Source organism: Paraburkholderia sp. (assembly GCF_036488795.1).
Taxonomy (GTDB): domain Bacteria; phylum Pseudomonadota; class Gammaproteobacteria; order Burkholderiales; family Burkholderiaceae; genus Paraburkholderia.
This window is the reverse complement of record NZ_DASXHA010000020.1, coordinates 1-47061: the sequence shown is the minus strand read 5'-3', so window position 1 is coordinate 47061 and position 47061 is coordinate 1. Positions and strand designations below refer to the sequence as shown.

The window sequence follows — 47061 nt, the reverse complement described above, 5'->3', positions numbered from 1 at the left end:
TTTCATTGCCGATCACCGGGTGCCGTTCGATAACAACCAGGCCGAACGCGATATCCGCATGCCCAAGCTCAAACAGAAAATCTCGGGGTGTTTCCGTGCTGTGTCGGGCATGCAAGCCTTCTGTACGATCCGCTCCTACCTAGCCACCCTGCGCAAACAGAACCGTTCGCTGATCGACGCGCTCACCCTGGCCTTTGCCGGATTCGTCGTTTCACCGCTTCCGGCTGCTGAATAGTTACGCCGCCGCAAAGAAAAGTAGGCAAAAGAAAGCGGGCTCAAACCGCCAGCCCATAAGTGTCCATCTCTGTCATGTACGGGTAACGGTCCAACACGAGACCTGCCCCCGTGCAGCAGCCCTCGTGACACAGCATTCATCCGCTCCAGCGTCCGCTACGCGCCCGCCGTCCGGCATAACCCTCTTTGCCAAGCTTTGGGGCGGGCGCCACCGGGTGAACCCGGCGGCCACGCACGGAGTGCGTAGGCGGGATGGATGAGCCCTTTGTCACGGGCAGAGGGTTTACGAGGGACGGTCTGGTCTCGGACCCATGCCGGGTGAGGCGCGAGGGTGACACCTACTGGCTGGCGGTTGGAGCCCGCTTTCTTTTGCCTACTTTTCTTTGCGGCGGCAAAGAAAAGTAGGTGCTGCCCCGCACAGGGGCGAAGCTAATAGACCACTAAGAATACAAGGAGAGGCCAACGCCGTAGGCAAACAGACACAGGGGCGAAGCTAATAGACCACCAAGAATGCGAGGAGAGGCCAACGCCGTAGGCAAACAGACACAGGGGCGAAGCCAATAGACCGATAAGAATGCAAGGAGAGGCCAACGCCGTAGGCAAACAACCAAAAAACCAGCCGTCAGCCAGACAAACAAAAAACCGCTATCACCGACTAGCCAAAGCCCCTTGCTTATCAGCCGGCGCAGCAACAGAAGACCCGTGAGCACTCGCCGTCTGCGACGAAGCATCAGCCCAAACGACGGAGTCGTTAACCGCGTACAACCGGCATGGATCCGAACTCTGCTTCTGGCAATTCGCCACGGCCACCGACATCGGATCATCCCCGCCCTCAGCCCACGACCAGGCCCCCGAATCAGAAACAGCAAAAGCCCGGCTCGGATACTGATGCAGGAAATTCCGATACCCGTTCCGCCCAGCTTCGTCGACGTAAGGCACAGCAGCTACGGCATCCAGAGAAGCATAACCGGTGGCCTTGGGCGGCGCAGGATCCGCCACCCGATACTGCACGCCAGTCGGCATCCCCACCCGTGCCAGGAATGCTTCGACCGCCGGCCACCAGACCCGCACTCCGTCGCGGTCGCCAACCAGCCGGTGTGCATCGTTCTTGTACGATCCGAAATCGACCATCTTCGCGTTCGCACCATGCGCCGAATACGCCGCATACATGTCCGCGACCAGCGGTGCCGACCAGATCGAATCGTTTTCACCGTACAGCCACAACGACGGCACATGCGTCTTCTCACCATACGCGCCAAATGCGTGCGTGAGATTGCCCTGCCAGTCGGTGCAGGCGTCCTGCCGCAGTCCACCCGAGAAATTGATCAGCGCCCGCACGCCCGGCGCGGCTTCGACGCCGTACGCCATGGTCGCCAGACCGCCATGAGACGTGCCGGCCACCACAATGTGCTGCGCATCCACGTAAGACTGCTTCGACATGTAATCGACCGTGGCCGCAACGTCGCCCGCCTGGCCGAGGCCATTACGCTCGACGTCGCAGCCGTCCTGCTGATACGTGCCGCCCGATTGCGCAAAACCCTGACGGTTCGGCGCGACGACCACGTAGCCGCGGCGCACGAACTCGCGCGCGAACGGGAGCGGATCGCTGCGCGCCTGCGTGCGCGGGTCGCCCTGAATCTTGCCGTGGTTGAAAACGATCATCGGGAACGGGCCCGGACCGTCGGGCTTGTAGATCGTCGTTTCAAGCGTGATGTCGCCCGAGGCATCCACCGGCACGCGAATGATCTGCTCGTTGAGCTTCGCGGCGGGAAGGTAGGTGTCGTCGTCCAGTGCGATGCGTGGGATTTCCGCGCGGGTCAGCGGGCCACCTTGTGCGTCGGCGAGCGACCCGGCGTGCGCCATCGACACGGCACCCGTCGCCCATGCACATACCATCACACCCGCCGTCAAAAACTTTCTGCAACCCATTCGCAGCACCCACCTTGAAGTACGTCTTTAAAACCTGCGTCGTCGCTTCGCGTCCGTCTGTCGCCCCTGACAGTTGCCTTTCGGTCAGGTTTGAGGCAACAAAAAGACACTCGCGTACGTTGCGCCTGAGCGCACACACGCGGATCGAGATCGCACGGGATTAACCCAACAACCGGCCGGCGCGACCCCACGCGCCGATGATGAGCAACACACGATGTTTCCTGAAGCCGCCGTCGAAACATAAATTGAAAGGATTCGGCAGAGCTTCTTCACATCTTTGCGGGGACCGTTTGGACTACTCCCTCACAACGCATCGCTTCAAAACCTACAGGGCGATCCTGGCACGACAATTTATGTTTGTGCAATTGCGGAAGACCCGCGCCGAAGAAAATTCGTAGTGCTCGACGCCTGCGAACGCGTGAATATCCCGCAGTGTGGATTGGCACAGGATAAGCGGCAGAAATGACCGGTGTGGCAGATCGTCCACATCGGGCCATATCGCGCCCCGCAGCGCTTTAAAGGGGCATATGTGGATGCGCAACCGAGGCTTGCAAGACGATCGCAGTTGGCTTTCTTCCCCTTACGCTGAGCCTGTGATGCGCGCCCTAACTTTCGTCGACGTCGCCATCGACATAGCGCCAGCGGCCGTCGTCGCCGCGTAAGAAGCGGCTCAGTTCGTGCAGCCGGTGAGCCCGGCCGGCAACTTTAAAACGTGCGATGAATTCCACCTCCGCATGGGTGGCGTCAAGCGGTACGAAGCGTTTGATTTGCAGACCTAGCCAGCGGGGCGCATCGGGCGCATCCGGATTCGCGTCCAGATCCGCGGGGCAGGTGTGCGCCGCCCACGTGGCGCGCAAATAATCCGTCGCGCCTAGCACATAGGCGCTATAGCGCGACCGCATCAGTTCAAGGGCCGTCGGCGCGGCCTCGCCGCCGTCGATGAAGCGTCCGCAACATTGGCTGAAACGCGGCGGCTTCGCACCGCTGCGCAGGTTCGGCGCGGCGCCGCCGCAGGGGCAGTCGGTCGGTCGTTGCGCCGTCAAGGAAGTCGTGTTCATGAAGCCTCAGTTCAACCCGCGCGCAATCAGGATCTTCTGGATGTCGCTCGTGCCCTCGTAGATCTGGCACACGCGCACGTCACGGTAGATGCGCTCAACCGGAAAGTCGCTCAGGTAGCCGTAGCCGCCGTGAATCTGCAGCGCGTCCGAACAGATGCGCTCGGCGGCTTCGGAGGCGAACAGCTTGGCCATCGCGGCCTGCGTCAGACAGGGCTGGCCGGCGTCCTTCAACGAAGCTGCGTGCCAGAGCAGTTGCCGCGCCGCTTCGAGCTGGGTAGCCATCTCCGCCAGCCGGAACTGCACGGCCTGATGCGCAAACAAAGGCTGGCCGAAGCTTTCGCGCTCCTTCGCGTACGCCAGCGCCGCTTCGAAGGCCGCGCGCGCCATCCCGACGCTTTGCGCGGCAATGCCAATGCGCCCGCCTTCGAGCCCCGAGAGCGCAATCCGGTAGCCTTCGCCCTCTGCGCCGATCCGGTTCGCCGCCGGCACCCTGCAGTTGTCGAAGACGATTTGCGCGGTATCCGACGAATGCTGCCCGAGCTTGTCCTCGGTGCGCGCCACCACGTAACCGGGCGTATCGGTCGGCACGATAAACGCGCTGATGCCGCGCTTGCCGGCGGCTCTGTCCGTGACGGCCAAGACGATCGCGACGTTGCCGTTCTTGCCGCTCGTGATGAACTGTTTGACGCCGTTCAGCACGTACGCGTCGCCATCGCGGGTAGCGGTGGTTCGCAAAGCCGATGCATCCGACCCCGCCTGCGGTTCGGTCAGACAAAACGCGCCGAGCATGTCGCCGCGGGCGAGCGGCGTGAGCCAGTCGCGCTTCTGTGCGTCGTTGCCATAGGCGAGCAGGATGCTGCACACCGGACAATTGTTGACCGAGATCGCGGTCGAGGTACCGCCATCGCCCGCCGCGATTTCTTCGAGAATCAGCGCCAGCGCCAGCGCGTCGAGTCCCGCGCCGCCATACGCTTCCGGCACGAGCACGCCATAGGCGCCGAGTTCGGCGAGTTGCCGGTGCACGTCCTTCGGGAAGGTGCGCTCACGGTCCCATTGGGCCGCGTACGGCGTCACCGCTTCGCGCACAAAGGTGCGAACGGCGTCACGGATCATCTGATGATCCTGGTCAAGCAGCATGCGTGTGTCTCCTCACCACTCGAGTGGCGTACCGTCGTATTGATAGAAGCGGCCGTTGAACGCTTCGTGTGAAGCCGCAGCCTGGCTGATCACCTGACGCATGCCGGTGACGCTGCGCTCGGCGTCGATGGCCGCCTGCGCGCCGCCCATATCCGTGCGTACCCAGCCGGGGTGCAGCGCGACACAGGCCGCCTGGCGAGTCTGTAACGAGGTGATCTTCAGCGCGTCGTTGACGGCGGCCTTGCTCACGCGATACAGCCAGCCCGTCGTGCCGGTCGCCTCGTTGATGCTGCCCATCTTGCTCGACAGCACGGCGAGCACGCCGCGCGCTGCTTCGACGAGCGGCAGCAGGATCGGGATCAGTTGCATCGGACCGCGCACGTTGGTCACCATCACTTCGTCGAAATCTTCGGCGGTAATCATTTCGACGTCCTCCGTGCGCGGACCGTAGATGCCCGACACGATGATGGCCGCATCAAGGCGCTCGCCATCGAGTTTCCAGCCCAGCGCTGCAATTTCTTCGGGCGCGGTGACGTCGAGCGAAAACGTCTGCGCGCCGAGTGCCTTGAGCGCTTCGAGTGCCGCGTCGTCGCGTGCGGTGGCCAGCACGCGCCAGCCAGCCCGTTGGTACTGATGCGCGAACTCGCGGCCAATGCCGCGCGACGCACCGACGATCAACACGGATTTCATGCGTATACCTCGCGATTCAGTTTGCGCTGGTGGAGCGCGCTCATACCAGTTCGATGCCCATCGCAGTGGCTTCCCCGCCGCCAATGCAGAGCGTCGCCACGCCGCGCTTCAGTCCACGGTGTCTGAGCGCGCCGATCAGCGTGACCAGAATGCGCGCGCCCGAAGCGCCAATCGGATGGCCCAGCGCACAGGCGCCGCCGTTCACGTTGACCTTGTCGTGCGGCAGATGATGCTCTTTCATGGCGGCCATCGTGACCACGGCAAAGGCCTCGTTGACTTCGTACAGATCGACTTCGTCCGCGCGCCAGCCGTTCTTCTCGAACAGCTTGCGGATGGCACCGACGGGCGCGGTGGTGAATTTCGCCGGTTCCTGCGCAAAGGTCGAATGGCCGACCACGCGTGCCAGCGGCGTCACACCGAGTCGCTGCGCGGTCGATTCGCGCATCATCACGAGCGCGGCCGCGCCGTCCGAAATCGACGACGAATTCGCCGCCGTCACCGTGCCGGTTTTGCTGAACGCAGGCTTGAGTGTCGCGATCTTGTCGAGGTTCGCCTTGAACGGCTGCTCGTCGCGTTCGATCGTGACATCGCCCTTGCGGCTCTCCACCTTGACCGGCGCAATTTCCCAGGCGAACGAGCCGTCTTCGTTGGCCCGCTTCGCGCGCTTCAAGGATTCGATGGCGAACGCGTCCTGCGCATCACGCGTGAAATCGAACGAGGCCGCGCATTCTTCGGCGAAGGTGCCCATCAGGCGGCCTTTTTCGTAGGCGTCTTCGAGGCCGTCGTAAAACATGTGGTCGATCACCTGGCCGTGGCCCATGCGCATGCCGCCGCGCGCCTTCGGCAACAGGTACGGCGCGTTCGTCATGCTTTCCATGCCGCCTGCGACGATCACATCCGCTGAGCCGGCCGCCAGCATGTCGTGCGCGAACATCGCCGCACGCATGCCGGAGCCGCACATCTTGTTCACGGTCGTGCTGCCGGTGCCCAACGGCAAGCCGGCACCGAGCGCCGCCTGCCGCGCCGGCGCCTGGCCGAGGCCGGCGGGCAACACGCAGCCCATCACCACTTCGTCGATCTGCCCGGCTTTCAGTCCCGCGCGTTGCACGGCGGCTTCGATCGCAATGGATCCCAGTTGCGGGGCCGTCAGCGTGGCGAAATCGCCCTGAAATGCGGCCATCGGCGTGCGTGCTGCAGACACGATAACGATGGGGTCGGCACTGCTGTCACGTTTTGTCTCACTCATGCTTTAGCTCCTTGATCACACCTTCGACGATAGCCGGCACGTCGCCCAGCCTGGCCGCGTCGGCGGCCACCACGTCGTTATCTGCCTTGTGCGCGCCGCGCGCCGTCACGGCTGCGACGCAGTTCGAATAGGTTTCATCGAGCATGCCGGGCGCGCCGATCATCATGCCCAGATTGCGCACCTTGCCGTCATGCACGCCATAGGCCCAGCCGTGCACGGTCAGGTCCTGGCCGCGTGCCCACGCGTCGTTGACGATGGTGGTGCGGCATACGTTGACGACCTGTTCGATCGTGTTCAGTTCAACCAGACGCCGATGGCGCGCTTCGCCCATCGGCCATTCTTCGAGCAACGCAGCATGCTTGGTGCGCACGTCCTGGACGTGATGCAGCCAGTTGTCCGCGAGGCCGACACGCCGTCCGTGCAGCGCCGCGGCGACACCCGAGCAGCCGTAGTGACCGACCACCATGATGTGCTTGACCTTCAGCAGATCGACGGCGAACTGGATCACCGACAGGCAGTTCAGATCCGTATGCACAACCACGTTCGCGATGTTTCTGTGCACGAACACTTCGCCCGGCGGCAGGCCGATGATCTGGTTAGCCGGCACGCGCGAGTCCGAGCAACCGATCCACAGATATTCAGGTGTCTGCTGGTGGGCGAGGCGTGAGAAATACTCCGGATCTTCGGATAGTTTGCGCTCGACCCACCTGTCGTTGTTCTCGAACAGATGCGCGAGGGGGTTGGGCAGTGAAGAAGCGTTCGTGTTCATGGTGTATCGAGTGGTTTGCAGGACCGATGGACCGGTCGATGTGGTTGCAGGAGGGGCGCAAGCTGAACGGCGTCCATGTCCGTTCACGCTGCGCGTACGGCAGCTTCGCGCGCGGCTATTGTGCTGTCGGTGTTGCCGGCTGTCGCTGCATCGCTTGCGGTAGTGAACCGCTCCGGATAGCGAAGGCAGAAGCGCACGCTGCTGTCATAGGGAAAGAAGTCGGGCAGTTCGCCTTTCAGCAAATGATCCTTGTGCTGTTGCCACAGCACCGGATCGAAAAAGTCTGCGTGATGTTGCATGAAGGCGCGGCGCACGCGGGGGTCGCCGAGCAGAAAAGTGCCATACGTCTCAGGGAAAATGTCGTGCGGGCCCACTGAATACCACGGCTCGCCGGACATCTCGTCTTCTTCGTTGCGCGGCGCCGGAACGGCGCGCACGTTGCAATCGGTCAGGTATTCGATTTCGTCGTAGTCGTAAAACACCACGCGGCCGTGACGCGTCACGCCGAAATTCTTGTACAGCATGTCGCCCGGGAAGATGTTCGCCTGCATCAGTTCTTTTACTGCGTTGCCGTACTCCTTGATGCCGTGCTCCACCTCCTCGTCCGTGCCGCTTTGCAGGTAAAGGTTGAGCGGAATCATTCTTCGCTCGATGTACAGGTGGCGAATCACGAGGTTGTCGCCTTCGTATTCGATCATCGAAGGCACTTCCTTTTCGAGTTCGCGCAAGAGCGCGTCGTCCAGACGCGAGACGGGCAGCGCGACGCTCGAATATTCGAGCGTGTCGGCCATCCGTCCCAGACGGTCGTGTCGTTTGACAAGCTGATATTTGCCCTGAATCTGCGCGCGGGTGGTTTCCTTCGGCGGTGGGAAATTATCCTTGATCAGCTTGAACACGTAAGGAAACGAAGGCAGCGTGAACACCAGCATCACGAGCCCCTTGATGCCGGGCGCGACGATGAACTGATCGCTCGAATGCGACAGGTGATGCAGCAGGTCGCGATAAAACAGATTCTTGCCCTGTTTCTGCAAGCCAAGTGATGTGTAGATTTCCGCTTTCGGCTTGCCCGGCATGATAGTGCCGAGAAACTCCACATAGGCCGACGGCACTTCCATATCCACCAGAAAATACGAGTGCGAAAAGCTGAAGATGATCAGCAACTGGTCGCGCTTGAGCAGCACGGTGTCGAGCACGAGCAGGCCCGGCTTCGCGTGACGCAGCGGCACGGCGAACGGCAGAAGCAGATCGCCATTGATGATCCGCCCGACGATATACGCCGACTTGTTGCGAAAGAACAGCGACGACAGCACGTGAACCTGGAAGTTGGCGGCTTCCTCGAAGGTGCCGAACGCGTCGTGGATGGACTGCATTACGCAGCCGACGTCGCGCTGCAAATCCTCGAACGGCGGTTCGAGCTGAAAGTTCGTGACGATGCGTTCGAGCGTCGCGGCGAGACCGTCTTTGCCAGGGTAGTACGCGCGATAGGTCGGTTTCGCGGCAGGCTCGTCGTTCTCGATGTATTCGGTCGAAATGGCCGGACGCACGAAGATGAAATCGTTGTTGAAATACGCGCGGTGCAGGATCTTGCAGCACACCGAATTGAAGAACGTCTCCGCGCATTCGGGCTGACGGTGCGTCGTCAGCAAGCCGATGTAGTGCAGCTTGATCTGCTGCCAGATTTCGTTGTCGATGTTTTCCGCATCGTATTCGTCTTGCAGCAGCTCGACGCATTCTTCGACACGTTCGTCATACGAAGTAATGCGTTCGCGAGCAAGACGCTGCAGCGCGTGCCAGTCGCCCGCTTCGAACAGATCCTTCGCGCGGATCGCGGCGTCGCGGAAGATCCGGTAATGCCGGTCGAAGCCTTCGAGCATCGTCTGCGCGACGTCAAAGCCGATCTGCGACGACAGCAGTTTGGGGAAGTGATTCATGTCGACCGTGCATCCGTTCAATGTCGTGAAGAGACATCGCTTAATCGCGTGATCTTGCGGCGAAAACCTTTTCGTCGGTGTGCGGTTTGGCTTCCTGATGAAGCGGCGCGGCGCGCGCACCGCTTTCGAGCGCCGCACGCGCTTGCGCTTCGTATTGCGCCAGGTCTTCGAGCGTGGCGTTCAAATCTTCGAGCTGGCGCTCCAGCACCTCACGATGCCGCGCCACCGTGGCGAGAAAAGCGTGCAACTGCGGCTGGGTGTCCGTCGGCGATTCGTACAGGTCGAGCAGATCGCGGATTTCCGACAGCGTGAAGCCAAGCCGCTTGCCGCGCAGCGTCAGCTTCAGGCGGGTACGGTCGCGCCCCGAATAGACACGCCGCAAACCGCTCGATCCCTCTCGGCTTGGTGCGAGTAAACCCTGATCTTCATAAAAACGAATAGCCCGCGGAGTGACGTCGAATTCACGCGCGAGTTCGGTGATGGTGTATTGCGTGTTCATCGGGGCATTCCATGACCGGGCAGAAAAGCGGATGGGGCGATAGAATCGACGTTTACGTTATCGTCAACTTGAGCGGAACGCAACTGCGGAGCAACCCGGGCGCGCGGCACCGAGCGCCGGGTGCGCCGACGGAGACCATGCCACGATGAATGCACTCGAACACCAACTGGACTACCCGTTCAACGACACCTTGCCCGAACCCGGCCATGCCTTTGAGGTGACGCCCGGGGTGTTCTGGCTGCGCATGCCGCTGCCGTTTGCACTGGACCACATCAACCTGTGGCTGTTGCGCGATGAAATTGACGGCCAGAAGGGCTGGACGGTGGTCGACTGCGGCATCACGTCGGACACGATCAAGGCAAACTGGGAGCAGGTGTTCGATACCGTGCTCGGCGGTCTGCCCGTGCTGCGCGTGATCGTCACGCATTGCCATCCGGATCACATCGGCCTCGCGCACTGGATTTGCGCGGGCGGCGCGAGGCAGCGCTGGGACGTGCGGCTGTGGACGACGCTCGGCGAATACATGCAGGCGCGCGTGATGGCGGCGGGCGACGGCTCGAATGCGGGCGGCGAGGGTGCGGTGCGGCACTTCGCGCGTCATGGACTGCAGGATGAGGACTCACTCGCCCAGTTGCGCAATCGTCAGAGCTACTATTCCACCCTGGTGCCGGCGCTGCCGGGGCAATATCGACGGGTGCGCGAAGGCCAGGCCATTGCGATTGGCGGCAAGACATGGCGCGTGGTGACCGGCTTCGGCCATTCGCCCGAGCATTGCGCGCTGCATTGTGAAACGGACGGCGTGCTGATTTCCGGCGACATGGTGTTGCCGCGTATCTCGACGAATGTGTCGGTGTTCGACATGGAGCCGGAAGGCAATCCGCTGGCGCTGTATCTGGAATCGCTCGGCCGCTACGAGACGATGGCGCCAGACACGTTGGTGCTGCCGTCGCACGGCAAGCCGTTTCGCGGCGTACGCACGCGCGTGACGCAGCTACGCGAGCATCACGACGCGCGGCTTGCCGAGGTACGCGAGGCTTGCGCCGCAAGACCGCAAAGCGCAGCGGATATCGTGCCCTTGATGTTCAGGCGGAAACTGGATGTCCACCAGTTGACCTTCGCGATGGGCGAAGCGCTCGCGCATTTGCACTTGCTGTGGCTCGCGGGAGAATTGCAGCGCGTGCAGGGTGAAGATGGGGTGATCCGGTTCGCCGTGTGAGACCTGGGCGAATGACAAGTGACTAGTGAAAAATGGAAAGGCCCGGTTGCGATTCGACCATCCGAATCCAGCCGGGCCTTTTTTCCTGATCAGGCGAGCCGCTTTACTTCACCACCACCGTGCCAAAGTTCTGCCGCCCAAACGCACTCACGCGGTACCCGCTGACATCGGCACGGGTAATTGCTGTCGCGGTCGGGTAGCCAAGCGGAATCCACAGCGCCTGATCGTGGATGATCTGCTGCGCCTGGTCATACGCCTTGGTGCGTTTCGCCAGATCCGGCGTGGCCTTGCCGTCGGCGATCAGCTTGTCCAGATCCGCGTCGCAAAAGCGCGCGAAGTTGATGCCCGACTTCACCGCGTTGCAGCTAAAGAGCGGTGACAGGAAGTTATCCGGATCGCCGTTGTCGCCTGCCCATCCCATGAACAGCGCGTCGTGCTGGCCCTGCTTCGCCTCCTTGATCAGCTCGCCCCATTCGATCACCTTCACATCCGCCTTCACGCCGATCTTCGCGAAGTCAGCCTGCAGCAATTCGGCGCCAGCCTTGGGATCCGGATTGAGCACACTGCCGGTAGGACGAACCCAGATCGTCATCGAGAAGCCGTTCGGAAAGCCCGCATCCGCGAGCAGCTTCTTCGCCTTCGCCGGGTCGTACGGCCACGCCTTGACCGACTTGTTGTAACTCCACGTGTTGGGCGGATACGGATTGACCGCCGGCGTCGCCGTGTTGTCGAACACGGTCTTCAGATACGTCGTGCGGTCGAACGCCATATTCAGCGCCGCGCGCACCTTCTGGTTGTCGAGCGGCTTCTTTTCCGTATTCAGCGCGACGAACGCGGTCATGAAGGCGGGCGTCTGGACGACCGCAAGCGACTTGTCGGACTTCGCATCCGCCACATCCTGCGGCTTCGGCGACAGCGCAATCTGGCATTCGCCGGTCTTCACCTTTTGCGCGCGCACCGTGGCGTCCGGCGTGATGGCATAGATCAGGCGGTCGATCTTCGGCTTGGGACCCCAGTACGACGGATTCACGTCGTAGCGAATCACCGCGTCTTTCGTGTAGCTCTTCAGCATGAACGGGCCGGTGCCGATCGGCTTCGCGTTCAGATCGAGCTGCTTGCCGGCCTTTTGCAACTGATCGGCGTATTCGGCGGAGTAGATCGAGGCGAAACCCATGGTCAGGATCGAGACGAAGGTCGCGTCCGGCGCGTTGAGTTCGAATTTGACCGTGTTCGCATCCACCTTCGAAACCGACTTGATCAGCTTCGGCAGGCCCATCGATTGCGCGTGCGGGAAGCCGCTCGCACCGGTGACCTTGTGCCACGGATTGCTGTCGTCGAGCATCCGGCTAAAGCTGAAGACCACGTCGTCAGCATTCAGCGCCCGGGTGGGCTTGAAATAGTCGGTGGTCTGGAACTGCACGTTGGGGCGCAGATGGAATGTGTAGGTGAGGCCGTCGGGACTCACGTCCCAACTGGTGGCGAGCGCGGGCACCACTTTCTTCGCGGATTCGTCGTAGGCGACTAGCGAATTGAAAATCACGTCGGCCGACGCATTGGTCGTGACGAGCGAGTTGAACTGGACGACGTCGAAGCCGTCGGGGCTCGCTTCCGTACACACGGTCAGCGGTTTGGCGAGCGCCAGCGCGGGCGCTGCGACGAGCAGGGCGGCAGCGAGCAGTTTGAAACGCATAAGATCTCCCATAACAGGCGCGGTCAGGCAGTTCGTCTTGGTTGCGGCGACAGGGGCCCGTGCGGACCACCGGCATGATTGTGATACGTTTCCGGCGCAGGCGCAGTGCCTGCGCGGTCCTGCCGGGGAAAAGCTTATCGAAGGGTGGTTGTGCCTACAACAAATTAAACGGCATAACCTTAAGGCGCAGTCGCTCTAGCGCGGCGGGTTCACTGGGCTAGAGCATAGCTCAGCAAATAATCAATGCCTTCGATGGCGCGCGATCCGTACCACGAGATCTGTTCGCCATCGATCAGCGTGACGCGCTTGCCGGCGAGGCGCGCCTCACCCGCAAGCGCGTCGCAATGGGCCTGAGTGAAGCGATACGGCTCGCTCGACAACAGGACGCGATCCACCCCGGCAAGCCAGGGGGCGTCCAGATCGAAGCCGGGGTAGCGGGCCGCGCCGGTGGGGCCGCCGCGTACATCGGGCAGCGTGTGCCAGTTGACGAGCCGCAGCATTGCGGAGATGTAGGTGTCGCGCGCAACGGTCATCCACGGATCGCGCCAGATCGCGTACAGCACGTTTTGCGCGGGTCCCGCATGGGCAGCGTCTTGCGCCTTGATCAGCCGGGTTTGCAACGCATCCGACAGGCGTGCCGCTGCGTCGCCGCGGTCAAAAATGGCTCCCAGCAGCCCATACAAAGCGAGATTGTCGTGCGGCGTTTGCGGATGCGTGACGACGATATGCGGCACAAAGTCGCGCAGACGGTCGACCGTATCGCGCTCGTTCTCGTCCACATTGACGATCACGTGAGTGGGCCGCAATGCGCGAATCGCTTCCAGATTGACCGCTTTCGTGCCGCCGACCTTCGGCACCGGGCGCACCCGCTCACGCGGATGAACGCAAAAACCCGTGCGCCCGACGATCTGCCTGTCGAGCCCAAGCGCAAACAGCAATTCGGTCAGGCTCGGAACGAGCGAAACGATGCGCGCGCCGGCACCGGCCATTTCGTGCGCGACACCGGCAGCGTCGAACGCACTCGCATTCATGGCGTTATTGGGCGGCGCGCGGCTTGCGCGGCGCGCGTTCGAACGCGCGGTCGTAGACCCAGCGCGGCAGCACGTGCAACAGCATGGCCGCGACGCGCATCTGCCACGGATAGATCGCAAACGACGCCTTACGTGCGATCGCGTCGGCAACCTTCGCGGCGAAGCGGTCGGCATCCATCAGAAACGGCATTGGATACGGATTGTGCTCGGTCATCGGCGTGCGGATATAGCCGGGCGCAATCGTTACGACGCCGACGCCTTTGGGCCGCATCTCGACGCGCAGCGCCTCGAGGTACTTGAGCGCCGCTGCCTTCGACGCACTGTACGCACCCGAACCCGGCAGGCCGCGCACACCGGCCACGCTCGCCACGCCGACCAGCACGCCCTTGCGCGCGGCGCTCATGGCGGCCGCGAACGGCTCGAAGGTGGCGACCATGCCGAAGTAGTTGATATCCATCACCTCGCGGAAGGTGCGCAGGTCGCCGTGGCCGGTCACGGCACCTCGACTGATGCCGGCGTTCGCGATGACCACGTCGGGCAAGCCGTATTGCGCGATGAACTGCCCGGCGGCGTCGGCCAGCGCGTCGGCGTCGCGGACGTCGACCGGATAGATGGAGATGGGATGCTGCGGATGGGACTGCTGGAAGCTGGCAAGGGCGTCGCCGCGGCGGGCAACGAGGCCGAGAATCGCGCCGCGCCGCGCGTATTCGGCGGCGAGCGCGAGGCCGATGCCGCTGGAGGCGCCGGTGATGAAAACCTTCAAAGGTGTGCTCATACCGGCGCTCCGGGACTTACATCTTCTTCGCGCGGATCTGGGCGACGAGGTAGTCGAGCACCTGCAGCGTGCCCGGCAGGCTGTTCGTGGCAGCCGGACCCGTTTCATACTTGCCCTGCACGGCCAGCGTCGGCACGCCGTCGATCTTGTAGTCGTCCAGCATCTTCTTGTCACGCTGGATCTCGCTCTGGGTCGAGAACGAGTTGTACGCGTCCATGTACTTCTTCGGATCCACGCCGTTCTTCGCGAGGAACTTGGCCTGATCTTCCGGCGTCAGCAGGTAGTCCTTGTTGACGTGGATTTCATTGAAGACTTTCGGCGTGAGCTCTTGCGCGAGGCCGAGCGCGTCGAGCGCGTGGTACATCTTCGAATGCGGGATGAAGTCGTCGCGGAAGGCCACCGGGACACGCTTGAACACGACATCCGGAGCTTGCTTCTTGATCCACGTTTCGAGGTACGGGTTGAATTCGTTGCAGTGCGGGCAGCCGTACCAGAAGAATTCGATCACTTCGATCTTGCCAGCGGGCACGTCGACCGGTTGCGGCGACGACAGGATCGTGTAGTCCTTGCCGGCGACCGGCGCGGCGGGCGACGCCTGCGCAGCGGCGGTGACGAGGCCGAATGAAAGGAAAAGGATGCTCAGCAGTTTTTTCATGTTTTGTTGACCTGGTTAGGCGAATAACGGTGGCGCGGCGAAGCAGATTGCGTGGCTGTCACCGTTACGAAATGTTTGGCGGCAGGCCGTTGCCGAGCGTGAGACTCGCGCCGCGCGCTGAAGGTTCAGCGGCGGCGTGTCACAACAGATTACTGCTTGGTGAAGCGGATCACGGCGGTTTCGACGCCGGCGTCGGACAGACGCTGACGAGCCGAATTCATGTCCTCGAACTTCGAGAACGGTCCAATGCGTACGCGGTAATACGTGACTCCGCCTGCATCGCGCTGCGTGACCTTCGATTCGAAGCCCTGGAAAGCGAGACGGGCGCGTTGCTGCTCCGCGTCTGCCGAAGTCTTGTAGGCGCCGACCTGCAGGAAATAGCCGCTGTTCGCGTCAGCCGCGGACGGCGCAGCGTTCGAGCCCGGCTTTGCCGCGTTGGGCGCGGACGACGTGCCGGCGGTCGTGCTGGGCGCGCTCGTGGCCTGCTGGGGCTTCCTGGCCGGAGCGGCAGTGCCGTTCTCTTCGGCAGGATTCGGTGCGACCGCGACGCCGTTCGAGGCGGCCGGCGGCACTTCGACGATCTCCGGTTCCTGCAAGCCCGACGACTGGTTCTGACCATTGGTCTGGCCCGGTGCCGTGTTCGGCGGCGCCGGTTGCACGGCTTGCGGCACGGGCTGGCCTGGGGTCTTGCCCTGCAGCGGACGGTTCGGATCGTACTGTGCATCGCTCGCGCTGCTGTCGGAAGCGGCGGGCGGCGCCACCTTCGCGACGAACGGCGTGGGTGCCCGGGTGATATAGAGCGCCACCACTACCGCGATTGCCAGGCCGACAATCAGGCCCAGTACGATGCCGAGAAAAGTGCCCCCGGTTTGTTTCGACTGCTTTGTTGTGCGGCGTGGTTTTGCCATCGTAAGAATCACCTGCAAAAAGAATCCTGGAACGGCCGCCGATTATAACGACGGCCGCGTGCATGTCATGCCGGAGGACTTACATCTTGACGGGAGCAGAGACGCCGATCGTCGCAAGGCCGTTTGCCAGCACCTGACGCGTGGCGGCGAGCAACGCGACGCGGGCGTTACGCGCCGCTTCGTCGTCGACGAGGACGCGTTCGGCCTTGTCATTGTAGAACGAGTGGAATTCTCCGGCGAGGTCGCGCAGGTAGAACGCGACGGCGTGCGGCGCAAGTTCGTCGGCCGCGTGCTGCAGCATGTCCGGGAATTCCGCGAGCTTTTGCAGCAGCGCCATTGCACGTTCGCTGGTGAGCGGCGCTACGTCGACGCCCGGCAGGGTCGCTTCGTCCGCGTGGTAGCGGGTCTTCCACTCGTTGATGACCGAGCAGATCCGCGCATGGGCGTACTGCACGTAGTGGACCGGATTCTCGTCGTTCTGCTTGAGCGCGAGGTCGATGTCGAACACGAATTCCGTATCCGCCTTGCGTGAGATCAGGAAGAAGCGCACGGCGTCGCGGCCACGGCGGATGGTCGCTTCGTCGAGCAGGTCCGGCGAGGTTTCCGTGCCCGGCGTCGCGCCGCCCGACCATTCGATCAGGTCGCGCACCGTCACGTAGCTGCCGGCGCGCTTGGAGATCTTCACTTCCTGGCCGTCGCGCATCACCGTGACCATCTTGTGCAGGATGTAGTCGGGGTAGCCCTTCGGAATGCCGATGCCAAGGCCCTGCAAACCGGCGCGCACGCGCGCGATGGTGCCGTGGTGGTCCGAGCCCTGCACGTTGATGACCTTGGTGAAGCCGCGTTCCCACTTCGCCACGTGATACGCGACGTCCGGCACGAAGTAGGTGTAGGTGCCGTCGGTCTTGCGCATCACACGGTCTTTGTCGTCGCCGTCGTCCGTGGTGCGCAGCCACAGCGCGCCCTCCTGCTCGTAGGTCTTGCCGGCGGCGATCAGCGCGTTCACGGTCTTTTCGACGCGGCCTTGCGCATACAGGGACGACTCGAGATAGTACTGGTCGAACTTCACGCCGAAGGCCTGCAGGTCCATGTCCTGCTCGTGACGCAGATAAGCCACGGCAAAGCGGCGAATCGCGTCGAGGTTGTCGACGTCGCCTTCGCCCTTGACCGGCTCCACGTCTTTCGCGGCGACGGTTTCACCGTTCATGTAGTCGCGTGCAATCTCCGCGATGTAGTCGCCGTTGTACGCCGATTCGGGCCAGCCCGCGTCACCGGGTTTCAGACCGCGGGCGCGCGCTTGCGTGGAGACGGCGAGCGTGTGGATCTGCACGCCCGCGTCGTTGTAATAGAACTCGCGATGCACGTCGTAGCCTTGCGAGGCCAGCACGTTCGAGAGCGCGTCGCCCAGTGCCGCCTGGCGGCCGTGGCCCACGTGCAGCGGACCGGTCGGATTGGCCGACACGAATTCGACCAGCACATGCTTGCCGGCATCGCGCTGCGAGCGGCCAAAGGCTTCCTGTTCTGCGAACACGGTGCCGATCACCGCCTGCTTCGCCGTGGCTGCGAGGCGCAGGTTGATGAAGCCCGGACCTGCGACTTCCGCGCTTTCCACGAGGCCTTGTGCTTGCGGATGCGCGAGCAGCGCGTCGACGATCTGCTGGGCCAGTTGGCGCGGATTGGCGCGCAGCGGCTTGGCCAGTTGCATGGCGACATTGCAGGCGACGTCTCCGTGCGCGGCGACCTTCGGGCGTTCCAGCGTGATGGTGGGCGTGACGAAGGCGGCTTCGGTTGCGCCTTGGGTCGCCTCGGCGACCTGCTTCACGGTATCGGCGAGCAGGGATTCGAGAATCTGTTTATGTGCGGGCAGCATGCTTGTTGCGAGTCCAGTGAGGCAGTGCGGTGAAACGGGAGCGGCAGCGCGCGCGTCGTGCACGCTGCCGGTCCGTCAAAGGCCTGGAAAACGACGCGCCGTACCCGCCACGCCAGGCGCCGCTGCGGCTGGGCCAGACCCAGTGAACCCTGGTGAGGGCCGCTGCGGTCCGCAAAAGCCCCAGCCGGCGCGGCCTTGCGGGCGGAGTCGGGTGCAGCGCGGCGCGCTTTTCCGTCCAGACGGATTTTAGCAGGTGCTAATATGTTCAATGAGATGCCCACCAAGGGCCGTGGCCGCCGCAGTTTGACGGCGCGCCAACGAAACCCGCGCAGACGGTCGTCCGACGGCCTTCGGCGCGTAAATCCAACAAGATGAAAAGGGAACAGTCATGCTGATTACTTTCAAATGTCGCGCGGCGCCGGATGTGATGATGCTGGAGAATCTTGCGCAGTATCTGGTTGGAATTGTCGGCAAGCGCCTGGGCGAACGTGGCGTGATCACCCACGAAGAGCTCGGCGTCGCGATCACCAAACTGGAAGAGGCGATCAGCTTCGACAAGCAGGAACGCGCCGAACACGACGGCCATTTCCACGAAGGCGAAGAAGGCCACGAACATCACGAGATCCCGGTTGGCCTCGCGCAGCGCGCGTATCCGTTCCTCGATATGCTGCGCGTCGCGCAAAAGGAAAACGCGGATATCGTCTGGGGGGTGTGATCCCTTCGGGCAACACGCATAAAAGAGAAGAGCCCGCTGGTAGCGGGCTCTTCTCTTTTATGGAACGGCTTCAATCGGGTCGCGTGGTGTTGACTTCGCGAGCCCGCTTGCCGGCCCGGCTTATTCGCTGGCGGCGGCCGGTGCCATCGGCGCCGAGGCACCTTTCTTCATCTTTTGCTTCTTGGGCTTCTTGACGTGCTTCTGGGTGGGCGGCGAGTACGAGCTGACCGAACTGCTGACAACCGGAGCGGCGGGTTGAGCGAATGCGGCCGAGGTACTTACTGCAAGCGAAACACCAGCCAAAACTAACGTCAGCTTCTTCATACGATTTTCTCCGTTGACGGTTGCAAGTAGATAAGCCGACGCGTTTTCGGCAACGTCTGGCCAGATAAAGCGTCTGCAGTCTACAAAGCCGAAAACCACCCTGCCTCAAATATTCAGGCTTTCTATCCCGATATAGTGGTCTCGACGCAACCGTCGCCGGTCAAACCGTTCACAACAATGGTGCAAGCGCCCGCTCGGCGTCTTTCGTGGAGAGCGCCATGCGCTTTGCGTAGTCTTCGAGCTGGTCCTGGCCGATCTTGCCGACCGAAAAATACGTGCTGTCCGGATGGGCCAGATAGAAACCCGAGACGCTCGCGGCCGGCAGCATGGCGAGGGATTCCGTCACGCTCATGCCGATTTCGTTCGCGTGCAGCACGTTGAACATGTCGCGCTTCACGAGGTGATCCGGGCAGGCCGGATAGCCGGGTGCGGGACGGATGCCGACGTACTTTTCGGCGATCAGGTCGTCGTTGGAGAGCGTTTCGTTGGCGGCATAGCCCCACAGGTCACGTCGCACGCGGGTGTGCATGGCTTCCGCGAAGGCTTCCGCGAAACGGTCCGCCAGAGCCTTCAGCATGATCGCGCTGTAGTCGTCGTGATCTTTCTCGAACTGCTTTTCCTTCACGTCGACGCCCAGGCCCGCCGTCACCGCGAACATGCCGATGTAGTCCGCCACGCCTGAATCCTTCGGCGCGATGAAGTCGGCGAGCGAACGGTTCGGCCGCATCACGCCGTCCACCACCGGCCGCACGCTTTGCTGGCGCAGATTGCGCCACGTCAGCGCGACTTCCGAGCGCGATTCGTCCGTGTAGATTTCGATGTCGTCGTCGTTGACGGTGTTGGCCGGCAACAGTGCGATCACGCCGTTGGCTTGCAGCCAGCGGCCCTGGATCAGGCGTGCCAGCATCGATTTGCCGTCTGAGAATACGCGCCGCGCCGATTCGCCGACGATCTCGTCATTGAGAATCTGCGGGTACGGCCCGGCGAGATCCCACGTCTGGAAGAACGGCGCCCAGTCGATGTAGTTGGCCAGCTCGCTCAGGTCGAAGTTCTTGAACACGCGGCGGCCGATGAACTTCGGCTTCACCGGCTGATAACCCGCCCAGTCGATGCTGGTCTTGTTCGCGCGCGCTTCGGCTAGCGTGACCATGGGCTGTGCTTTCTTGTTCGCGTGCTGGTCGCGGATGCGGTCGTAGTCGGACTTGAGTTCATCCAGATATTTCGCTGCGCCTTCGTCCGACAACAGGCTCGAGGCCACCGACACCGAGCGCGACGCATCCGGCACATACACCACCGGCCCTTCGTAATGCGGCGCGATTTTCACGGCGGTATGCACGCGCGAGGTCGTGGCGCCGCCGATCAAAAGCGGAATCTTCTTGACGCGGAAGTAGTCGTCGCGCTGCATTTCCGAGGCAACGTAGGCCATCTCTTCGAGGCTCGGCGTAATCAGCCCGGAGAGACCAATGATGTCCGCGCCCTCGACCTTTGCCTTCGCGAGAATGTCGTTGCACGAGACCATCACGCCCATGTTGACCACTTCGAAGTTATTGCACTGAAGCACCACGGAGACGATGTTCTTGCCGATGTCGTGCACGTCGCCCTTGACGGTCGCGATGACGATCTTGCCCTTCGCGCGCACGTCGGCGCCGGCCTCCGCCATCAGCTTCTTTTCTTCTTCGATGTACGGAATCAGATGCGCGACGGCCTGCTTCATCACGCGTGCCGACTTCACGACTTGCGGCAGGAACATCTTGCCCTGACCGAACAGGTCGCCGACGACGTTCATGCCGTCCATCAGCGGACCTTCGATCACGTTGATCGGGCGGCCGCCTTCGGCCGCGATCCTGGCGCGCACTTCCTCGGTATCTTCGACGATGAAGTTCGTAATGCCGTGCACGAGCGCATGCGACAAACGCTTCTCGACCGGCTGGTTGCGCCACTCGAGGTTCTCTTCCTTCTTCGCGGCACCGGTCTTGAACTTGTCGGCGATTTCGAGCAGCCGGTCGGTACCGTCTTCACGACGGTTCAGCACCACGTCTTCGACGCGTTCACGCAGTTCCGGGTCGAGGTCCGCATACACGCCCAGCTGGCCGGCATTGACGATGCCCATGTCCATGCCCGCCTGAATGGCGTGATACAGGAACACGGTGTGAATCGCTTCGCGCACCGGGTCGTTGCCGCGGAACGAGAACGACACATTCGACACGCCGCCGCTCACCTTCGCGTAGGGCAGGTTTTCCTTGATCCAGCGCGTGGCGTTGATGAAATCGACCGCGTAGTTGTTGTGTTCTTCGATGCCGGTCGCAATGGCGAAGATGTTCGGATCGAAGATGATGTCTTCGGGGGGAAAGCCGACTTCATTCACGAGGAAATCGTACGAGCGCTTGCAGATCTGCGTCTTGCGTTCGTACGTGTCGGCCTGGCCCTGTTCGTCGAACGCCATCACCACGGCGGCGGCGCCGTAACGGCGGATCAGGTTGGCGTGATGGCGGAACGCCTCTTCGCCTTCCTTCAGCGAAATCGAATTGACGATGGCCTTGCCTTGCACGCACTTCAGACCCGCTTCGATCACTTCCCACTTCGACGAGTCGATCATGATCGGCACACGCGCGATGTCCGGTTCCGAGGCGATCAGGTTCATGAAGCGGACCATGGCCGCTTTCGAATCGAGCATGGCCTCGTCCATGTTGACGTCGATCACCTGCGCGCCGTTTTCGACCTGCTGGCGCGCGACCGCGATCGCGTCGTCGAACTGGTCGTTCAGGATCATTCGTGCGAACGCCTTCGAGCCGGTCACGTTGGTACGTTCACCGACGTTGATGAAGAGCGTCCCGGATGTGACGTTGAACGGCTCGAGGCCGGAAAGGCGCATGGTGTGATCGGTCATGGCGGATAGGCGGTTCGGTTGCGTGCGTCTTTTACTTTAGCGGGAATGCGGCGGCGTGCTCAAACCTCAGGCGTCAGGCCGCGTCGCGATACTGGTTCGGCCATTGGCGCGGCTTGACTTCGGCGAGTGCCTGCGCGATTGCCGCGATATGCTCCGGCGTCGTCCCACAGCACCCACCCGCGATATTCACCAACCCGGCCTGCGCGAACTCCTTCAGCAGCCCTGAAGTATCCGCGGGCAATTCGTCGAAGCCCGTATCGCTCATCGGATTAGGCAGACCCGCGTTCGGATAGCACGACACATACGTGTCGCACAGCTTTGCCAGTTCCGCGATGTACGGGCGCATCAACGCCGCGCCCAACGCGCAGTTCAGGCCGAACGTGAGCGGCTTCGCGTGGCGCAGCGAATTCCAGAACGCTTCGACTGTCTGGCCTGACAGGATGCGGCCCGATGCGTCGGTGACGGTGCCCGAGATCATGATGGGCAGACGCTCGCCGGTGTCTTCGAACAACTCGTCCAGCGCGAACAGCGCGGCTTTGGCGTTGAGCGTATCGAAGATGGTTTCGACGAGGAACAGGTCCGCGCCGCCGTCGAGCAGCGCCCTGGCCTGCTCGTAGTAGGCGGTGCGCAGTTCGTCGAAGGTGACATTGCGCGCGCCCGGGTCGTTCACGTCAGGCGAGATGCTGGCCGTCTTCGGCGTCGGTCCGATGGCGCCGGCGACAAAGCGCGGCTTGTCCGGCGTCGAATACTTGTCGCACGCGGCACGCGCGAGCTTCGCCGATTCGAGATTCATCTCGACCGCCAGGTCTTCCATGCCGTAATCGGCCTGCGCGACCGTGGTCGCACCGAACGTGTTGGTCTCGATGATGTCGGCGCCCGCCGCGAGATATTGCTCATGAATCTCGCTGATGATCTGCGGTTGCGTGATCGAAAGCAGCTCGTTGTTGCCCTTGATGTCGCGGCCGTAGTCCTTGAAGCGCTCGCCCCGATAGGCGGCTTCGTCGAGTTTGTAGCGCTGGATCATCGTGCCCATTGCGCCGTCCAGAATCAGGATGCGCGACTTCAGGAGCGCGGGCATCGCTGTGCCGCGCGTGTAGGCGGCAGCGGGACGGACTGGACTGACGGTGGGGGCAGGCTGGTTCATGGCAGAAGTGGGCTTGCGCCAGTTTTTCAGGAAACCTGTCATTGTAGCCGTTGCTGGGCAGCCTCGCCGGCTGCGAGCGCACGGCGGCTCACAGGCCAGAAAAGAAAAACCCCCGTCCAGCGAGCCGAACGGGGGTTTTGCGAGACGTGTCGCCGGGGGGCGCGTTAGTGAAGGATGACCGGTTGGTGCATCAGACTGTCAAACTGACCGAGGAATTCGTCTACTTCGTCAAGCGACGGTTCTTCTTCGATCAGCTTGGTGACGTGTTCGCGGAAGCGCGCCGCCATTGCACCATCGATGTAGATTTCACGTTGCATGTTCTTGTCGACGATCTCGTAGCCGCCTGACTTCATGGCGAGGGGACCGTCCTGCGGCGGGAACTCGACGACACAATAGTTGGGGCTGTTGTAGATCATTTGCATGGCGACACTCCTTATTTCCGTTGGCTCCTGGCCGTTCCTGCGCCATAAGTGGAGCGTATGGTGTGGAATTCAAGGGGTGGGTCCGGAGTGACGCAGGTAAATATTCCGGACCTTCTGTTTAGACCCGTGCTTCGAGAAACGTTTCCAACAACGCAGCAAAACGGTGGGACTGTTCGATCGGAGCCAGATGTGCAGCATCCAGCAATTCGTATTGTGCGCCTTGAATTGATTTCGCGACTGATTCTGTTGCAGCAGGTGGCGTACCCGTGTCATGGCGTCCGGCGACGGCCAGCGTAGGTAGACGAATCTCATCCAGTCGTCCGTGTACGTTGAAATCGCGTAACGCCTCGCAGGCCAGCGCGTAACCTTCGGGCGGCGTGTGCTGCAGCACCTCGCGGATCGGCTCGACAGCTTCCGGATGTGCTGCCTGGAAGTCGGGCGTCAGCCAGCGGCCGAGCGTCGCCTCCACAAGCGGTGTCATGCCCTCGCGGCGCGCCGTCTGCGCGCGCTGATCCCACACGGCGCGGGCGTCGGGACTCGTGCCCGCGCCGGTGTCGGCGAGTGTGAGAGTCGTGATGCGCGACGGCTGGTCGAGCGCGAACTGCTGCGCGATCATGCCGCCCATGGACATGCCCACCAGATGCGTGTTTTGTACATCCAGCGTGTCGAGCAACGCGCCGAGGTCGCGCGACAGGTCTTCTACGCCGAACGGGGCATCAGGTACGACTGTGGCGCCGTGACCACGGACGTCGTAGCGCAGGACGGTGAAATCGTCGCGAAAGTAGCCGGCGAGCTGATCCCACACGGACAGATCGCCGCCGAGCTGATGAATGAACGTCAGCCAGGGGCCGCCACCTTCGTTGCTCAGGACGTAACGCGTATCGATACCGTTGATGTTCACTTGCATGCGGGCTCCGTTAGTTGTGACGCGATAGATGAAACAAGCGCGGCGCTTCGGTGCTTGCAGCCGGGAATAAACGGCACTGCGTAGTTTGATGGGGTAGCAATCCCTGTTCCCGGCGCGCAGGCGAAACGGCGCCGCTCCTCGTGCGAGTGATGGGTTTGCGGGAAGTTTCGTCGGACAGCGAAGACCCGCCAATGTTTAGGGCTTTTCGGCCCCGCTGTGCGGGTCGACGGTGCCGCCAGGCGCTGAGGATGGGGCGTTGTCCGGCACGGCTCGCGCGCCGCTTGTGGGCGAGTCGGCGGCAGGGCTGGCGGTGTGCTGTTCCGCCGGCGTCTCGCCGGTGCCGGTGGTGCCGGTTGCTGGCTGCGCGCCCGGGATCGTTGCTTGACCGGAAACAGCGCCGCCGGTTGGATTATCTGCAGGACTGGCGGAAGGAACCGCCTGCGTGGCGTTACCCGAAGGCGCACCGCCATTGTTGCTTGTGTTGCTGCCACTGCCCGCCGTTCCGCCGTTAGCGCTATTGACCGGCGTATCGAGCGGACCGCGCCACAGCAGTTCGATCTCCGTGCCGTTCGGCTCGGTCTGCATCAGCCGCGCGGGCAACCACCCAAGCGAGGGCGCGAGCCACACGTCGATACGCCGCTTGTCGCCGTCGTGACGCGGCAGGCGCATGAAATGGCGTGCACTGATGAAGCCCCGGGCCGTACGCACCGTTTCGTCGCCGATTGTTTCGATTGGCCAGATCTCGCCGCTGTCGTTGTCCACCACGAAAAACTGACGCGTGACGCCCGGTTGGTAGGCGCCAGGATCACCGCGCACGAGGCTCGCAAGCTGCATCACCATGCTGAAACGGTCCTGTGCGCCGTCGCTCAGCGGCAGCGTAGCCGGCGTTTTGGTGAAGGCGATCTGCTTCGTTTCGCGGTTGAAAATGGAAACGTCTTCCGCGCGATGTCCGCGCTTTTCGATGTATTGGTCCGGTGCGAGCCCAAACGCGTCGACGCGTCCATGGCTCGAATAGCTGAATGTGCCGACGAACGGCAGCGGCACCGAGACGATCATTTCGTAGGTCTTGCCGTCGCTCATCCAATGGATCGTGCCGGGCTGGTTGCGCACGCCGTTGTAGAACGTGTCGTATTGCAATTCGCCTGATGGCGGCACCGAGAATTTCACGCCTGGCGCGGCCTGGGCTGCGGGCGCTTTGCCGTTGCCCGCGCTGTTGGCTTTGGCTGCCGCGTTCGACGCGGCTGCAGCCGCCGAAGTTGCCGCCGCTGAAGTTGCGGCCGCGCTGGCTGCTTCCGACGCGGCCACGGCGGCGGGTGCCGAGGCAGCGGTCACGTGTGCGGGGCTGGCCCGCGTGACGCTCAGCACATGCTCCCGCGGGCTGGCTGGAGCCGCCTTGCGCGCGGGCGCGGCGGGCGCCTCTGCCGACGGCCTCGCGGCAGCAGGATTTTGTTCGATCCGCTCAGGCTCGAGCAGCGCAATCTGCACGGGCACGTGGACCGTGTTCTCGGGCGTGAAGGCCGTGCGGTTGTGTTCGACCCATAGCGCTGCGATCCAGTGCAGCGCCAGCACGACGAGCAACGCGATGCCCCAGCGCCAGGCGCGCGGGCTGCGCCGCGCGGCTTGAGGCTGCGTGCGATCGGAGCGGCTAACGGCGGAGGTGGACGACATCGGGCGAAGCGGTTTTACCAGGTGAAGGGTATGTCTGCAGTGGATTAGCGAGCTGCGTCACACGGATATCCAGGCGCCGGATGCAGCAAGACGGTTCGACCGCGAGCTTGCCGGCGATGTTCCGTGACGGCCGTTACCGCGTGTTGCCACAGGCCCGCAGCGCCAGGCGGACATCCTAACGTGGCACGGGACTGTACCCCAGTTCATACGACAGCTTCCGCGCACACTCGCGCAGCGCGGTGTCGATTTCGCCGCCCCAGCGGATATCGAATGCACCTTCGCGGCCGAGCGCGATCAGCCCGAGCGCGAGCTCGCCGGTCGAATCGAAGACGGGCATGCAAAACGCGTGAATGGTCGGCAGCAGCATGCCTTCGACGCGCGCTGCCTCGTGTTCGCGCACTTGCGCGAGCACACGCTCGACGTCCTCAGGCGTGCGCGGACCCTCCGCGTGCGAAGCGCGGCGCGAATCCGCCAGTTCGCGTTCGATCATCGCCGCGGTTTTGCTCACGGGCAGATAAGCGGCAAACAGCAGGCCGGTGGCGGATCCCAGCAAGGGCATCACGTCGCCGAGCTTGAGCGAAGCTTTGGCGGGGTGACTGGACTCCATCCAGTGCACGACGGTCGGCCCCTGATTGCCCCATACTGCGATGCCCACCGTCAGGTCGAGCCGGTCGCGCAGCCCGGCCAGTGCGACGCGCGCAAGCTTGACGCCGTCGACCCGCGCGAGCCGCGCCAGACCCAGCTGCAATGCGAAGCCGCCCAGTTCATAACGTCCGGAAAGCGGATCTTGCGCGACCACGCCGAGCCGCAGAAAGCTGACCAGATAGCGATGCGCTTTCGCCGGACTCATGCCTGCGCGCTGTGCGAGGTCGCGCAGCATCATTGCGCGCGGCTCGTGCGTCAGCACGTCGAGCAGGCGAAAACCCACCTCGATCGACTGGATGCCCGAGCGCAGCTTTTCCTCGCCGGAATCGGAGGCGTCGTCGGCGGAGTCGGGCGGCTCGGCAGGATCACCCGGATCAGCTTCGGAACGGATTGCGCCGGAGCGCGCGAGTGGAGGCATAGGCAAGGCGCATGCAGCGCACGAGGATCAAATGTTAAATGCGTGGGGCCGCGCGCAACATTAGCCAAACGGCCTACTTTCGCCACGCGGATTCACCATCGTAGAATAGATTCCCTCTATCGTCACTAACACGGTTCATTCCCTTATGAAACTTGCCACGCTGAAGGACGGCACACGCGACGGCCAACTGATCGTCGTGTCCCGCGACCTGCACACTGCGGCCATCGCCGAAGCGATTGCGCCCACGCTGCAACGCGTGCTCGATGACTGGACCTTCTACGCGCCGCAACTGCAGGACCTGTACGACGCGCTCAATCAGGGCCGTGCGCGCAACACGTTCTCGTTCGACGCGAAGGAATGCATGGCGCCGCTGCCGCGAGCGTTCCAGTGGGCCGACGGATCGTCGTATGTGAACCACGTCGAACTGGTGCGCCGCGCACGCGGCGCGGAAATGCCGCCGGAGTTCTGGACCGATCCGTTGATGTATCAAGGCGGCAGCGACGACTTCATTGGCCCGAAAGACGACGTGGTGTGCGCGTCCGAAGCGTTCGGCATCGACTTCGAGGCTGAAGTGGCGGTCATCACCACCGACGTGCCGATGGGCGCAACGCCTGATCAGGCGCTCAAAGGCGTGCGCCTGATCACGCTGGCCAACGACGTTTCTCTGCGCAATCTGATTCCGGCGGAACTGTCCAAGGGTTTCGGCTTCTTTCAGAGCAAGCCGGCTACCGCATTTGCACCGGTTGCCGTGACACCTGACGAACTTGGCGAGCACTGGAGGGAAGGGCGCGTGCATCGTCCCATGATCGTTCACTGGAACGGCAAGAAAGTCGGCCAGCCGGATGCGGGTACCGACATGGTGTTCCACTTCGGTCAGCTGATCGCGCATGCGGCGAAGACGCGCAATCTGCGCGCTGGTTCGGTCGTCGGTTCGGGCACGGTGTCGAACAAGGACGCGAAGCGTGGCTACTGCTGTATCGCCGAAAAGCGCTGCCTCGAAACGATTGAAGATGGCGCGCCGCAGACGGAATTCATGAAGTATGGCGACACGGTGAAGATCGAGATGTTCGATGAGGCGGGTAAGTCCATCTTCGGTTCGATCGAGCAGGGTATCGCGCCGCTCGACGGCGCGCGCTAGGCCTCAGGCAGCAGCAGGCACGATGTTGTGGCGGGGCCGTGCAGCCGGCCGAAAGGGTTTCGCCCGATAGCGGCGCACAAGCGCGCCGCTACACTGACTGACGCGCGATGGCGAGCCGCGGGTGACATCGTGGTGCGCCGGAAGCGAATTGATTAGCGACACTAAACAGAATGGCGCGATCAGACTGCGTGCAAACTATTCTTCGAACCGCCGCGCAGCGATAGACCTTTCGTGGCGAAATGGTGGGCGAAATAGCGGACGAACCAGAGCGATCTACCGGACCGAGAGCCATGTCTCACGAATCACACAGCAATCCTGCCTTTTACGCACATTACCGGTCACTGCGGCTGCGGCATCATCCGCATGGCATTCTCGAAGTCGTCATGAGCGGCGAGGGCGCGAACCGGAGTGGACTGGTCACCGCCGATGAGCGGATGCATTTCGAACTCGCGGAAATCTGGCGTGACATCGACCGCGATCCTGAAACGCGGGTAGCCGTGATTCGTGGCGAAGGCAAAGGTTTTTCGGCGGGCGGCGATCTGCACCTGGTTGAACAGATGGCGACGGATTTCGAGGTGCGCACCCGCGTCTGGCGCGAGGCGCGCGACCTCGTCTACAACGTGATCAACTGCAGCAAGCCGATCGTCTCGGCAATGCATGGGCCGGCCGTCGGCGCGGGTCTGGTGGCGGGACTGCTCGCCGATATTTCGATCGTGGCGAAGAGCGCGCGGATCATCGACGGTCACACGCGCCTCGGCGTCGCGGCGGGCGATCATGCGGCGATCGTCTGGCCGCTTTTATGCGGTATGGCTAAAGCCAAGTATTACCTGCTGCTGTGCGAACCGGTGAGCGGCGAGGAGGCGGAGCGCATCGGTCTCGTGTCCCTCGCCGTGGATGAAAACGATCTGCTGCCGAAGGCCTTCGAGGTGGCCACCAGGCTCGCGCAGGGTTCGCAGACGGCCATTCGCTGGACCAAGTACGCGCTGAACAACTGGTTGCGTTCGGCGGGACCTGCCTTCGACACCTCGCTCGCGCTTGAATTCATGGGTTTCGCCGGGCCGGACGTGCGCGAGGGCGTGACGTCCTTGCGCGAGCGGCGAGCGCCGGATTTCCACCGTGGCCGTCCGCATGACGAAGCGCGGGGTGGCCATGCATCAAGCGGTTCGCCGAAGGAAAAGCCGGAGTGACGCCGCAGATGGACCGAGGCGGTATCAACACCACGAAAGCGAACCGCACCGGGTGCGCGACGCCATCCAGAGACGAGTCGGAACAGAACCCGGCAGAACCAGACGGAACCAGGCGGTAACCGGTCGAAAGGCCTATGTGACTACCACCCTGCGCGCGGTATGATCGGACGCGACGATTGTGGAACTGCGCCATTTCTATTGCTGTCTGCCGCGAGGAGAAAAACATGACCGATATACCCGGCTCCACGCCGCCCTTTCCTGGTTTTCCCGGCTTTCCTCCTGCCGAGATGCTCGACCGCATGTGGGACATGATGCGCCTCACGCCGTTCGGCTCGGCCTTCCCGGGCGCACAGGCGGGCGCCGCGCAGGGCCTCGGGCCGTCGCTGTCCATGATGTCCGACATGATGGCGCCGCTCACCAGTGTCGAAGAACTCGACAAGCGCATTACCGACATGCGGGCAGTCGAGCAATGGCTCAAGCTGAATCTGAACATGCTGCAGTCGGCAATCCAGGCGCTGGAAGTACAGCGCGCCACGCTCGCCACGCTGCGTGCTTTCGGCGCTTTCGCGCAGCAATCGATGGCGCAGCCGGCGACTCCGCCATCGGCTCCGGCGCCGCAATGGCCCCGTTCCGAACCTGCTGCCGCTGCACGCCCGGGCGCCGAAGACAAGGATGAGCCCGAGACGGAAGCCGGTGAAAGCACGCCGGCCTTCGACGCATCCAGCTGGTGGAATCTGCTGCAGTCGCAGTTCAATCAGATTGCACAGTTCGCGATGTCGCAGCCTGGGACTGCCGCTGCGAGCGCCGAATCATCCGCCCAGGCGGCCACCGACGCCCCAGCCGCATCAGGCGCAGCGGACCCGGGCGCTCCGACGGATCCAGAGGACAAGCTCGCGGCAAAGGAGCCGGCCGCGAAACGTGCCGCTTCGGCCAGATCGTCCAGCGGGGCCGCCAGTCGGCCGCGCGCATCGAAGAAAGCGCCTTCGCAACCGGAGTGAGGCGTGTGACCTGGGCGCGCGCCCTGGGCGGCACGCGCCTTGCAACTCATCTCCGTAACAAACGTCAAGCAAACTCGCAGGGATAACGCCGGTTTTGCTGAGGTGGATCAATGAGTGCTGCGGGTATGACCCTATGAAAGGCGAGGGCCGCAAAGTCAGCGTGCTATCATGGTGAAAGCTTTATCCGGCCGTCGGACGCGCTCTGAAAACTACCAATCCAGCCGCCCGTTTGCCGCCGGTCCAACCGGCAGGGCTGGATAGTGGCTCCATCAGGCAAGTCGACCTTAGGCACGTGTACCTAACCCACGGTTGGCCGCGCGGCGCAAGACTGCGGTTTTCAACAGCGCGCACATGCCGCATGACTTCTTTGCCACAAGGTGCATCTGAGTGGCCGATTACCGCGTAAAATTGAATGCTTGGCTCGCGAACGCGTGTGTTTCGTTCGCCATTAGCAAGAGTTGCAACAGACACAAACAGACGTCGCAATGCGCAGAACAGGGGTGGGACTATGAACACCATGCTTTATCCGGAACTTTATAAATCGCTCGAATCCGTTCGATGGGACATGGAGAAAGACATTCCCTGGGACACGTTCGATGCATCGCTCCTGACCGACGAGCAGGCAGCGACAATCAAGATGAACGCGATCACCGAGTGGTCCGCGTTGCCTGCAACAGAAATGTTCCTGCGCGACAACCATCACGACAGCGACTTTTCCGCTTTCATGAGCGTGTGGTTCTTCGAAGAACAGAAGCACTCGCTGGTGTTGATGGAGTATCTGCGCCGCTTCAAGCCGGAAATGTGTCCGACTGAAGAAGAACTGCATGCGGTGCGCTTCGAATTCGATCCGGCTCCGCCGCTTGAAACGCTGATGCTGCACTTCTGCGGCGAAATCCGCCTGAATCACTGGTATCGCCGCGCGGCCGAATGGCACACGGAACCGGTCATCAAGGCCATCTACGAAACCATTTCGCGCGACGAAGCCCGTCACGGCGGCGCTTATTTGCGCTACATGAAGAAAGCCATGTCGAATTTCGGCGACGTGGCGCGCGCTGCGTTCGCAAAGATCGGCGTGTTGATGGCATCCGCGCGCCGGACGGAAAAGCCGCTGCACCCCACCAACCTGCACGTCAACCAGGCGCTGTTCCCGCGCGACACCATCCAGTCGCGTCTGCCGGATCCGGAATGGCTCGAACGCTGGCTCGACGAGCAGATCCGTTTTGACGACGGCTGGGAAAAGAAAGTTGTCGAACGCATCCTGCATAACCTGTCCATCTTGTTCGAGCGTACGTTCACCACCGCGCAGGAACTGAACCGCTATCGCAAGGAAGTGGTGACGCGCCTGCAGGCCGATCAGAAGTCGGCTGAACAGCCGGCTTGACATGACGGCTTCGGTCCGGCGGCGCTGGTGTAATCGCCCGGCGCGCCAGACACCGGTGCAATGCGTCAGATGACCAGCAAGATGTGAGAACGGCCCGGCAGGCGCAAGCTTGCCGGGCCGTTTGTTTGACGCGCAAGATCGATCGAAGGCGTCTTCGTTCGCGGCCGTCCATCGCGCGGTCAGGCATTTCTCAATGCGCCGCATGACGTGTATCGTGGCGGCCAGTTCTTCTTTTTCTGCTCCGAATCACACATGTCAGCCATTTTCGAACGCAAGCTCATGACCCGCGATGCACTCGCGAAGCTCCGTCCCACGTTGACCGGCCCGGTCGTGTTCACCAACGGCGTGTTCGACATCCTGCACCGTGGTCACGTGACCTACCTGGCCGATGCAAAGGCGTTGGGCGCGTGCCTGATTGTCGGCGTGAACAGCGACGCATCCGTGCGCATGCTCGGCAAGGGCGACGACCGGCCGATCAACAATCAGGCCGACCGGATGGCCTTGCTCGCCGCGCTGGAAAGCGTCGATTGGGTAGTCGGTTTCGAGGAGCAGACGCCGGTGGCGTTGATCGAAGCGCTGCATCCCGACGTGCTGGTCAAAGGCGGCGACTACGAGATGGACAAGCTCCCGGAGTCGGCCCTGGTGCGCAGTTGGGGTGGCCGGGTGCTAGCCATTCCGTTCGAGCACGACCGGTCCACCACCGCCCTGCTGAAAAAGGTCCGCGCGCAGGGTTGAAACCCCGCGCGGGCGGGCTCACTGCGCCAGCTCCGACGCGGCGACGGCCGGCGTGGGCGCCGGTCCGCCGACCACGGCCAGGTCGGCCGCTTCCGATGCCGACACAGCCTCCACCCGCAGCGTCTCCGGATGAATCTGCCGGTTCAGATGATTCGGCTCACGCGCGCCCGCGATGGGCGTCGGGCCGAACACGCCGCGTAGTGTCACGAACGCGAGCATGTTGGCAAGAAACAGAATAGCGATCAGCCAGCGCAACATGAATGGAGTCTCCGTCTAAGGGTGCTGCGTGCGTGCATCGGGAGCGCTGTCGTCACGGCTGCCGTGGCGTGGCGCTTTCGGCGGCAATCAGGGCAAGGCCCGACAGCACGAGCGAATCGTGGCGAGTATGCGGTACTTTGAGGGCCGCTGTCACTTCGTCCGCCGCGCCGCCGCCGACCACGAGGCGCACCGGCACGCCCCACGCCTCCTGCAGATCGTTCCACATGCGCTCGATCAGTCCCGCTTGCGCGAGCGCGCAACCGGCGGACAGCGAGCGCGGCGTATCGGTGGCGAAGAATGGGCCGTGCTGCGCATCGCCTGGCGCCAGCAGTCCGCGCGCCGCGTTGGCATCGAGCGTGGGCAACTGGGCGGTGTGTTCGCCGAGCGAGCGCATCATCAGCGACCAGCCCGGCGCAATCAGTCCGCCCACGAACCTGCCGTCGCCGCGCAACGCTTCCAGCGTGGTGGCGGTGCCGAAGGTCGCGATCAGCAGGGGTTCGTGAGGAAACGCCGCGTGCGCGCCGATCAGCCCGGCCCAGCGGTCGCTGCCGAGTGCGGACGGGGTCGTGTAGCCGTTCGTCACGCCGCCTTGCTGTTCACAGGCGCGGATCGTGGTGCGCGGCAAGCCGGGCCAGTGCGCGTCGAGCAACGCCGCAAGACGCTGCGTCACCTGTTCGCCGGCGACGTTCGAAATCCAGGCGCTGGCAGGTGCGGGCAGATCCGACCAGTCAGGCTCATCTGCCCCTGTACCGGAAGACGAGACTGTCTTCGCGCCACCATGTGCAAACGCGCCCGCGTGTGTCTGCGTGCCGTGCGCCTGCACCAGTGCCCACTTGATGCGGCTATTGCCTGCGTCGATCAGCAGGAAAGGCGCGCGGTTCATGCGCGCCCGTTGGCGAGGCGCAGCGAGACGTCGCCGGTGGCGATCGCCTTGCGACCCGACGGCGTGTCGAGTAGCAATTGGCCGATTTCGTCGACGCCCGCCGCCACGCCGCGCTCCAGTTCAAGCCCCTGTTCCAGCAAGACGACTTCACGGCCCGCATAGGCATGGCAGGCGTTCCAGCGCGGCTGGAACGGCGCGAAGCCTTCCGCGCCGAAGCGCTTTAAGGCGGCGTCCAGCGCGTTCAGTTCTGCCGCCAGCGTGTCGGTCAGATTCGCATTCGGCAGGGCGACGGAGAGCGCGGTCGGCAGCGTGCCGCGCGCTTGCGGCGGCACGTCGGCGTTCAGCGCGCCGACCTTGGCCGCCAGGTCGTCCGCACCCTTCACGTTAGTGCCGATGCCGATCACCACCGCGCTCGCGTACTCCGTGCTCCACGCGGTTTCGATCAGGATGCCGGCGAGCTTGTCGCCTTCCAGCAGCACGTCATTGGGCCACTTCAGCGAAATCTGGCCGGGTGCGGCGAGCGGCAAGGAACGCAGCCCGTCGACCAGCGCCACTCCGACCGCGAGGCTCAAACCCGCCAGTCCTTCGAGCGGACGCGGCAACACGCACGCCACCGAAAACAGCAGCGCATTGCCAGGCTCTGCGTACCATGTGCGCCCGCGCCGGCCGCGGCCCGCCGTCTGCAGATAGGCGACTCGCACAATGGGCCGCGGCAGCGCATTGGACCTGCGCGGCAGCGCCTTGACGCGCGCCATCAGGTCGGCATTGGTCGAGCCGGTTTCTTCGACGATTTCGATGGGCCAGTCGTGCGCGTGAGAGCCGAACAAGGCGACGGCGCGCTCGCGGTCGATGCGCCAGTCGCCCGCGGGCGCAGCATCGGATGAGGACTTGGAAGCGTTCATGGCGCATATTGTAGCGACAGGGCGGCCCGGCAGCGCTTCAGGGCCGCATGACGGCGCTTTGAAGCGCACCCGGCGCACCGACGGCGCGCGCCGGATGAGCACAGGAGCACGGTTCGTTCGCGCCGCGTTCGTTACAATGGCCCCTGATCCGATAACCACAATCCGCCGATCCTTGAACTACGACACTCCGCCCGGCCTCGAAGTCGCGGCAGGCAGCCAAGGCAAGATCGTCCGGCTTTCCGGCCAGTGGACGGCGCTTGCGCTCGCACGTGACCGCGCCACCGGCAAGGTGGTGCCCCGTCTGCGCTCGCTGATCGGCGCGGAAGGGATGCTGTGGGACCTGTCACGCATCGAGCGGATGGACCACGTGGGCGGCCAGGCACTGTGGCGCGTCTGGGGCCACAAGCTGCCGCGCCAGGTCGTCGACCTGAATCCCACCCAACGCGACATCTTTGAGCGCATCGCATTGCTCGATTCCGTCCGCGAGGCCCCCGAACCGGTGGTTCGGCTCGACCCGTTCACGCGGCTCGGCCTGGGGATTTTCTCGTTCTTCGAGCATCTGTACGGCGGCATCGCCATGTTCGGGCGCGTGGTGCTGGATCTGCTCAAGGTCGTGCGGAATCCGAAGATCACGCCCTGGACCGAGATTTCGGCGAACGTATACAACGCGGGCGCCAGGGCCATGCCGATCATTGCGCTGGTCGCGTTCCTGATCGGCATCGTGTTGAGCTATCTGTCGGCGCAGCAATTGCGGCTGTTCGGTGCGAATCAGTACATCGTCAACATTCTTGGACTGTCGGTGATTCGCGAACTCGGGCCGGTCTTGTCGGCCATTCTGGTGGCCGGCCGGTCGGGCTCTGCCATCACCGCGCAGATCGGCGTGATGCGGGTCACCGAGGAACTCGACGCCATGCGCGTGATGGGCATCCCGCACGGCTTGCGGCTGATCTTGCCGCGCGTCATCGCGCTCGGCGTAGCCATGCCGCTGCTCGTGATGTGGACCAATATCGTCGCGCTGACGGGCGGCGCGCTCGCCGCGAAGATCGTGCTCGGCATTGACATGAGCTATTTCTTCCGCGCCTTGCCGAGCGTGGTGCCGGTCGCGAACCTGTGGATCGGTCTTGGCAAGGGCGCGGCGTTCGGCATGCTGATCGGCATCGTCGGCTGCCATTTCGGCTTTCGCATCAAGGCGAATTCGCAAAGTCTGGGCGAGGGCACGACGACCTCGGTGGTGACCTCGATCACCATCGTGATTCTCGCGGACGCGGTGTTCGCGGTCCTGTTCCAGAACGTGGGGCTCGGATGACCGCGCCGCTCACCGAGTCCGTGCGCGGCCAGCCGCCGCCTTCGATTGCCGAACCGGTCATCGAGGTGCGCGACCTGACCAAGCGCTACGGCCGCAACATCGTGCATCAGCACCTGAACTTCGAGGTGCGGCGCGGCGAGATCGTCTCGATCGTGGGCGGCTCGGGCTCCGGCAAGACCACGCTGGTGCGGCAGATTCTCGGGCTGGAGAGGCCGTCGTCCGGCACCATCAAGCTGTTCGGCGAAAATCTGGCCACCATTTCACCGGAGACGGCGCTGCTGATGCGCAGCCGCTCCGGAATGCTGTTTCAGCGCGGCGCGTTGTTCTCGTCGCTGTCGGTGTTTGACAACATCGCACAGCCGTTGCGCGAGCTCGGCAAGATCCCGGAAGACCTGCTGCGCGACATCGTGATGCTGAAGCTCGAGATGGTCGGCCTGCCGTGCAAGAACGCCTCGAAGATGCCGTCGGCGCTGTCGGGCGGCATGATCAAGCGGGTCGGTATTGCGCGCGCCATCGCGCTGGAACCCGAATTGCTGTTCCTCGACGAGCCGACGGCCGGCCTCGATCCGCAGGCCTCGGATGAGTTCGTGGAGCTGGTCGGCACGCTGCATCGCGCTTTGGGCCTGACCGTCGTGATGGTGACGCACGACCTCGACACGATGGTCGCGCTATCCACCCGCGTCGCCGTGCTGGCCGACCGCAAGGTACTGGTGGCCGCGCCGGTCGAGGAAGCGGCGGGCGTCGATCATCCGTTCATCCGCGAATACTTCCTCGGCCTGCGCGGCCGCCGCGCGCTGCAGGCGCTGCCGCCGGAGCGTCGCGCGAAGCTGCCGCCCGCGGCGCTCGAACCGGCATCGTCTGAACTGCCGCTGTGAACCAGGGAACCTGACAATGGAAAACAAATCGCATGCCTTCTGGGCTGGGCTCTTCACGGTGCTGCTGCTGGCGGCAGTGGCGGCCGCGGCGTTCCTTTTCAATGTCGACCGTTCTGTGCGAATTCCCTATGACATGATTGCACGCACCAATGTCACCGGTTTGTACACGGATGCCGCGGTGCGCTATCGCGGGCTGGACGTCGGCAAGGTGCAGTCCATCAAGTTCGACCGGGCTCATCCGGGGCAGATCCTGATCCGCATCATGGTCGATCAGCACGCGCCGATCACGCGCTCCACGTTTGGCACGCTCGGCTTCCAGGGCGTCACGGGGATCGCCTTCGTCCAGCTCGAAGATACGGGGCGCGATCTGTCGCCGCTGCCTTCGTCGGCCAAGCAGGTCGCGCAGCTGCCGATGCGCCCCGGCCTGCTCGATCAGCTGCAGCAGCGCGGCGACATCCTGTTGCGCAAGCTGGAAAGAATCGCCGACGACGTGAACGAGGTGCTGTCGCCGGAAATGCGCGAGCAGTTGCTGAACACCGCGGCGAGCCTGCAGCAAGCCGCCGACGGCGTCACCACGCTCACCAGGCAGATGCAGCCAGCCGTCGGCAAGCTGCCGGACACGATCAACCAGCTGGACGTCACCCTCGCCTCGACCAACAAGTTGATCACCGGTCTGAACCGCTCGGACGGTCCGCTCGAGATGAACCTGAACAAGGTGGGCACGGCGGCGCAGCAGGCGGGCGACGCGCTGACGTCAATGAATGCGTCGGTGCAGGATCTGTCGTCGCGGGTCGGATACGACACGCTGCCGCGCGTGAATTCGCTCGCCGACGACGTGCGCTCCGCCGTGCATTCGGTGGACCGCGCCGCCGACATGATCAGTACGAATCCCCGTAGTGTGCTGTTCGGCGCGCCCGCTGCCGCGCCCGGTCCCGGCGAGCCCGGCTTTGCATGGCCCGCGGCCCGCCCGGCCCAATGAGACTTGAAAGGAAGATTGTCATGGCACGCTCGCCTTACCGCTCTTTCAACCTGTTCCGGGCCGACGCCGCCTGCGCGGTCGTGCTCGCGCTCGGCGTGCTCGCCGGTTGCGCCGGCAACCCTGCTGCGCTGGCCAACATCCGCTACGACTTTGGGCCGGCGCCGCAGCCGGCCGCCTCCGGCTCGATGCCGGCCGTCAAGGTGCTGGACGTCACCGCGCCTGAAACGCTCGCCTCCGACAAGCTGATCTACCGGCTCAGCTACGCCGACGCGCAGCAGACCGCGGCGTACGCGAACAGCCACTGGACCATGGCACCGTCCGAACTGCTGACGCAGCGGCTGCGCACCGCGTTGTCGGAGCGCGGCACGGTGCTGACCGGCGCCGACGCCGTGAGCGCGCCGGTGCTCAAGGTCGACCTGAACGAGTTCGAACAGATTTTCGACAGCCAGACGCAAAGCCACGGTGCGGTCACCGCGCGCGCGACCCTGACGCACGGCGGCAAGGTGATCGGCCAGCGCACCTTTACCGCCCGTGCGCCGGCCAGCACCACGGACGCGGCCGGCGGCGCGCAGGCGCTCGCCACGGCCAGCGACGATCTCGTCGCGCAGATCGCGGCCTGGCTCGGAGCGCAGGCGCTCGTCGCCGGCCAATGACCGCCGCCTCACGCACGCAGCATCGGAGCGTAGCGTGAGCGGCAAGGCGTGGGAGCGCCGCCCGTCGGCGCTGGCGAGGCAGATGCTGGGCCTGTATGCCGCGCTGATCGTGTATGGCTCGTGGTATCCCTTTTCGGGCTGGCGCTCGCTTGGACTCGGTCCGTTCGCCTATCTTTCCGACCCGATCCCGCAGTACCTCACGGCGTTCGACGTCGTCACCAATGTGCTCGGCTACATGCCATTCGGCGCGCTCGTCGTGCTGGCGATCTATCCGCGCTGGCGCGGCCCGCTCGCGGTCGCGCTCGCCTTCATGCTGGGGGCGCTCCTGTCCGGCACGATGGAAGCGGTGCAAACCTATCTGCCAACGCGGGTCGCCTCCAACCTCGACCTCGCCGCCAATGCGCTTGGCGCGCTGCTGGGCGCGGTGCTGATGTCGCCAGCCACCGGCGCGCTGCTCGACCGCGGCTTGCTGCGCCGCACGCGTCTGCTGTGGTTCGAGCGCGATACCGCGGCTTTGGTGTGCCTCGCCGCGCTGTGGCCGTTTGCGACGATGTTTCCGGCGCCGCGGCTATTCGGCGTGGGCGACTGGCCGCGCGCCCTGTGGCTGCACGCCGATTCCACGATGCAGGACGCGCTGCTCGCCTGGCTGCCCACGAAATGGCACGTCATCACGTGGCCGGCGCGAATGGCAGGCTGGCTATCCGATGATGGCTGGGAAACCCTCATCACCACGCTGAACCTGTTTGCCGCCGGCGCGCTGGCGTCCTTGCCGATGCGCGCCCAGGCGCCGCGCGCGCGGTTGCTGCTCACGTTCGTCGCAGTGACCGTGAGCATCAAGATCGGCGCGACGTTTCTGCAGTCGGAGTCGGGTCTCGCGTTCAACTGGGCGACGCCCGGCGCGCTGGCGGGTCTCGTGGGCGGCACGCTCGCTGCCTTGCTGGCACTGCGCCTGCCGCGCCGCTGGCGCATGGCGCTGGCCGCCGCCGCGCTGGCGGTCACGCTGATAGGCGTCAACCTGCTGCCGGTGAATCCGTATTTCGACGTGGTGCTCGCCGACTGGCGGCAGGGACGCTATCTGCATTTCAACGGACTCGCGCGCTGGCTGGCGTGGGTCTGGCCGTATGCGGCACTGGTGTGGGTCGCGTTTTCGGTGGAGCGGGCGTGGCTCAAGCGGCGGCGCACGGCGCCCTGACGATGCCCGTGCAACTGCGCCGGCCAGCCCCCGTCGCTATAATCGACCCACACCAGGCGCGTCGCGCCGTCCGCTCGCTCAGGCCGGCGTTCACCCGCCTTCCATCCGTTTCAGCCTCGCCCTCCGGAAATCATGGATTCTTTCTACAAGTACCACGTGTTTTTTTGCCTCAACCAGCGCGATCCCGGCGCGGAGCGCCCAAGTTGCGCGAATTGCAATGCGCAGGCCATGCAGGAGCATGCGAAAAAGCGCGTGAAGCAGCTCGGCCTCGCAGGGCCGGGTCAGGTGCGCATCAACAAGGCCGGGTGCCTCGACCGCTGTGAGGAAGGCCCGACAGTCGTGATCTATCCGGAAGGCACCTGGTACACCTATGTCGACGAAAGCGACATTGACGAAATCGTCGAATCGCATCTGGCGAACGGCAAGGTGGTCGAGCGCCTGAAAATCGATCGGTAAGCGGCGCCATGAATGTTCATACGAAACAGTTTCTGATCGACGGTCCGGTCGGCAAGATCGAGGTCGCACTCGATCAGCCCGACGAGGTACGCGAGAACGGCGCCGTGCCGCGCGGCATCGCGCTGGTGGCGCATCCTCATCCGCTGTTCGGCGGCACGATGGACAACAAGGTTGCGCAAACGCTCGCCCGTACGCTCGTGCAGCTGAATTACGTGACCTATCGTTCGAACTTCCGCGGCGTGGGCAAGACCGAAGGTACGCACGATGCCGGGCTCGGCGAGCGCGACGATCTGCGTGCCGTGCTGGACCATATGCGCGCGCAACCGGGGCAGTCTGATCTGCCCCTCGTGTTGGCCGGCTTTTCGTTCGGCACCTTCGTGCTCTCGCACGTGGCGAGACGTCTGCTCGAAGAAGGGCAGGCGATCGAGCGGATCGTGTTCGTCGGCACGGCTGCGAGCCGCTGGGAAGTGGCGCCCGTGCCGGAAAACACGCTCGTGATTCACGGCGAAACAGACGACACGGTGCCGGTTCAATCCGTTTTCGACTGGGCGCGTCCGCAAGAATTACCGGTGGTCGTGATTCCCGGTGCCGAACATTTTCTGCATCGCAAGCTGCATGTGCTGAAGCGGATCATCGTCGACGCCTGGCGTTAAGGCGCGCGTCGCGGCGGGAGCGCTGGAGGGTCTGCGCGCGTTTTCCGGGGTACAGGTACGCGTCAAATGAAAATTTATCGGTGTGCAATGCGCAAAGTTGCCCTCCTGCCGCGCGTATAATGAGCGCTCTTTTTTGGGCGCAGCGCCGCCCACCCGGTTGGTTGCGTCGTTGCTTGATGGCAGCGCCGGATGCCGGACGCGCTGCGCGAACCGATCGCATGGCCGGAAGTCCAATGGGCGCCGCGCTGCTTTTGTCGCGGCAAGCGCCCGCCGACCGGCTCTTCCAAACTGCGCGCCCTTAAGGCGCGCGATGCATATTTCTGCCCGAATCGACCCTATGCGTTTCTCCACCTCCGGCTTCCCGTCACTCTCGTCCTTCGTTCCCCATAGCATCAGCCGCGCCGTGACACTTGGCGTGGTGCTGCCCGCTACGCTCGTCGCGAGCACCGCGTTTGCGCAGGTGCCACCGCCGGCGGTGAACGCGCGTTCGTGGGTACTCGTCGATGCGACCAGCAATCAGGTGCTCGCCTCCGGCAACGCCGACGAGCGCGCCGAACCGGCGTCGCTGACCAAGCTGATGACCGCCTACCTGGTCTTCGAAGCGCTGCAGACGAAGAAGATCACGATGGAGCAGATCGTCAATCCGAGCGAAGCGGTACGCCGCGTGAAGACCGACGAATCGCGCATGTTCATCGAAGCAAACAAGCCGGTCTCCGTGCACGACCTCGTCTACGGCATGATCATCCAGTCCGGCAACGACGCGGCAATCGCGCTGGCTGAACTGGTGGGCGGCAGCGAATCGCAGTTCGTCACCATGATGAACGCCGAAGCCCAGCGCCTCGGCATGAAACATACGCATTTCGCGGATGTGAACGGCATGCCCGACCCGCAGCACTACACGAGCGCGGGCGACCTCGCGATCCTGTCGGCGCGCCTGATTCGCGACTTCCCCGACTACTACAACATCTTCTCGGTGAAGGAATTCACCTATAACAAGATCAAACAGCCGAACCGCAATCGTCTGCTGTGGATCGATCCGACCGTCGACGGTCTGAAGACCGGCCATACGCAGGCGGCCGGCTATTGCCTGATCGCGAGCGCCAAGCGTCCGCTGCCGGGCGTGCCGGACGCGTCGCGCCGCCTCGTCGCGGTGATGATGGGCGAGACGAAGGAGCACGACCGCGTCGAAGACAGCCTGAAGATGCTGAACTACGGTTACAGCGCGTACGACACGGTGCGTCTGTACAAGGCCGGTCAGGTGATCGAGACGCCGCGCGTCTACAAGGGTGCGGAAGACACGGTCAAGATCGGCGTGAAGTCGGATCAGTACATCACCGTGCCGAAGGGCCTGGGCGACAAGGTGAAGCCGCAGGTCGAGCATATCGACCCGTTGATCGCGCCGATCGCCGACGGCCAGCAGGTCGGCACCGTGAAGCTCGTCGCCGACGGCAAGACGCTCGCCCAGTTCCCGATCGTCGCCATGCAGACCGTGCCGCAAGCCGGCGTGGTGGGCCGCGTGTGGGATTCGCTGATGCTGATGTTCAACAAGAAGAAGTAAGCGCAAGTGCGTGACAGCGGTTCTTGCGGAGACGCCGCAGGAGCCGCGGATCATCTGGGTTCGTCAGGGCATGCGGTGTGCTCGCGACCCGGCAAGGAGTGAAAGATGCAAGCCGATACCGATTCGCTGTTTGAGTTTCCCTGCGATTTCCCGATCAAGGTGATGGGCAAGTCGCATCCCGAGTTCGCCGACACCATCGTGACGGTGGTGCGTCAGTTCGACGAAGCCGTCGATGCCTCGCGTGTTGAAACCCGTCCCTCGAGCGGCGGTAACTACACCGGCCTGACGGTCACGGTGCGGGCCACCAGCCGTGCCCATCTCGACGACATCTACCGGGCGCTTACCGGGCATCCGATGGTGAAAGTCGTACTCTAAACGCGAACGGGCGCCTCGCGCGCCCGTCATGCTGACGGCGAGACGTGCAACGCGTCCGTTGCTTTGTTCGGCCTGGCTGCCTGACCTGTGGGACCCAGGGCGCAGGCCTGATCGAAAAGCTGCTTGAAGCGGCCCACTTCCTCGAATACCCAGTCCCGGAATGCCCGCACCCGTTCGGTTTGCATCATCTGCGGCGGGCAGATGAAGTAGTACTGCCACGGGCTCGGGCCATCCACATCGAACAGGCGCACGAGGCGGCCTGATGCGACTTCGGGCATGGCGAGCGAGCGCCGTGTGAGCGCAATACCCTGACCGTCGATGGCCGCCTGCAGCAGGTTCGACGAATCCTGGTACAGCACGCCGCGTTTCGGTTCCGGCCAGTCGGTCAGGCCAGCGGCATCGAACCAGGGGCGCCAGAGTTCATCGTCTGAGCGCAATAGCGGGACTTTGGCGAGATCGGCAGGCACCTTCGGCAGGTTGCCGCCGTTGAAGTTCGGCGCGCAGGCGGGAAAGAAAATCTCCTCCATCAACAGTTCGGCGTGCAAGCCCGGGTACTTGCCGAAGCCGAAACGGATGGCCGCGTCGACATCGTCGCGGGCGAAGTCGGTCAGCGTATTGGTTGACAGCAGTTCCAGATCCCATTGCGGGTGAGCCTCGATGAAACTGCCGATGCGCGGCGTCACCCAGCGCGCGGCAAACGACGTCAGCATCGACACCACCAGTCGCCGCTCGCGGTCGCCGGCGCGGATTTCGCGCGTGGCGTCGGCCAGCGCCGTCAGGGCGCTGCGCACCTGCGTGGCATAGCGGCGGCCGACTTCGGTCAGGCGCACGCGCTTGCCGTCGCGGGCAAAGAGCGCGACGCCCAGTTCGGCCTCCAACCCGCGGATCTGATGACTGACGGCGCCGTGCGTGACGAACAGTTCGTCCGCGGCGCGCGAAAAGCTCTCGTGACGGGCAGCGGCCTCGAAGGCCTTGATGGCGTTCAGGGCGGGCAGTTGTCGAAGATCCATCGCAATTTTCCTCACATAGAGGTGAAATTTGATCGTTTTGCGCAAACCCTTGCTACGCCTACGATTGTAGGCATGAAACGACTTTTGGCGAGGGCATCATGCGAGAAATTTCCTCTAGCATTACGTTCGAGATCAAGACCGGCGAAACAGTTCCGATGAAGGTGGCACGCAGCACGCGTCTCGCGGTATCGGGCGGTGCGCTGTGGGTGACGCGCAGCGACGATACCGAAGACTATTGGCTGCAGCCCGGGCATACGCTGCGCCTGCGGCGCGGCGAACGGCTGTGGCTGAGCGTCGAAAGCGGCGAGCGGGCTCAGGTGGCCTTCGCGGTACCGGCGCGCGCCGATGTGCGGGCGTTCGACTGGTTGCTGCGGGCGGCCGACCGGCTTGGGTTGCGCGCCCGCGACGGCTGGCGGACGGTGTGACGCCCGGCTCTGGCCGGAACGAGGTGGTGCGTTTTCCGCAGCGCCGGCGCCTGTCCTAAACAGTCCGGCGGCGCGGACGCTTCTCTGCTGTCAGCCCCGCCGGCGCGGTTCTGTGAGGAGGGCGGGCGGAGTCCGGGCGGGGATCTCGGTATTTCGGTAAACTAACGGGATCATGTGTGCCATACCGGTTTCCCCGTCTTTCATATCCGCTGCGCCTGATCCGGTCGATCCGGCTGCTCGGGCGGATACTTCCACGGTTTCCCCTGTTTCAGGTGCCGGATCCTCGCAGGAGGTCACTCCTGCTCTTCGCGCGATCACCGTGCGATGGCGCGGCGTCGAACCCTACGAAATCAGCTTCGATGCGATGCGCGCCTTCACGGACGCGCGCAGCGTCGAAACTTCAGACGAAATCTGGCTGGTCGAACATCCCGCCGTCTTCACGCTCGGCCAGGCGGGCGACCCGGCGCATCTGCTGGCCGCGGATAGCGGCATCCCTCTGGTGAAGGTCGACCGCGGCGGGCAGATCACGTATCACGGGCCGGGGCAGGTGGTTGCTTATCTGCTGCTCGACCTGCGCCGCCGCAAGCTGATGGTGCGCGAGATGGTCACGCGGATCGAGCAGGCCGTGATCGACACACTCGCGGCGTATAATCTCGCCGGAGAACGCAAGGCAGGCGCTCCAGGCATCTACGTAGCGCCGGGTCAGGATGCGGGGTCGCACGCCGGCGCCAAAATCGCCGCGCTGGGCCTGAAAATCCGCAACGGATGCAGCTATCACGGTGTCAGCCTGAACGTGAACATGGACCTGCAGCCGTTTCTGGCCATTAACCCATGCGGTTATGTGGGCCTTGAGACCGTCGACATGGCGACGCTTGGCGTCGCCGCCGGCTGGGACGAGGTGGCCCGGACCCTTGCTGCATGCCTCACCGCAAACATCGACGGCACTCCCGCGGCCGTCGCCCAACCGCAGGCCGGTGTTGTGACCGCCTGACTGGATCGAACGAATGACTGACGTTACCGCGAACCTTGCCGGCACTCCCGCCACCGACGCCGTCCCGGCCTCTGCAGCTTATGACGCCACGGCGAAACAGAAGGCGCAGGCCAAGACCGCGCGCATTCCGATCAAGATCGTGCCGATCGAAAAGCTGAAGAAGCCGGACTGGATTCGCGTGAAAGCGGCCACTGGCAATTCGCGCTTCTACGAGATCAAACAGATTCTGCGCGAGCACAACCTGCATACGGTCTGTGAAGAGGCGAGCTGCCCGAATATCGGCGAGTGCTTCGGCAAGGGAACGGCGACGTTCATGATCATGGGTGACAAGTGCACACGCCGTTGCCCGTTCTGCGATGTGGGCCATGGCCGTCCCGATCCGCTGGATGCCGACGAACCGGCTAACCTGGCACGCACGATCGCCGCGCTGAAGCTGAAGTACGTGGTGATCACCAGCGTGGACCGCGACGATCTGCGCGACGGCGGTGCTGCTCACTTCGTTGAATGCATTCGCCAGACACGCGAGCTGTCGCCGCAAACGCGCATCGAAATTTTGACGCCGGATTTCCGCGGCCGTCTGGACCGCGCGCTGGGAATTCTCAATGCCGCGCCGCCCGATGTGATGAACCACAACCTCGAAACGGTGCCGCGTCTGTACAAGGAGGCGCGCCCGGGTTCGGATTACGCGCATTCGCTGAAGCTGCTGAAGGACTTCAAGGCGCTGCATCCGGATGTCGCAACCAAGTCCGGTCTGATGGTGGGCCTTGGCGAAACGGAAGAGGAAATTCTTCAGGTGATGCGCGATCTGCGCGAACACGATGTCGACATGCTGACGATTGGCCAATACCTGCAGCCGTCGGAGCATCACCTGCCGGTTCGTTCCTACGTCCATCCGGACACGTTCAAGATGTACGAAGAGGAAGCCTACAAGATGGGTTTCACGCATGCGGCGGTTGGCGCCATGGTGCGTTCGAGCTATCACGCTGACCTGCAGGCGCATGGAGCCGGCGTGGTCTGAGCGTCTGCCTGGCAGTGCGTTTTGGATACAGAGCCCGCACCTGATGCGGGCTTTTTTGTGGGCGTTGCGTTGCATCTGGACGCCAGGGTGTTCGGACGTCTGGGTTGCTACCCGTGCTCAATGATTCCCCGCCGTCCCCAACCCGGACAATCAGTCGAACGGCCAGCTTGCGCGCCACGCGCGATTGCGCCGCCTCCGTTGCAAGCCATGCAACGCGCGCTCCAGCGGACCCGTTGATCCAACGCCACACGAAAAGCAATGCTCGAACAGCGTGATTAGCAAACGCATATTCGTTAGAACCGCACCCGCTCAAACTCCCTATAGTCGAAAGCCTCCCACACCTTAATAGAACGGGGCTTCTCGATGAACCGCCTGAATCGCTTCCTCCGTCCGCTCGCTGCGTTTGCCACGCTGCTTGCCATTTCCGCGTCCTTTGCAGGCGCGGCCCACGCCGACACGAAAGAGGTCGTGATCGCCTATCAGGACATGGTGCTGCCCTGGCGCTACGCGCAGGCCACCGGCGAAGTCGAGAAAGCTACCGGCTACAAGATCACGTATCGACAGCTTGCAAGCGGTGCGGATGTGGTGCGCGCGCTGGCGTCGGGCTCGGTGCAACTGGGCGAGGCCGGTTCCAGTCCGATTGCCGCGGGTCTGTCGCAAGGCGTCGATATCTCCCTCTTCTGGATTCTCGACAACATCAACAACGCTGAAGCGCTGGTGGCGCGCGACGGTTCCGGTGTGACGAGCATTGCGGGCTTGAAGGGCAAAAAAATCGGCGTGCCGTTCGTGTCGACTTCGCATTTTCATACGTTGGTCGCGCTCCAACAGGCCGGTGTGAATCCGGCTGACGTCAAGATCGTCAACCTGCGCCCGCAGGAGGTTTCTGCGGCATGGGATCGTGGCGACATCGACGCCACTTACATCTGGGATCCGGTTCTCGCCAAGGTGAAGAAGAACGGCAAGGTGCTGATCACGTCGGGACAGGTCGCGCAGGAAACCGGTAAGGCGACCTTCGACGGCTTCGTGGTCGATCGCAAGTTCGCCCAGCAGAATCCGGAGTTCGTCGCGCAATTCGTCAAGGTGCTGGCCGCAAGTGACGCGAACTATCGCGATCACACGACGGACTGGAATGCGGCTTCTCCGCAGGTCGCGGCGGTCGCCAAGGAGTCCGGCGCGAATGCGCAGGACGTGCCGGCGAGTCTCGCGCTGTATGCGTTCCCGTCGCCGGCCCAGCAGGCGTCGAACCTGTGGTTGGGCGGCGGCGCGCAGTCGGGTGCGGCTAAGTCGCTCGCGGCGACGGCGGCATTCCTCAAGACGCAG

45 protein-coding genes and 1 pseudogene are annotated in these 47061 nt (G+C 63.5%); 21 read left to right on the top strand and 25 right to left on the bottom strand.

Annotated features, from left to right (window positions below):
- Positions 1-235 (top strand): IS66 family transposase (locus tag VGH41_RS02930; protein WP_331595847.1); only part of this gene is annotated, 235 nt, incomplete at its 5' end.
- Positions 236-882: 647 nt separating this feature from the next.
- On the opposite strand, the gene VGH41_RS02925 is transcribed toward VGH41_RS02930, so the two are convergent.
- The 8 genes from VGH41_RS02925 to VGH41_RS02890 all read right to left on the bottom strand — a co-directional run bounded on the left by VGH41_RS02925 (position 883) and on the right by VGH41_RS02890 (position 9493).
- Positions 883-2163, bottom strand: a complete 1281-nt coding sequence (locus VGH41_RS02925; RefSeq protein ID WP_414696588.1) for a dienelactone hydrolase family protein — start codon at positions 2161-2163, stop codon at positions 883-885.
- A 605-nt stretch (positions 2164-2768) separates the two neighbouring features.
- A complete protein-coding gene (locus tag VGH41_RS02920; protein WP_331595845.1) occupies positions 2769-3221 on the bottom strand; it encodes a YchJ family protein in 453 nt (150 codons plus the stop codon).
- A gap of 6 nt (positions 3222-3227) precedes the next feature.
- Positions 3228-4358: an acyl-CoA dehydrogenase family protein gene (locus tag VGH41_RS02915; RefSeq protein ID WP_331595844.1), complete on the bottom strand. Its 1131-nt coding sequence runs from the start codon at positions 4356-4358 to the stop codon at positions 3228-3230.
- A 12-nt stretch (positions 4359-4370) separates the two neighbouring features.
- Complete coding sequence (locus VGH41_RS02910; RefSeq protein ID WP_331595843.1) at positions 4371-5048, bottom strand: SDR family oxidoreductase; 678 nt, start codon at positions 5046-5048, stop codon at positions 4371-4373.
- A 40-nt stretch (positions 5049-5088) separates the two neighbouring features.
- Positions 5089-6294: an acetyl-CoA C-acetyltransferase gene (locus VGH41_RS02905; RefSeq protein ID WP_331595842.1), complete on the bottom strand. Its 1206-nt coding sequence runs from the start codon at positions 6292-6294 to the stop codon at positions 5089-5091.
- Entirely contained in the window at positions 6287-7063 is a 777-nt protein-coding gene (gene can, locus VGH41_RS02900) for a carbonate dehydratase (RefSeq protein ID WP_331595841.1), read from the bottom strand. Before can ends, VGH41_RS02905 begins: the two co-directional genes overlap by 8 nt.
- A gap of 83 nt (positions 7064-7146) precedes the next feature.
- Complete coding sequence (aceK, locus tag VGH41_RS02895; protein ID WP_331595840.1) at positions 7147-8994, bottom strand: bifunctional isocitrate dehydrogenase kinase/phosphatase; 1848 nt, start codon at positions 8992-8994, stop codon at positions 7147-7149.
- Positions 8995-9034: 40 nt separating this feature from the next.
- Complete coding sequence (locus VGH41_RS02890; RefSeq protein ID WP_331595839.1) at positions 9035-9493, bottom strand: MerR family DNA-binding transcriptional regulator; 459 nt, start codon at positions 9491-9493, stop codon at positions 9035-9037.
- A gap of 145 nt (positions 9494-9638) precedes the next feature.
- Between VGH41_RS02890 and VGH41_RS02885 the strand changes: the two genes are divergently transcribed.
- Positions 9639-10709: an MBL fold metallo-hydrolase gene (locus VGH41_RS02885; protein WP_331595838.1), complete on the top strand. Its 1071-nt coding sequence runs from the start codon at positions 9639-9641 to the stop codon at positions 10707-10709.
- Positions 10710-10812: 103 nt separating this feature from the next.
- On the opposite strand, the gene VGH41_RS02880 is transcribed toward VGH41_RS02885, so the two are convergent.
- The 6 genes from VGH41_RS02880 to argS all read right to left on the bottom strand — a co-directional run bounded on the left by VGH41_RS02880 (position 10813) and on the right by argS (position 17638).
- Positions 10813-12399: an ABC transporter substrate-binding protein gene (locus VGH41_RS02880; protein WP_331595837.1), complete on the bottom strand. Its 1587-nt coding sequence runs from the start codon at positions 12397-12399 to the stop codon at positions 10813-10815.
- A 209-nt stretch (positions 12400-12608) separates the two neighbouring features.
- Complete coding sequence (locus VGH41_RS02875; RefSeq protein ID WP_331595836.1) at positions 12609-13430, bottom strand: helical backbone metal receptor; 822 nt, start codon at positions 13428-13430, stop codon at positions 12609-12611.
- Positions 13431-13434: 4 nt separating this feature from the next.
- Positions 13435-14205, bottom strand: coding sequence for an SDR family oxidoreductase (locus VGH41_RS02870; RefSeq protein ID WP_331595835.1), 771 nt, complete (start codon positions 14203-14205; stop codon positions 13435-13437).
- Positions 14206-14221: 16 nt separating this feature from the next.
- Positions 14222-14860 carry a thiol:disulfide interchange protein DsbA/DsbL gene (locus VGH41_RS02865; protein WP_331595834.1) on the bottom strand — a complete coding sequence of 213 codons (639 nt, stop codon included), beginning with the start codon at positions 14858-14860 and terminating at the stop codon, positions 14222-14224.
- Positions 14861-15009: 149 nt separating this feature from the next.
- Positions 15010-15768, bottom strand: coding sequence for an SPOR domain-containing protein (locus VGH41_RS02860; protein WP_331595833.1), 759 nt, complete (start codon positions 15766-15768; stop codon positions 15010-15012).
- 79 nt (positions 15769-15847) lie between these two features.
- On the bottom strand, positions 15848-17638 hold the full coding sequence (argS, locus tag VGH41_RS02855; protein ID WP_331595832.1) for an arginine--tRNA ligase: 1791 nt from the start codon (positions 17636-17638) through the stop codon (positions 15848-15850).
- Positions 17639-18026: 388 nt separating this feature from the next.
- Here argS and VGH41_RS02850 point away from each other — a divergent pair, with 388 nt between their 5' ends.
- Positions 18027-18353, top strand: coding sequence for a DUF1840 domain-containing protein (locus tag VGH41_RS02850; protein ID WP_331595831.1), 327 nt, complete (start codon positions 18027-18029; stop codon positions 18351-18353).
- A 120-nt stretch (positions 18354-18473) separates the two neighbouring features.
- Here the strand turns inward: VGH41_RS02850 and VGH41_RS02845 are convergent, their stop codons facing one another.
- The 7 genes and pseudogenes from VGH41_RS02845 to VGH41_RS02815 all read right to left on the bottom strand — a co-directional run bounded on the left by VGH41_RS02845 (position 18474) and on the right by VGH41_RS02815 (position 26768).
- Positions 18474-18677: an acid-shock protein gene (locus VGH41_RS02845; protein ID WP_331595830.1), complete on the bottom strand. Its 204-nt coding sequence runs from the start codon at positions 18675-18677 to the stop codon at positions 18474-18476.
- Positions 18678-18846: 169 nt separating this feature from the next.
- A pseudogene (gene metH, locus VGH41_RS02840) lies at positions 18847-21567 on the bottom strand (methionine synthase); the annotation flags it as partial.
- Between the two features lie 70 nt (positions 21568-21637).
- Positions 21638-22708 carry a homocysteine S-methyltransferase family protein gene (locus VGH41_RS02835; protein ID WP_331595848.1) on the bottom strand — a complete coding sequence of 357 codons (1071 nt, stop codon included), beginning with the start codon at positions 22706-22708 and terminating at the stop codon, positions 21638-21640.
- A 164-nt stretch (positions 22709-22872) separates the two neighbouring features.
- Positions 22873-23130: a BTH_I0359 family protein gene (locus tag VGH41_RS02830; RefSeq protein ID WP_074263200.1), complete on the bottom strand. Its 258-nt coding sequence runs from the start codon at positions 23128-23130 to the stop codon at positions 22873-22875.
- A gap of 118 nt (positions 23131-23248) precedes the next feature.
- Positions 23249-24037, bottom strand: a complete 789-nt coding sequence (locus tag VGH41_RS02825; protein ID WP_331595829.1) for an alpha/beta fold hydrolase — start codon at positions 24035-24037, stop codon at positions 23249-23251.
- A 195-nt stretch (positions 24038-24232) separates the two neighbouring features.
- The gene (locus tag VGH41_RS02820) at positions 24233-25705 is read right to left on the bottom strand and encodes a DUF3108 domain-containing protein (protein WP_331595828.1); all 1473 of its coding nucleotides are present in this window, start codon (positions 25703-25705) and stop codon (positions 24233-24235) included.
- A gap of 175 nt (positions 25706-25880) precedes the next feature.
- Positions 25881-26768, bottom strand: a complete 888-nt coding sequence (locus VGH41_RS02815; protein ID WP_331595827.1) for an IclR family transcriptional regulator — start codon at positions 26766-26768, stop codon at positions 25881-25883.
- A gap of 145 nt (positions 26769-26913) precedes the next feature.
- Between VGH41_RS02815 and VGH41_RS02810 the strand changes: the two genes are divergently transcribed.
- The 5 genes from VGH41_RS02810 to rfaE2 all read left to right on the top strand — a co-directional run bounded on the left by VGH41_RS02810 (position 26914) and on the right by rfaE2 (position 32207).
- Entirely contained in the window at positions 26914-27906 is a 993-nt protein-coding gene (locus VGH41_RS02810; protein ID WP_331595826.1) for a fumarylacetoacetate hydrolase family protein, read from the top strand.
- 290 nt (positions 27907-28196) lie between these two features.
- Positions 28197-29093, top strand: a complete 897-nt coding sequence (locus tag VGH41_RS02805) for an enoyl-CoA hydratase/isomerase family protein (protein WP_331595825.1) — start codon at positions 28197-28199, stop codon at positions 29091-29093.
- A 224-nt stretch (positions 29094-29317) separates the two neighbouring features.
- Positions 29318-30091, top strand: coding sequence for a PhaM family polyhydroxyalkanoate granule multifunctional regulatory protein (locus VGH41_RS02800; protein ID WP_331595824.1), 774 nt, complete (start codon positions 29318-29320; stop codon positions 30089-30091).
- Between the two features lie 508 nt (positions 30092-30599).
- Positions 30600-31472, top strand: coding sequence for a ferritin-like domain-containing protein (locus tag VGH41_RS02795; protein WP_331595823.1), 873 nt, complete (start codon positions 30600-30602; stop codon positions 31470-31472).
- Positions 31473-31724: 252 nt separating this feature from the next.
- Complete coding sequence (gene rfaE2 / locus VGH41_RS02790; protein WP_331595822.1) at positions 31725-32207, top strand: D-glycero-beta-D-manno-heptose 1-phosphate adenylyltransferase; 483 nt, start codon at positions 31725-31727, stop codon at positions 32205-32207.
- A gap of 18 nt (positions 32208-32225) precedes the next feature.
- On the opposite strand, the gene VGH41_RS02785 is transcribed toward rfaE2, so the two are convergent.
- Genes VGH41_RS02785 through VGH41_RS02775 form a run of 3 tightly spaced genes read right to left on the bottom strand, consistent with a single transcriptional unit; the run spans position 32226 to position 34250 of the window.
- The gene (locus tag VGH41_RS02785; protein ID WP_331595821.1) at positions 32226-32465 is read right to left on the bottom strand and encodes a hypothetical protein; all 240 of its coding nucleotides are present in this window, start codon (positions 32463-32465) and stop codon (positions 32226-32228) included.
- Positions 32466-32517: 52 nt separating this feature from the next.
- Positions 32518-33348 (bottom strand): type III pantothenate kinase, encoded by an 831-nt coding sequence (locus VGH41_RS02780; protein ID WP_331595820.1) that lies wholly within the window; start codon positions 33346-33348, stop codon positions 32518-32520.
- On the bottom strand, positions 33345-34250 hold the full coding sequence (locus tag VGH41_RS02775) for a biotin--[acetyl-CoA-carboxylase] ligase (protein WP_331595819.1): 906 nt from the start codon (positions 34248-34250) through the stop codon (positions 33345-33347). Before VGH41_RS02775 ends, VGH41_RS02780 begins: the two co-directional genes overlap by 4 nt.
- 172 nt (positions 34251-34422) lie before the next feature.
- Between VGH41_RS02775 and VGH41_RS02770 the strand changes: the two genes are divergently transcribed.
- From VGH41_RS02770 to VGH41_RS02730, 9 genes are all read left to right on the top strand, one after another.
- A complete protein-coding gene (locus VGH41_RS02770; protein WP_331595818.1) occupies positions 34423-35556 on the top strand; it encodes an ABC transporter permease in 1134 nt (377 codons plus the stop codon).
- Positions 35553-36431 carry an ABC transporter ATP-binding protein gene (locus VGH41_RS02765; protein ID WP_331595817.1) on the top strand — a complete coding sequence of 293 codons (879 nt, stop codon included), beginning with the start codon at positions 35553-35555 and terminating at the stop codon, positions 36429-36431. Before VGH41_RS02770 ends, VGH41_RS02765 begins: the two co-directional genes overlap by 4 nt.
- Before the next feature lie 16 nt (positions 36432-36447).
- Entirely contained in the window at positions 36448-37410 is a 963-nt protein-coding gene (locus VGH41_RS02760) for an MlaD family protein (protein WP_331595816.1), read from the top strand.
- Positions 37411-37430: 20 nt separating this feature from the next.
- Positions 37431-38063 (top strand): ABC-type transport auxiliary lipoprotein family protein, encoded by a 633-nt coding sequence (locus VGH41_RS02755; protein WP_331595815.1) that lies wholly within the window; start codon positions 37431-37433, stop codon positions 38061-38063.
- 82 nt (positions 38064-38145) lie between these two features.
- The gene (locus VGH41_RS02750) at positions 38146-39255 is read left to right on the top strand and encodes a VanZ family protein (protein ID WP_414696589.1); all 1110 of its coding nucleotides are present in this window, start codon (positions 38146-38148) and stop codon (positions 39253-39255) included.
- Between the two features lie 132 nt (positions 39256-39387).
- Complete coding sequence (locus VGH41_RS02745) at positions 39388-39711, top strand: (2Fe-2S) ferredoxin domain-containing protein (RefSeq protein ID WP_331595813.1); 324 nt, start codon at positions 39388-39390, stop codon at positions 39709-39711.
- Between the two features lie 8 nt (positions 39712-39719).
- On the top strand, positions 39720-40364 hold the full coding sequence (locus VGH41_RS02740; RefSeq protein WP_331595812.1) for an alpha/beta hydrolase: 645 nt from the start codon (positions 39720-39722) through the stop codon (positions 40362-40364).
- A gap of 337 nt (positions 40365-40701) precedes the next feature.
- On the top strand, positions 40702-41922 hold the full coding sequence (locus VGH41_RS02735; RefSeq protein WP_331595811.1) for a D-alanyl-D-alanine carboxypeptidase family protein: 1221 nt from the start codon (positions 40702-40704) through the stop codon (positions 41920-41922).
- 105 nt (positions 41923-42027) lie between these two features.
- The gene (locus tag VGH41_RS02730) at positions 42028-42297 is read left to right on the top strand and encodes a DUF493 family protein (RefSeq protein ID WP_331595810.1); all 270 of its coding nucleotides are present in this window, start codon (positions 42028-42030) and stop codon (positions 42295-42297) included.
- A 26-nt stretch (positions 42298-42323) separates the two neighbouring features.
- Here the strand turns inward: VGH41_RS02730 and VGH41_RS02725 are convergent, their stop codons facing one another.
- Positions 42324-43307 carry a transcriptional regulator GcvA gene (locus VGH41_RS02725; RefSeq protein WP_331595809.1) on the bottom strand — a complete coding sequence of 328 codons (984 nt, stop codon included), beginning with the start codon at positions 43305-43307 and terminating at the stop codon, positions 42324-42326.
- A 98-nt stretch (positions 43308-43405) separates the two neighbouring features.
- On the opposite strand from VGH41_RS02725, the gene VGH41_RS02720 reads away from it, so the two are divergent.
- The 4 genes from VGH41_RS02720 to tauA form a co-directional block, all read left to right on the top strand.
- Positions 43406-43732 (top strand): DUF2917 domain-containing protein, encoded by a 327-nt coding sequence (locus VGH41_RS02720; RefSeq protein WP_331595808.1) that lies wholly within the window; start codon positions 43406-43408, stop codon positions 43730-43732.
- 172 nt (positions 43733-43904) lie between these two features.
- Positions 43905-44723 (top strand): lipoyl(octanoyl) transferase LipB, encoded by an 819-nt coding sequence (lipB, locus tag VGH41_RS02715; protein ID WP_331595807.1) that lies wholly within the window; start codon positions 43905-43907, stop codon positions 44721-44723.
- Between the two features lie 13 nt (positions 44724-44736).
- Complete coding sequence (gene lipA / locus VGH41_RS02710; RefSeq protein WP_331595806.1) at positions 44737-45741, top strand: lipoyl synthase; 1005 nt, start codon at positions 44737-44739, stop codon at positions 45739-45741.
- A gap of 363 nt (positions 45742-46104) precedes the next feature.
- Positions 46105-47061 (top strand): taurine ABC transporter substrate-binding protein (tauA, locus tag VGH41_RS02705; RefSeq protein WP_331595805.1); only part of this gene is annotated, 957 nt, incomplete at its 3' end.

Bases quoted from the DNA above. Each gene is read 5' to 3' on its own strand.
- argS (WP_331595832.1), bottom strand. From the start codon at position 17,638: ATGCTGCCCGCACATAAACAGATTCTCGAATCCCTGCTCGCCGATACC.
- VGH41_RS02835 (WP_331595848.1), bottom strand. From the start codon at position 22,708: ATGAACCAGCCTGCCCCCACCGTCAGTCCAGTCCGTCCCGCTGCCGCC.
- VGH41_RS02775 (WP_331595819.1), bottom strand. From the start codon at position 34,250: ATGAACGCTTCCAAGTCCTCATCCGATGCTGCGCCCGCGGGCGACTGG.
- VGH41_RS02740 (WP_331595812.1), top strand. From the start codon at position 39,720: ATGAATGTTCATACGAAACAGTTTCTGATCGACGGTCCGGTCGGCAAG.
- VGH41_RS02890 (WP_331595839.1), bottom strand. From the start codon at position 9,493: ATGAACACGCAATACACCATCACCGAACTCGCGCGTGAATTCGACGTC.
- VGH41_RS02925 (WP_414696588.1), bottom strand. From the start codon at position 2,163: ATGGGTTGCAGAAAGTTTTTGACGGCGGGTGTGATGGTATGTGCATGG.
- VGH41_RS02735 (WP_331595811.1), top strand. From the start codon at position 40,702: ATGCGTTTCTCCACCTCCGGCTTCCCGTCACTCTCGTCCTTCGTTCCC.
- VGH41_RS02880 (WP_331595837.1), bottom strand. From the start codon at position 12,399: ATGCGTTTCAAACTGCTCGCTGCCGCCCTGCTCGTCGCAGCGCCCGCG.
- can (WP_331595841.1), bottom strand. From the start codon at position 7,063: ATGAACACGAACGCTTCTTCACTGCCCAACCCCCTCGCGCATCTGTTC.
- VGH41_RS02750 (WP_414696589.1), top strand. From the start codon at position 38,146: ATGCTGGGCCTGTATGCCGCGCTGATCGTGTATGGCTCGTGGTATCCC.
- VGH41_RS02760 (WP_331595816.1), top strand. From the start codon at position 36,448: ATGGAAAACAAATCGCATGCCTTCTGGGCTGGGCTCTTCACGGTGCTG.
- VGH41_RS02780 (WP_331595820.1), bottom strand. From the start codon at position 33,348: ATGAACCGCGCGCCTTTCCTGCTGATCGACGCAGGCAATAGCCGCATC.
- VGH41_RS02745 (WP_331595813.1), top strand. From the start codon at position 39,388: ATGGATTCTTTCTACAAGTACCACGTGTTTTTTTGCCTCAACCAGCGC.
- VGH41_RS02915 (WP_331595844.1), bottom strand. From the start codon at position 4,358: ATGCTGCTTGACCAGGATCATCAGATGATCCGTGACGCCGTTCGCACC.
- lipB (WP_331595807.1), top strand. From the start codon at position 43,905: ATGTGTGCCATACCGGTTTCCCCGTCTTTCATATCCGCTGCGCCTGAT.
- VGH41_RS02820 (WP_331595828.1), bottom strand. From the start codon at position 25,705: ATGTCGTCCACCTCCGCCGTTAGCCGCTCCGATCGCACGCAGCCTCAA.
- VGH41_RS02875 (WP_331595836.1), bottom strand. From the start codon at position 13,430: ATGAATGCGAGTGCGTTCGACGCTGCCGGTGTCGCGCACGAAATGGCC.
- VGH41_RS02730 (WP_331595810.1), top strand. From the start codon at position 42,028: ATGCAAGCCGATACCGATTCGCTGTTTGAGTTTCCCTGCGATTTCCCG.
- VGH41_RS02860 (WP_331595833.1), bottom strand. From the start codon at position 15,768: ATGGCAAAACCACGCCGCACAACAAAGCAGTCGAAACAAACCGGGGGC.
- VGH41_RS02815 (WP_331595827.1), bottom strand. From the start codon at position 26,768: ATGCCTCCACTCGCGCGCTCCGGCGCAATCCGTTCCGAAGCTGATCCG.
- VGH41_RS02910 (WP_331595843.1), bottom strand. From the start codon at position 5,048: ATGAAATCCGTGTTGATCGTCGGTGCGTCGCGCGGCATTGGCCGCGAG.
- VGH41_RS02800 (WP_331595824.1), top strand. From the start codon at position 29,318: ATGACCGATATACCCGGCTCCACGCCGCCCTTTCCTGGTTTTCCCGGC.
- VGH41_RS02870 (WP_331595835.1), bottom strand. From the start codon at position 14,205: ATGAGCACACCTTTGAAGGTTTTCATCACCGGCGCCTCCAGCGGCATC.
- VGH41_RS02885 (WP_331595838.1), top strand. From the start codon at position 9,639: ATGAATGCACTCGAACACCAACTGGACTACCCGTTCAACGACACCTTG.
- VGH41_RS02845 (WP_331595830.1), bottom strand. From the start codon at position 18,677: ATGAAGAAGCTGACGTTAGTTTTGGCTGGTGTTTCGCTTGCAGTAAGT.
- VGH41_RS02825 (WP_331595829.1), bottom strand. From the start codon at position 24,037: ATGCAAGTGAACATCAACGGTATCGATACGCGTTACGTCCTGAGCAAC.
- VGH41_RS02805 (WP_331595825.1), top strand. From the start codon at position 28,197: ATGTCTCACGAATCACACAGCAATCCTGCCTTTTACGCACATTACCGG.
- VGH41_RS02810 (WP_331595826.1), top strand. From the start codon at position 26,914: ATGAAACTTGCCACGCTGAAGGACGGCACACGCGACGGCCAACTGATC.
- lipA (WP_331595806.1), top strand. From the start codon at position 44,737: ATGACTGACGTTACCGCGAACCTTGCCGGCACTCCCGCCACCGACGCC.
- VGH41_RS02725 (WP_331595809.1), bottom strand. From the start codon at position 43,307: ATGGATCTTCGACAACTGCCCGCCCTGAACGCCATCAAGGCCTTCGAG.
- VGH41_RS02755 (WP_331595815.1), top strand. From the start codon at position 37,431: ATGGCACGCTCGCCTTACCGCTCTTTCAACCTGTTCCGGGCCGACGCC.
- VGH41_RS02850 (WP_331595831.1), top strand. From the start codon at position 18,027: ATGCTGATTACTTTCAAATGTCGCGCGGCGCCGGATGTGATGATGCTG.
- VGH41_RS02905 (WP_331595842.1), bottom strand. From the start codon at position 6,294: ATGAGTGAGACAAAACGTGACAGCAGTGCCGACCCCATCGTTATCGTG.
- VGH41_RS02795 (WP_331595823.1), top strand. From the start codon at position 30,600: ATGAACACCATGCTTTATCCGGAACTTTATAAATCGCTCGAATCCGTT.
- VGH41_RS02830 (WP_074263200.1), bottom strand. From the start codon at position 23,130: ATGCAAATGATCTACAACAGCCCCAACTATTGTGTCGTCGAGTTCCCG.
- VGH41_RS02765 (WP_331595817.1), top strand. From the start codon at position 35,553: ATGACCGCGCCGCTCACCGAGTCCGTGCGCGGCCAGCCGCCGCCTTCG.
- VGH41_RS02720 (WP_331595808.1), top strand. From the start codon at position 43,406: ATGCGAGAAATTTCCTCTAGCATTACGTTCGAGATCAAGACCGGCGAA.
- VGH41_RS02920 (WP_331595845.1), bottom strand. From the start codon at position 3,221: ATGAACACGACTTCCTTGACGGCGCAACGACCGACCGACTGCCCCTGC.
- VGH41_RS02785 (WP_331595821.1), bottom strand. From the start codon at position 32,465: ATGTTGCGCTGGCTGATCGCTATTCTGTTTCTTGCCAACATGCTCGCG.
- aceK (WP_331595840.1), bottom strand. From the start codon at position 8,994: ATGAATCACTTCCCCAAACTGCTGTCGTCGCAGATCGGCTTTGACGTC.
- rfaE2 (WP_331595822.1), top strand. From the start codon at position 31,725: ATGTCAGCCATTTTCGAACGCAAGCTCATGACCCGCGATGCACTCGCG.
- VGH41_RS02865 (WP_331595834.1), bottom strand. From the start codon at position 14,860: ATGAAAAAACTGCTGAGCATCCTTTTCCTTTCATTCGGCCTCGTCACC.